51 protein-coding genes, 3 pseudogenes and 1 riboswitch are annotated in these 53,159 nt (G+C 39.3%); of the genes and pseudogenes, 42 read left to right on the plus strand and 12 right to left on the minus strand.

Features of this window, described 5'->3' with window-relative positions; all coding sequences use genetic code 11:
• Positions 1-170: 170 nt before the first annotated feature.
• Positions 171-764, plus strand: a pseudogene (locus AWH49_RS20765) (PhnE/PtxC family ABC transporter permease); the annotation flags it as partial.
• Between the two features lie 89 nt (positions 765-853).
• On the opposite strand, the gene AWH49_RS11140 reads toward AWH49_RS20765, so the two are convergent.
• The 3 genes from AWH49_RS11140 to AWH49_RS11150 form a co-directional block, all read right to left on the minus strand.
• Complete coding sequence (locus AWH49_RS11140; RefSeq protein WP_082862795.1) at positions 854-2,278, minus strand: Na+/H+ antiporter NhaC family protein; 1,425 nt, start codon at positions 2,276-2,278, stop codon at positions 854-856.
• Between the two features lie 86 nt (positions 2,279-2,364).
• Positions 2,365-3,930: an alkaline phosphatase family protein gene (locus AWH49_RS11145; RefSeq protein WP_063965766.1), complete on the minus strand. Its 1,566-nt coding sequence runs from the start codon at positions 3,928-3,930 to the stop codon at positions 2,365-2,367.
• A gap of 150 nt (positions 3,931-4,080) precedes the next feature.
• Positions 4,081-4,392 (minus strand): hypothetical protein, encoded by a 312-nt coding sequence (locus AWH49_RS11150; RefSeq protein ID WP_063965767.1) that lies wholly within the window; start codon positions 4,390-4,392, stop codon positions 4,081-4,083.
• A 229-nt stretch (positions 4,393-4,621) separates the two neighbouring features.
• Here AWH49_RS11150 and AWH49_RS19235 point away from each other — a divergent pair, with 229 nt between their 5' ends.
• Positions 4,622-4,786 (plus strand): thiamine-binding protein, encoded by a 165-nt coding sequence (locus AWH49_RS19235; RefSeq protein WP_082862798.1) that lies wholly within the window; start codon positions 4,622-4,624, stop codon positions 4,784-4,786.
• A gap of 230 nt (positions 4,787-5,016) precedes the next feature.
• Here the strand turns inward: AWH49_RS19235 and AWH49_RS19735 are convergent, their stop codons facing one another.
• Together AWH49_RS19735 and AWH49_RS19240 are read right to left on the minus strand one after the other, a co-directional pair.
• Positions 5,017-5,118 (minus strand): CPBP family glutamic-type intramembrane protease, encoded by a 102-nt coding sequence (locus AWH49_RS19735; protein WP_157723719.1) that lies wholly within the window; start codon positions 5,116-5,118, stop codon positions 5,017-5,019.
• Positions 5,119-5,156: 38 nt separating this feature from the next.
• Positions 5,157-5,363 carry a cysteine-rich CWC family protein gene (locus AWH49_RS19240; RefSeq protein WP_082862796.1) on the minus strand — a complete coding sequence of 69 codons (207 nt, stop codon included), beginning with the start codon at positions 5,361-5,363 and terminating at the stop codon, positions 5,157-5,159.
• Positions 5,364-5,543: 180 nt separating this feature from the next.
• Between AWH49_RS19240 and AWH49_RS19245 the strand changes: the two are divergent.
• From AWH49_RS19245 to AWH49_RS11175, 7 genes and pseudogenes are all read left to right on the plus strand, one after another.
• Positions 5,544-5,837: pseudogene (locus AWH49_RS19245) on the plus strand (NAD(P)H-dependent oxidoreductase); the annotation flags it as partial.
• Between the two features lie 255 nt (positions 5,838-6,092).
• Positions 6,093-6,755 carry a nitroreductase family protein gene (locus tag AWH49_RS11155; protein WP_063965768.1) on the plus strand — a complete coding sequence of 221 codons (663 nt, stop codon included), beginning with the start codon at positions 6,093-6,095 and terminating at the stop codon, positions 6,753-6,755.
• Between the two features lie 438 nt (positions 6,756-7,193).
• Positions 7,194-7,663, plus strand: a pseudogene (locus AWH49_RS11160) (orotidine 5'-phosphate decarboxylase / HUMPS family protein).
• A gap of 97 nt (positions 7,664-7,760) precedes the next feature.
• On the plus strand, positions 7,761-7,979 hold the full coding sequence (locus AWH49_RS11165; RefSeq protein WP_157723717.1) for a hypothetical protein: 219 nt from the start codon (positions 7,761-7,763) through the stop codon (positions 7,977-7,979).
• Positions 7,980-8,070: 91 nt separating this feature from the next.
• On the plus strand, positions 8,071-8,235 hold the full coding sequence (locus AWH49_RS20390) for a hypothetical protein (protein WP_169815993.1): 165 nt from the start codon (positions 8,071-8,073) through the stop codon (positions 8,233-8,235).
• A gap of 82 nt (positions 8,236-8,317) precedes the next feature.
• Entirely contained in the window at positions 8,318-8,947 is a 630-nt protein-coding gene (gene hxlA, locus AWH49_RS11170; RefSeq protein ID WP_063965770.1) for a 3-hexulose-6-phosphate synthase, read from the plus strand.
• Positions 8,948-9,077: 130 nt separating this feature from the next.
• Entirely contained in the window at positions 9,078-10,076 is a 999-nt protein-coding gene (locus AWH49_RS11175) for a heme-dependent oxidative N-demethylase family protein (protein WP_063965771.1), read from the plus strand.
• Between the two features lie 152 nt (positions 10,077-10,228).
• On the opposite strand, the gene sspL is transcribed toward AWH49_RS11175, so the two are convergent.
• Positions 10,229-10,363 carry a small, acid-soluble spore protein L gene (sspL, locus tag AWH49_RS11180; RefSeq protein ID WP_018393630.1) on the minus strand — a complete coding sequence of 45 codons (135 nt, stop codon included), beginning with the start codon at positions 10,361-10,363 and terminating at the stop codon, positions 10,229-10,231.
• Positions 10,364-10,633: 270 nt separating this feature from the next.
• A riboswitch (cobalamin riboswitch) is annotated at positions 10,634-10,822 on the plus strand.
• 141 nt (positions 10,823-10,963) lie between these two features.
• Between sspL and AWH49_RS11185 the strand changes: the two genes are divergently transcribed.
• From AWH49_RS11185 to AWH49_RS11275, 19 genes are all read left to right on the plus strand, one after another.
• Positions 10,964-11,329 (plus strand): (2Fe-2S) ferredoxin domain-containing protein, encoded by a 366-nt coding sequence (locus AWH49_RS11185; RefSeq protein ID WP_018393629.1) that lies wholly within the window; start codon positions 10,964-10,966, stop codon positions 11,327-11,329.
• 34 nt (positions 11,330-11,363) lie between these two features.
• On the plus strand, positions 11,364-13,022 hold the full coding sequence (cobJ, locus tag AWH49_RS11190; protein ID WP_063965772.1) for a precorrin-3B C(17)-methyltransferase: 1,659 nt from the start codon (positions 11,364-11,366) through the stop codon (positions 13,020-13,022).
• A 21-nt stretch (positions 13,023-13,043) separates the two neighbouring features.
• Positions 13,044-13,976 carry a sirohydrochlorin chelatase gene (locus AWH49_RS11195; RefSeq protein WP_063965773.1) on the plus strand — a complete coding sequence of 311 codons (933 nt, stop codon included), beginning with the start codon at positions 13,044-13,046 and terminating at the stop codon, positions 13,974-13,976.
• Positions 13,973-14,743, plus strand: a complete 771-nt coding sequence (gene cobK / locus AWH49_RS11200; RefSeq protein ID WP_063965774.1) for a precorrin-6A reductase — start codon at positions 13,973-13,975, stop codon at positions 14,741-14,743. Before AWH49_RS11195 ends, cobK begins: the two co-directional genes overlap by 4 nt.
• Positions 14,744-14,755: 12 nt before the next feature.
• Complete coding sequence (locus tag AWH49_RS11205; RefSeq protein WP_018393625.1) at positions 14,756-15,406, plus strand: precorrin-8X methylmutase; 651 nt, start codon at positions 14,756-14,758, stop codon at positions 15,404-15,406.
• A gap of 4 nt (positions 15,407-15,410) precedes the next feature.
• On the plus strand, positions 15,411-16,544 hold the full coding sequence (locus tag AWH49_RS11210) for a cobalt-precorrin-5B (C(1))-methyltransferase (RefSeq protein ID WP_063965775.1): 1,134 nt from the start codon (positions 15,411-15,413) through the stop codon (positions 16,542-16,544).
• On the plus strand, positions 16,507-17,721 hold the full coding sequence (locus tag AWH49_RS11215) for a bifunctional cobalt-precorrin-7 (C(5))-methyltransferase/cobalt-precorrin-6B (C(15))-methyltransferase (RefSeq protein ID WP_063965776.1): 1,215 nt from the start codon (positions 16,507-16,509) through the stop codon (positions 17,719-17,721). The genes AWH49_RS11210 and AWH49_RS11215 overlap by 38 nt, the downstream gene beginning before the upstream one ends.
• Positions 17,714-18,421: a precorrin-2 C(20)-methyltransferase gene (gene cobI, locus AWH49_RS11220; RefSeq protein WP_018393622.1), complete on the plus strand. Its 708-nt coding sequence runs from the start codon at positions 17,714-17,716 to the stop codon at positions 18,419-18,421. Before AWH49_RS11215 ends, cobI begins: the two co-directional genes overlap by 8 nt.
• Entirely contained in the window at positions 18,418-19,197 is a 780-nt protein-coding gene (cobM, locus tag AWH49_RS11225; protein WP_063965777.1) for a precorrin-4 C(11)-methyltransferase, read from the plus strand. The genes cobI and cobM overlap by 4 nt, the downstream gene beginning before the upstream one ends.
• On the plus strand, positions 19,197-20,318 hold the full coding sequence (locus tag AWH49_RS11230; RefSeq protein WP_063965798.1) for a cobalt-precorrin 5A hydrolase: 1,122 nt from the start codon (positions 19,197-19,199) through the stop codon (positions 20,316-20,318). Before cobM ends, AWH49_RS11230 begins: the two co-directional genes overlap by 1 nt.
• 172 nt (positions 20,319-20,490) lie before the next feature.
• Positions 20,491-21,870 (plus strand): cobyrinic acid a,c-diamide synthase CobB, encoded by a 1,380-nt coding sequence (locus AWH49_RS11235; protein ID WP_063965778.1) that lies wholly within the window; start codon positions 20,491-20,493, stop codon positions 21,868-21,870.
• A gap of 41 nt (positions 21,871-21,911) precedes the next feature.
• Positions 21,912-22,688, plus strand: coding sequence for a uroporphyrinogen-III C-methyltransferase (cobA, locus tag AWH49_RS11240; RefSeq protein WP_063965799.1), 777 nt, complete (start codon positions 21,912-21,914; stop codon positions 22,686-22,688).
• A 17-nt stretch (positions 22,689-22,705) separates the two neighbouring features.
• A complete protein-coding gene (locus AWH49_RS11245) occupies positions 22,706-23,269 on the plus strand; it encodes a nitroreductase family protein (protein WP_063965779.1) in 564 nt (187 codons plus the stop codon).
• A 93-nt stretch (positions 23,270-23,362) separates the two neighbouring features.
• Positions 23,363-24,991 carry a nickel ABC transporter substrate-binding protein gene (gene nikA, locus AWH49_RS11250; protein WP_063965780.1) on the plus strand — a complete coding sequence of 543 codons (1,629 nt, stop codon included), beginning with the start codon at positions 23,363-23,365 and terminating at the stop codon, positions 24,989-24,991.
• A gap of 37 nt (positions 24,992-25,028) precedes the next feature.
• Positions 25,029-25,967 (plus strand): nickel ABC transporter permease, encoded by a 939-nt coding sequence (gene nikB, locus AWH49_RS11255; protein WP_063965781.1) that lies wholly within the window; start codon positions 25,029-25,031, stop codon positions 25,965-25,967.
• Between the two features lie 4 nt (positions 25,968-25,971).
• Positions 25,972-26,799 (plus strand): nickel transporter permease, encoded by an 828-nt coding sequence (gene nikC / locus AWH49_RS11260; protein WP_094777164.1) that lies wholly within the window; start codon positions 25,972-25,974, stop codon positions 26,797-26,799.
• Between the two features lie 15 nt (positions 26,800-26,814).
• Positions 26,815-27,786 carry an ABC transporter ATP-binding protein gene (locus tag AWH49_RS11265; protein WP_063965782.1) on the plus strand — a complete coding sequence of 324 codons (972 nt, stop codon included), beginning with the start codon at positions 26,815-26,817 and terminating at the stop codon, positions 27,784-27,786.
• Between the two features lie 19 nt (positions 27,787-27,805).
• Complete coding sequence (nikE, locus tag AWH49_RS11270) at positions 27,806-28,621, plus strand: nickel import ATP-binding protein NikE (protein WP_063965783.1); 816 nt, start codon at positions 27,806-27,808, stop codon at positions 28,619-28,621.
• A gap of 213 nt (positions 28,622-28,834) precedes the next feature.
• Positions 28,835-29,689 (plus strand): class I SAM-dependent methyltransferase, encoded by an 855-nt coding sequence (locus tag AWH49_RS11275; protein ID WP_063965784.1) that lies wholly within the window; start codon positions 28,835-28,837, stop codon positions 29,687-29,689.
• Positions 29,690-29,788: 99 nt separating this feature from the next.
• Here the strand turns inward: AWH49_RS11275 and AWH49_RS20030 are convergent, their stop codons facing one another.
• The gene (locus AWH49_RS20030; protein ID WP_157723718.1) at positions 29,789-29,932 is read right to left on the minus strand and encodes a hypothetical protein; all 144 of its coding nucleotides are present in this window, start codon (positions 29,930-29,932) and stop codon (positions 29,789-29,791) included.
• A gap of 258 nt (positions 29,933-30,190) precedes the next feature.
• Between AWH49_RS20030 and AWH49_RS18800 the strand changes: the two genes are divergently transcribed.
• The 5 genes from AWH49_RS18800 to AWH49_RS11295 all read left to right on the plus strand — a co-directional run bounded on the left by AWH49_RS18800 (position 30,191) and on the right by AWH49_RS11295 (position 37,202).
• Positions 30,191-30,346 (plus strand): DUF1540 domain-containing protein, encoded by a 156-nt coding sequence (locus AWH49_RS18800; RefSeq protein WP_064505460.1) that lies wholly within the window; start codon positions 30,191-30,193, stop codon positions 30,344-30,346.
• A gap of 264 nt (positions 30,347-30,610) precedes the next feature.
• Entirely contained in the window at positions 30,611-31,171 is a 561-nt protein-coding gene (locus tag AWH49_RS11280; RefSeq protein ID WP_018393608.1) for a TetR/AcrR family transcriptional regulator, read from the plus strand.
• A gap of 131 nt (positions 31,172-31,302) precedes the next feature.
• Entirely contained in the window at positions 31,303-34,482 is a 3,180-nt protein-coding gene (locus AWH49_RS11285; RefSeq protein WP_063965785.1) for a bifunctional cytochrome P450/NADPH--P450 reductase, read from the plus strand.
• 411 nt (positions 34,483-34,893) lie between these two features.
• Positions 34,894-35,871: a ring-cleaving dioxygenase gene (locus AWH49_RS11290; RefSeq protein ID WP_063965786.1), complete on the plus strand. Its 978-nt coding sequence runs from the start codon at positions 34,894-34,896 to the stop codon at positions 35,869-35,871.
• Positions 35,872-36,104: 233 nt separating this feature from the next.
• Entirely contained in the window at positions 36,105-37,202 is a 1,098-nt protein-coding gene (locus tag AWH49_RS11295) for a maleylacetate reductase (protein ID WP_063965787.1), read from the plus strand.
• A 162-nt stretch (positions 37,203-37,364) separates the two neighbouring features.
• Here AWH49_RS11295 and AWH49_RS11300 read toward each other — a convergent pair whose 3' ends face one another.
• Positions 37,365-38,144 (minus strand): hypothetical protein, encoded by a 780-nt coding sequence (locus AWH49_RS11300; RefSeq protein ID WP_063965788.1) that lies wholly within the window; start codon positions 38,142-38,144, stop codon positions 37,365-37,367.
• Between the two features lie 273 nt (positions 38,145-38,417).
• Between AWH49_RS11300 and AWH49_RS11305 the strand changes: the two genes are divergently transcribed.
• Positions 38,418-38,804 carry a carbonic anhydrase family protein gene (locus AWH49_RS11305; RefSeq protein WP_063965789.1) on the plus strand — a complete coding sequence of 129 codons (387 nt, stop codon included), beginning with the start codon at positions 38,418-38,420 and terminating at the stop codon, positions 38,802-38,804.
• Between the two features lie 57 nt (positions 38,805-38,861).
• On the opposite strand, the gene AWH49_RS11310 is transcribed toward AWH49_RS11305, so the two are convergent.
• Positions 38,862-39,272 (minus strand): YugN family protein, encoded by a 411-nt coding sequence (locus AWH49_RS11310; protein WP_034287158.1) that lies wholly within the window; start codon positions 39,270-39,272, stop codon positions 38,862-38,864.
• Between the two features lie 546 nt (positions 39,273-39,818).
• On the opposite strand from AWH49_RS11310, the gene AWH49_RS11315 reads away from it, so the two are divergent.
• From AWH49_RS11315 to AWH49_RS11340, 6 genes are all read left to right on the plus strand, one after another.
• Positions 39,819-41,012 carry a nucleoside transporter C-terminal domain-containing protein gene (locus tag AWH49_RS11315; RefSeq protein WP_063965790.1) on the plus strand — a complete coding sequence of 398 codons (1,194 nt, stop codon included), beginning with the start codon at positions 39,819-39,821 and terminating at the stop codon, positions 41,010-41,012.
• A gap of 566 nt (positions 41,013-41,578) precedes the next feature.
• Entirely contained in the window at positions 41,579-44,665 is a 3,087-nt protein-coding gene (gene ileS, locus AWH49_RS11320) for an isoleucine--tRNA ligase (RefSeq protein ID WP_425305709.1), read from the plus strand.
• A 266-nt stretch (positions 44,666-44,931) separates the two neighbouring features.
• Entirely contained in the window at positions 44,932-45,738 is an 807-nt protein-coding gene (locus AWH49_RS11325) for an ABC transporter permease (RefSeq protein ID WP_063965792.1), read from the plus strand.
• 4 nt (positions 45,739-45,742) lie between these two features.
• Positions 45,743-46,522 carry an ABC transporter ATP-binding protein gene (locus AWH49_RS11330; RefSeq protein ID WP_063965793.1) on the plus strand — a complete coding sequence of 260 codons (780 nt, stop codon included), beginning with the start codon at positions 45,743-45,745 and terminating at the stop codon, positions 46,520-46,522.
• A 13-nt stretch (positions 46,523-46,535) separates the two neighbouring features.
• Complete coding sequence (locus tag AWH49_RS11335; RefSeq protein ID WP_034287152.1) at positions 46,536-47,603, plus strand: ABC transporter substrate-binding protein; 1,068 nt, start codon at positions 46,536-46,538, stop codon at positions 47,601-47,603.
• Between the two features lie 190 nt (positions 47,604-47,793).
• Entirely contained in the window at positions 47,794-48,612 is an 819-nt protein-coding gene (locus tag AWH49_RS11340) for a histidinol-phosphatase (RefSeq protein WP_211268397.1), read from the plus strand.
• 407 nt (positions 48,613-49,019) lie between these two features.
• Here AWH49_RS11340 and AWH49_RS11345 read toward each other — a convergent pair whose 3' ends face one another.
• The 3 genes from AWH49_RS11345 to AWH49_RS11350 form a co-directional block, all read right to left on the minus strand.
• Positions 49,020-49,709 carry a fructose-6-phosphate aldolase gene (locus AWH49_RS11345; RefSeq protein WP_063965794.1) on the minus strand — a complete coding sequence of 230 codons (690 nt, stop codon included), beginning with the start codon at positions 49,707-49,709 and terminating at the stop codon, positions 49,020-49,022.
• Positions 49,710-50,072: 363 nt separating this feature from the next.
• On the minus strand, positions 50,073-50,267 hold the full coding sequence (locus tag AWH49_RS19250; protein WP_082862797.1) for an HPP family protein: 195 nt from the start codon (positions 50,265-50,267) through the stop codon (positions 50,073-50,075).
• Positions 50,254-51,594, minus strand: a complete 1,341-nt coding sequence (locus AWH49_RS11350; RefSeq protein ID WP_063965795.1) for an aminotransferase-like domain-containing protein — start codon at positions 51,592-51,594, stop codon at positions 50,254-50,256. Before AWH49_RS11350 ends, AWH49_RS19250 begins: the two co-directional genes overlap by 14 nt.
• A gap of 117 nt (positions 51,595-51,711) precedes the next feature.
• Between AWH49_RS11350 and AWH49_RS11355 the strand changes: the two genes are divergently transcribed.
• A complete protein-coding gene (locus AWH49_RS11355; RefSeq protein ID WP_063965796.1) occupies positions 51,712-52,623 on the plus strand; it encodes a DMT family transporter in 912 nt (303 codons plus the stop codon).
• A 204-nt stretch (positions 52,624-52,827) separates the two neighbouring features.
• Positions 52,828-52,956, plus strand: a complete 129-nt coding sequence (locus AWH49_RS20980) for an SRPBCC family protein (protein WP_280512826.1) — start codon at positions 52,828-52,830, stop codon at positions 52,954-52,956.
• Positions 52,957-53,159: the final 203 nt, after the last annotated feature.

Here is a 53,159-nt window from a genome sequence, read left to right on the forward strand (position 1 = left end):
ATCACGATAGAGATATTAACGCAGGACAAAATCTTAAAAATGAAGCATTAAGACTTCTAACCGCAGGAACTGCGGGGATAGCCTAATCAATAACTGACGGACACGTTGGTGATCTTAGGAATCCCCCACTTCAAGCAACTCTTAAGCGTTCTAAGTGGCGGGTGGTTCAACAAGTATTTGTAACACTCGGGCTTGCCTTTCTTTTTAACCATTTTGTTTGGCGCGATCATTGCTGTCCTTTTTGGATTGCTGGCAGCTGTGAACCTGTCATCAAAACGGGTTTTGATAATGATAAAGGGAATGGTTGATTTTATTAGAGCGGTGCCGACTGTGCTATGGGTGCTGATATTCACGGTTGCCGCCGGTTTAGGAGCTCAGCTGCAGTAATTGGCATGACCTTTCATTCCATCGGCTACTAAATCAAGGCGTATTCAGAGTCATTCGAAAAATTGGATCAAGGAGTGATTGAAGCCCTGCAGGCAAGCGGCGCCAATTGGTGGCAAATTGTCTTTCAAGCGGTCATTTCTTCATCCATCACTTATATGATTTCCTAGACGTTCCTCCGCTTTGAAATTAACTTTGCGGTAGCAATCGCCACGGGAGCAGCTGCAGGAGTCGGAGGAATCAGATACGACATGTTCATGGCTAGCAGCTTTTATTTAGATATGAGGGAAATCGGAACCATCACCTATTTTATCCTTGCTGTTGTCATTACTCTTGAAAATGTTGCGATAATAATAAAGAGGAAGCTGAAGGCGGTGTAGGGATCGAACTGAATAAACAAAAACTCCTGCTATCGAATCAATAGCGGGAGTTTTTATATGAACCTTCAGCAAGTGTGCCGGCAGCTTTTTCAAGAAACGAAAAAGCTGCTTACAACAAATAATACAGCTGCTATTACTCCTCCAATAGCTGAAACCTTCAATTTATAGCGGGCATAGTCAACAAGGTCCATATCCAAAATGGAGGCAGTCGTAATGGTCGTATCACCAAGAGGGGAGGTGATTGCCCCGAATGCGCCGCTTGCAAAGACAGCGCCGACTGTTAAAGGAATGGATGCATTCGTTGAAACAGCCAGTGTAATTCCCAATGGCATAAACAGTCCCCAGGTTCCCCAAGAGCTTCCAATAAAATAACCGACGATAGAACCAAGCACAAAAACGGTAGCAGGAGTCAGAAAAGCAGGCAGAAAGCTTCCGAGTGAGCCGCCGATAAACACGGAAAAACCAAGATCCTCAGCAGCCAGTGTTAATGCCCAAATGAGAATGAGCAGGCTGATTGCTTCCATCATTTGATTGCTGCCATCGTAAAAATGATAGAGAATTTCATTCATCTTTACGCGTCTGATTATGTAAAAAATAAACGTTAATACGAGAGTAATAAAAACAGCCAGCAGCATCACAAATGTAGCATCCGCCATTGAAAAGGCTTCAAAAATGGTGTTAGCTCCTTGTGTCATACCGTCCTGCCATAACAGATAGAGTGAAAGTGCCAGCAGCAAAAATACCGGGAAAATCAAATGCCATGGCTGCGCTTTAACGAGCGATAATTCTTTCCTAATCCCCATCCGGTGAAACTCATGTTCTTTTTCTTCAAGGTCTGAATGGATTTTCTTATTGCTGAGGCCCGTCCTTTTATGCGGCCAAAATGTCTGCGCAATCCCAATAAGCAGCATAACGATCGCATAAAAGTTAAACAAAATACTTAATAAGAACACTTCATAAGGGGACATGCCAAGGTTAAGGCCACTGATTCCACCCTCAACCAAAGAAACCATAAACCCGACAAAAGCCGTCGCAACCGGCAGCAGTACGATGACAGACTCAGTAGAAATATCGAGTGTCATCCCTACTTTTTGCTTGGAGAGGTGCATTTTTTTAATTAAGGACTTAATAATCGGTCCAATCATCATAATCCGAAACATCGGCATCATGAACGTAAAAGGGATGGTAATCCAAATAAAGACCAGAAGGCTCCTTTCCGTTTTAATCCTCGTACCAGCCCACTCCGAAAAACCTTTAATTCCGCCTGCAATATTCATCATTCCAACGAGACCGCTAAATAAATATAAAAACCCGATGATTTTGATATTTGTTTCATCTGAGAGGGTTGTAACAATGTAAGAAACAGATTGCTCAATACCAGCCAGCAATCCGCCTGACACGATTATGGAACCAATGAGAATGCCTACCACAAGCCCGGGCAGGATATTTTTAAGCCAGATAGACATCGCGATGACGATCATAAATGGAATAATAGAAAGCCATGTTTGATCCAAAATTTACCTCCTCTTATTATGAATTCAAAATAAAGATGGAACAAAATCATCCTCGCTTTTGTTCCATCTTATAAAAAATATAGGCGTTATTTTGTCAGTTCTACTAGCCAGTCTTTAAAATCGACTAACCGCTGGTGCTTAGGTGCCTGATCTGTTCCCGTGATAATCAGGGGTACCTCAGAATCTATTTTGTGTAAGGATCCATGAGCTGCTCCCCCAGCGTGATTGGGGCTATGTGTTCCGACAAATTCATACCCGGGTTTTGCATCAACGATGATATATTGGCCTTCGTGTGAATGAAGTGCTCCATATAGTCTTGCAAGGGCATCAGGGTAATCATCATAGTTGATTTCATTTTGTTCATTGACGGATAAATCCAAAACAGAACGATCTCCTTTCAAATCCCAGGATTGTCCATACTGATCTGTGTATGGGCCGTTAGGTGAAAAGGTAAATGGTTTATCGGATCCTTCCGCCAGTACATGGCTGATATTGTCCTTTTTCCAAGCAATAAAATCAATTCTGGAATCCGTTTTTAATTTCGATGTAATGTCAGATATCTCAATCCTTTCATCTTGTATATAAATGTACGCCATCCGTTCATTGACAGCTAAAGCCAGTTCCTTGTTAGACGGTTGATCCGGGTTCCAAAAGGTATATTCATCCAGTAACGTGTTTAAATCAATCAGCGCCTTATTGCGATCCTTTATAATAGCGGATTGCCCGCTGTCGCCATGCACAATCCAAATGGCTTTTTGAATCGCGTCATCCCATGATGAGTAGGCGTTCAAAATCGTCTGAAGCTGTTTATCCACTTCTTCAATCCCTTTCTGTTCCTTTGGCCCATGTTCATGAACTTGCTGATCTAGGTTCGGGAAATAGGCAAGAGTGAAGGCAGGCAATTTATCTTTTTGAATGAAGTATGTCAGCTCATTTGACGTGAATTGATTATTGATGCCCATCGATTGCCACACATAATTATACTGGTCATTTTCCGGATTGAATTGTGACAAGCTCCCAATGGATAGAAGGGCCGGTCCGTTTACTTCTACGTCGTGTGGCAAAAGGTTCATCCCTGAAACAAGTGTTGGAATATGTAAACGATGAGTATGATCTCCACGATGGATCAGACCATTTATAGAAGCGGATTGAATATGACTTTTCGTCAGCTCCTCATAAATGGTAGGTGTACTCTTGTTTAAATGCGTCTCGTTTAACTCGATCAGGCCATCTCTTACTACATTTTTTATGCCGAGGTTCCACATTTCGCTTTTTCCGCCTCCATAACTAATGAGACGGTTTTCATCTTGCTTAAACCAGCTAAGACCTGGGATCTTATGCTTATCAGCGTAAGTACCTGTTAAAAGAGTACTGTCAATGGTCACGGACATCGTGGGGTAAGAGCTGACCACTTCAGGAAGATACTGTCCATGTTTCATTAAAAATTCGAGTGCGGGCGCTTTCCCTTCATCCATTGCTTTTTTCAACGGCTGATCCATTAGGGAATCGATTACTAATACGACTACTGGTTTGGGAGCTGCCGTGATGGAAACTTTATTTAGATCTTTTGCGGGCGTAATCAACAAATACCAGCCTAGACCGACGATAAAGAAAGAGAAAATAATAACAGACACGAATATTTTGCGTATCATGACGTCAACCTTTCCTTGATGAATATCGTTAGTATGGATAAAAAGAGGAAGGTGGATACTTAATTGAAAAAATAAAAAGCTTATAGAACGGCCTTGATACAGGCCGTGTCTATAAGCTAAGCTGTTTTAATTTGATTTATTACTTACACTTTATTTGACATTGTTCGGTGTTTGATTTGATGATTGCTGTTGAGAAGCTTGGTTATTCATCATTCCTTGAAGGGGCTGTGCCATTTTTTGTGTAGCCTGTCCGTTCATCATTCCCTGCGTAGCCTGTCCATTCATCATTCCCTGCGCAGCCTGTGGAACTTGTTGGGCTGCGGACCCAGTCATGGAACTCATAATGGTTTGCAGGAACGGCTGGAAAGTTCCACTGCGCAATCCTCTTGCTATTCCAAAAATAGCCGCACCTATTGCACCTAGTGATAACATAGAGCTAAGCATGCCGTTTCGATTATTCACTAACCATCCTCCTCCTTCTTCTTGTTTTGAAAAAGCTTTTTTATTATGTGAAAGCAGGCTGTAATTATTCTGGGTTTATTTTCTTCGTTCTGTATGACTCCTGCTTTTATTTTTATTGATTAGGTAAATGAGGAAAATGAAGATTTTTCAAAGGATGCGGAAAACATGAAAATCATTGGTAAAATTACATACTAAACCATCTTGTAGATCAACGTATCATACTTTTTTTATGAACTGGATACATTTAAAAAACATAGAAAATCGTCTTTTTCCTCATTCTAAAGAGGAAAAGGGATTAAAATATCAGTTAACACCTACTTCAACAGTAGTGGAAGGAGATATCGATCAACTGTGGGAAGTAGCAAAAGACATGCATCAAGAATCCAGTGACTGAATACGACGGCACCCGTAATAACTCCTGCTTTTTTCTCAAAATTGCCCAGCAAGAGACGTTGCTATTATGGCAAGCAATCATGCCCCGACGAAGGAATGAATGTAGAATACATAAATCATCATGCTGGTATAGCCGTCGTCGCTCAATGGCTCGATTATCTCTACTCCAACTAAACTAAACGGAACAAACGCAATTAGCCTTTACGCCCTTTTGGTGAATGTTTTCGTAATTTACGCAAATGCAGTAAGAATAATAGCAATGGCATTAAAAGTGCCATGAATGATGATGCCAGGAATGACTGAATGAGTCTTTTCGTATGCCCAAGCAAAGATTAGACCAGATGCCTAATGTAATTTAAAAACTTGTCTATCTACCCTTTTTTCTTAAACTGCTCTAGACAGTTTTTGCATATGCACGTTTTTCTTAATTGATCAGGTGATACTAGGTCAAAAATCTCTTTTGGAAAGACTTCTTCGTGACACCAACATATTCCTATTGATTTATCTTTAGAATTGCAGCAATGATTGCTTTTACCGCAGAGTGGACAACTCTCAGATTCATTGATCCCTACCGTCATGTTCGATCACCATCTCTATTTTCTATATTTCACCTAATTATACCAGGGTGTCAGTCCCCCCTCACTTTATACGTCCATTATAATCAAATATACGTTCCTTTTGTAAGTGACAAGTGTTGAAAAAACAAAAAAGTCGAACGATTAACGAACCGTCCAGCTGCAGAAGCTGTATCAAGCAAAATGTATGAAACATTTATGGAAGAAGTAAAAGATGTACAAGGTCTTAATGTAACAACTTTCGACGTGTTCGCAGACGATATGCCTTACTTCGGTTAAGACGTATTCAACGCTTTTGGAAAAATGCAAAACGCAGAAGATTTATTAGACGTCGAGTAACGTATTTTAGCTGCTAAACAAAAAGCAATGGATGTGTTAACAGCTGCCGATGTAGTTTTTTTCGCGTTCCCATTATGGAACTTAACAATTCCAGCGAAAGTACAAACATTTATTGATTATGTGTATCGAGAAGGTTTCAAACACATCATTTGCTCAATCAGTTAAGAAATAGTAATGTAGGATGGAATTAAAATAATACTGAATTCTGATCCTTACCAAAAATCTGTTATGATGAATAAGGAAAAAGAGATAGAGAAAATATTTTAATCTATAGAGATAGTACCACCTTTATCACCATTTCCACGCCAAGGTTAAAACCTTTGCTATATAAGAAATTTCCTTAAAATGGTCGGTTTAGGGAGGTTGTAAAATACAATTACTGGAGGAATTATAATGTCAAATACACAAACCACCAATACGATCGAACAGCAAACCTTCTTCGATGTTATTCGGGAACGTCGTTCCGTTCGTACGTATGACCCATCAGTGCAGATCTCGCGCGAAGAAATGAACGAAATACTGGAGCAAGCAACATTGGCTCCTTCGTCTTCGAATCTGCAACCATGGCGTTTTCTAGTAATCGATACACCGGAGCTGAAGCAAAAGCTCCTGCCGATCGCGTTCAACCAACAACAGGTAGTCGACGCGTCGGCTGTTATCGCTGTGCTCGGCGACGTGGAAAGCTACAAGAAAGCTGAGAAAATTTACGGACAGGCAGTCGAATCAGGCTTTATGCCTGAGGATACGGCTAAATCATTCATCGAGCGTACGGTCGGCACGTACTCAAGCTTGCCACCTGAAGTGGCTCGCCAAATCGTATACACGGATGGAGGCCTTATTTCGATGCAGCTCATGCTTGTCGCCCGAGCCAGAGGTTACGACACCGTTCCGATGGGAGGGTACGATAAAACAAAGTTCGTTGAAGCGTTTGGCATCTCAGAACAGTACGAGTCGGTTATGCTCATTGCTATCGGTAAAGCAATGAAGCCTGGACATCCGACTACACGTCTTCCTATCGAGGATGTAGCTTTCTTTAACGAAATGCCATCGGTATAAGTAAGCATAGTGTAAAAGAAAAGACCTTCGTGCACGCTTTACACGGATGCTCGAAGGTCTTTTACATTAGTATGTTGATTTTGGCACACTTGGACTAAATTTCCGGTTTATGCAGCTATAGGGGGCTTATGCCGTTTCGGAAGTCAATCTCATGTATACACTACATTATGGGTCAGTGATGGCCCCCTCACATTTACTGCATCCGTTGGACGACGGGTGTGGTTTTTTTGCATCTATCGCTCATATTTGTGTATCCTCAATCATCAGCTTAGAAAATCTAAAATGAGGAAGGAAATCATTTATTAAATTTTATAGTATACTTCTTGACACTATTTGATAATAAAGTGCGTACTTTATTTTCTAAACATTGGCACATATAATAAGTATAGCATCAAATTAGTAAAAAACTAACAAACCATTAGAAGGAGAGACATATCCATGAAATTACAATTAGCACTTGATCTTGTCAACATTCCAGAAGGTATCGCAGTAGTTAAAGAAGTAGAACAATTCGTTGATGTCGTTGAAATCGGCACACCGGTTATTATTAACGAAGGCCTTCGTGCAGTAAAAGAAATGAAAGAAGCATTCCCTAACTTAACAGTTCTTGCAGACTTGAAAGTAATGGATGCAGGCGGTTATGAAGTAATGGTAGCNNNTGTGTACATACAGGTTACGATCTTCAAGCTGCAGGTGAAACACCGTTTGAACAACTTAACACAATCAAAAGTGTCGTGAAAAATGCGAAAACAGCAGTAGCAGGCGGCATTAAATTGGAAACACTTCCAGGTGTTATTGCAGCACAACCGGATCTTGTTATCGTAGGCGGCGGCATCACAGGCGCAGACGACAAACAAGCAGTTGCGGCAGAAATGCAACGACTCATTAAAGGTGCAGTTACAGCTTAATTTAAACGAACCACTTTTAAATGTAAGATGAATGAAAGCCGTCTCAACGAGGAATCTCTTGAGGCGGCTTTTTCTTATGAAATGGAGCTGTACGGATATGACGAAAGAATTGTTGTATTTGGTGCTGCAGGTGTTAGCGAAAGCTGCTGTAAAAGCATTTAAAGAGATAATAAGGGAACATTTTTTGTTTGTTTACCAAAAGTTAAAGATTTATAATCAATTATTTCCAGAAGTTGTAAGGGCAAAATCAAAAACAGTGCGGGTTTCAGTGTATGGAGACTTGCGTTGTTTTTATTTGTTTTACAAACAGACATGAGAGTGGCATCCTTTCATTTCTCGAGTGAATATGAACGTAAGAACCGGGAAAGCTATCGGTGGTTCATTATAATCGAAAGGGAGATGATTAGATGGTTAAGCGTAAAGCTGAAAGAAATGCTGTAGAAAAATATGCTAAGACCCCGAAAAAAAATGTTGCGGAAGCAGATTACTCTGTAGAATTTGCTGATGGGGAAGATCCAATGAAAGGGGCAAATCGTAACTCTAATCTTGGCCGGAAAGGCAGAGGCAATTGACGAAAAGAAAAGTTGGATCACAATGAGTGTAGCATTAAATTAGTAAAAAACTAACAAATCAATTAGAAGGAGTGACATATTCATGAAATTACAATTAGCACTTGATCTTGTCAACATCCCAGAAGGTATCGCTGTCGTGAAAGAAGTAGAACAATTCATTGATGTCGTTGAAATCGGCACACCCGTTGTTATTAACGAAGGCCTTCGTGCTGTAAAAGAAATGAAAGAAGCATTCCCTAACTTAACAGTTCTTGCGGACTTGAAAGTTATGGACGCGGGCGGTTATGAAGTAATGAAAGCATCAGAAGCAGGCGCAGGTATCGTAACAGTTCTTGGCGCAACAGATGATGCAACAATTAAAGGTGCTGTAGAAGAAGCGAAAAAACACGGTTCTGAAATCTTGATCGACATGATCAACATTAAAGACCTTGCAAAACGCGCACAAGAAGTAGACGCACTTGGCGTAGATTACATCTGTGTGCATACAGGTTACGATCTTCAAGCTGCAGGTGAAACACCGTTTGAACAACTTAAAACAATCAAAAGTGTCGTGAAAAATGCGAAAACAGCTGTAGCAGGCGGCATTAAATTAGAAACACTTCCAGGTGTTATTGAAGCACAACCAGATCTTGTTATCGTAGGCGGGGGCATCACAGGTGCAGACGACAAAAAAGCAGTTGCGGCAGAAATGCAACGACTCATTAAAGGTTGAGTTACAGCTGTAGTTACAAAAAAAATATACCGATAATGTAATGATAAGACATTCTATAAGGAGCTATTCCTTGTAGAATGTCTATCGTTTTCTAAAAAACACTTATATTTTATGAAGGAGGAAAAAAAGAATGGATAAAGCTACTCCTACCCCTATAAAAGTCGTGAAAGTTCCAAATCGGCCTATAGCAGACCGTTTCCCATGGCCGTTTAAGGGAGACACGCATGACTTTTCTAATAATTCCAAACCACTAGAGCCCCCAATTATGCTTGATATTACTCCTGAATATGTTGAAGAAATCAAACTGAAAAGGGAACTTCTAGACACCAGAAAAGAGCAAACGTATCAATCTGCTCCGCATTCTTTTGAAGCACAATGGGAAATTTTAGAGATGACTATGGATGAAATGGCATCCATTTTTCCACACTATTTCAGTGTTGTTAAAAACGGAAATGAGTGGACATTCCAAAATCACATACTTGGAGAAGAACAATCTTTTACTTTCGGAGATAATTCAACTTTACCGTATGAGCCGTTAGACTTTATAGGCCGCCATGTTCAAGCAGATTTGATTTATCTTGCACAAAGAGATGGAGATCTGTACTTAGACGCTGGACAATTATGTTTTCCGGCCAATTGGTCGCTTAATTTCGATTTCGGGATGGATTTTATGTCTATTCATTTTCCTGTGCCATCACGTTTTACGACAAGCGGTTTAGCTGAGAAAATTCGTAATTTTATCATGAGAATGGAACCTGGAAAGCCGTGGACTCGATTTAACTGGACAGTGACTGTTGAGCCAATTCTTGATTCATCTCCTGAAGCATTTGATGAATGGGGAGTAAAAAAAGATAACGTAACAAGTGAAAATGCAGGAGAATTGGTTTATTTCAGAGTAGAAGATCAAAAACTCTTTCGACTTCCGCGCAGCAATGGAATTTTGTTTAGTATTCACACACATTTAATTAGACTAGATGAAATAGCTAAAAACCCTCAGTGGACGAAACAATTAAATAATATATTGGTTACCATGGCTGACGATATCACCGAATACAAAGGATTCCTATCTTATAAAGATAAATTAGTCACATATTTGGAAAGTACGATAGAAGAGACTTCTTCAAATTAATCAAATTGTTGTATTTGGATAGCGGGCTTCCTTAAAGATAGAGGCAATTGACGTAAAGAAGAAAAGCTAACTCGGTTACAATATTAATTTGTGGTTTGCTTGGACTGCAACTTAAAAATAGAAGCAATCGGCGATTCGCCGATTGCTTCTATTTATTTTGTGTTTTTCTTTTTAGCTGCGTTTTCCAGTTTGCTTTTTGGCTCTTCAGCGAATTCCGTATCTCCGTAACCTTGAGGAGTTACACTAGGAGCTTTTTTGCCTCTATTACTTTTTTTGCTATTTCCCATCTTTCTCACCCCCCATCTAGATACCACATCAAATGTTTTTAGCTCGAATTGTAGTATTTCCAAAAGGAATAAATATAATCCCTTTATTTTGCACTAAAAATAGTTTGTTAAATAATTCATTTAATCCCTTTAAATTTGATCCATAAACACGTATAGTGAACATTCAAAGATTATTTATCTGTTTATAATTTTGGAAAGGTATTATATGATAAGTATTGTATTATTATATTAAGTTAAGAAATATTGGATTTTTATATGGAAGAATGAAAATTAAATAATTAATTTAAAAGTGCCCGAAGCGTCATGCTCGGGATAATAGGGAAATCGGTGAAAGTCCGATGCAGCCCCCGCTACTGTAACGCTGATGAAATTGTCAAAAACCACTGGTTTAAAAACTGGGAAGGGACAAGAGTAAATAGAAGCGTAAGCCAGGAGACCTGCTTTTAAATGTGAACGATACTTTTCGGAGGGAATGGTTGAGGCTATTAAGCGTGTGGACTGGCATTTTTTGCTGTTTCATTCGATTAACGATGCTTCTTAAACCTTGACTCTTTAGAGTGAAGGTTTTTTTTATTTCCCTCCAACCATTAGGAGGAAAAAATGACAACATGGAATTTAAAAGGGACAAAGTCTCATCTGTTCATCTGCAACGGGAGTAGTTGTATGAGAAAGGGCGGCGAAGAAGTGACGCAAGCTGTTCGTGATGAAATTGGTTTACTAGGGTTAGATGAAGAGGTTCATACGACAAGAACTCGTTGTAACGGAAGATGTAAAGATGCTTGTGTTGTCATTGCTTATCCAGAGGGTACTTGGTATCGAGTAGATTCACCTGAAATTGGTCGTCAAATTGTTCGGGATATGCACGAACCTATTCTTGAAACGCATAAAGTGTATCAATTTGTGAATGGAGAAATGTCGCCTAATCCAGCTGCTTCTGCTCTTGTAGGGATTTCAAAGAAAAAGTAGAATCCTGTTACAAATTATGAAAGGAGATGTTTGTATGGAACAAAAAGGGAAACTATTTGTTGTTGGATTTGGTCCAGGAGACTTTAAACATATTACGACGCGGGCTGTAGAAGCGCTTCAAGAAAGTGATTTCATTATTGGTTACAAAACGTATGTGGAACTGATTCAAGACTTATTGACAGATCAAACGGTTATCAGTACGGGAATGACCGAAGAAGTATCGAGAGCACAAGAAGCAGTAAAACAAGCGGAAAATGGCAAGAAAGTGGCGGTCATTTCAAGTGGTGATGCAGGGGTTTATGGAATGGCAGGTCTTGTGTATGAGGTTTTGATCGAAAAGGGCTGGAAAGAAGAAACAGGCGTTGAAATCGAAATTATTCCGGGCATCTCAGCGATTAACTCTTGTGCATCGTTGCTGGGTGCACCTATTATGCATGATTCTTGTACAATCAGCCTTAGTGATCACTTAACACCGTGGGATCTTATTGCCAAACGAGTTGAAGCAGCGGCACAGGCCGATTTTGTCATTGCGCTTTATAATCCACGAAGTGGTCGGCGAACAAGACAAATTGTTGAAACGCAGAGAATTCTACTTAAATATCGTTCACCAGAAACCCCAGTAGGGCTAGTGAAAAGTGCATATCGTGAGCGTCAGGATATTGTGATTACGAATCTAGCGGAAATGTTGAATCATGATATTGGTATGCTCACAACCGTTGTGATTGGGAATTCATCGACGTTCTTATATGACAATAAAATGATTACACCTCGTGGCTATCAAAGAAAGTATACGCTGAATGCAGAAAAGCAACCATTGAAACCGCATCAACGTTTACAAAAAGAAGCAGAACCATGGGCGATGGATCAAGAAACGGGCCTAACACAGGGCTCTTATGAAGAAGCGGCTGTCGGTTTGTTGACGAAAGCGCCTGCGCCTGAGAAAAAGAGTACATCTTTTGAAATAGCGATGGAAGCTTTGTCGAGAGTGTCCGGTCAAAGCGCTGCGCAGTCTATCACTCCACCATTAGTTCAACAAGAAATGGAATCGTTGTTTGAACTAGCTGTTAGTCCGGGTGTGGCGAATAAGCAATTTACACCAAGACAAATGATGATGCTCGCGGAAGTCGTTGGTGAAAAAGGAACGATGGAATACACGCCGAATCACAAAATCATTTTAAAAATTCCAACAACTGAACCAGATAGCATTATGGAAAAGTTGCAATCAGTCGGCTTCTTGCTGTCTCCAATCGGTGATGTTGTTACGCTGAAAGCATGCGACTTCTGTGATGGTGAAAAAGCAGAATCGATTCCTTACGCAGATGAACTACAGCAAGTGCTTGGTGGAATCGAGATGCCGAAGGAGCTTAACATCGGGTTTAACGGATGTGGCATGGCTTGTTATACAGCAGTAATTGACGATATTGGAATCGTTTTCCGTAAAGGGAAATTTGATTTATTTTTAGGTGCAAAGCCAGTCGGTCGAACCGCTCATCCAGGTCAGCCAGTTGCAGAAGGAATCGAACCAGATCGTCTCGTCGAATTAATTACGAATATAGTTGAGGAATACAAACAAAACGCGCATCCAAATGAACGACTGTTTAAATATTTCAAGCGTGTGAAAAAGATTCAAGGCTATCAATATCAAGATATGGCTCCAAAAATTAAAATAGAGCCAGCACCATGCGGAGATTAATAAAGAGGGGGAGAATAGCGAATGAAAGCAGTATTATTTGTTGGACATGGAAGCCGATTAGAGGCCGGAAATAAAGAAGTGAGGGCGTTTATTGAACAATTAATTCCAACTATGGATGATCGCTTACTCATTGAAACATGTTTCCTTGAATTTGCGTCGCCTACTATATCACAAGGGATTGACAATTGCGTAAACAGAGGGGCTACAGAAGTCATTGTCATTCCGATTATTTTGCTGCATGCAGGTCATTCAAAACTGCATATTCCAGCTGAAGTCGAGGATGGCAAGACGAAGTATCCAGATGTTCAATTTACATATGGACAAACGATTGGTGTTCATCAAGAAGTATTATCGATTTTAACGGATCGTCTTGAGGAAGTAGGTTTGGATACGTCTGCTGAGCATACTGACACGGCTATTTTGTTAATTGGTCGTGGTGGCAGTCACGCGGATGCGAATAGTGATTTTTATAAAATCTCCCGTTTGCTTTGGGAAAAGTTAAATGTTAAATGGGTCGAAAGTGCTTTCATGGGTGTGACGGCTCCACTAGTGGATGAAGGAATCGAACGTTGTATAAAGCTAGGTGCAAAAAAAGTGGTGATGTTACCGTACTTCCTGTTTACTGGCATTTTAATGGAGCGAATGGAGAAGATGGTGTCGGGCTATCAACAGCAATATCCCGAGCAGGAATTTGTCTTAGCCGAATACTTTGGCTACCATCCGAAACTACAAACGATCTTGAAAGAACGTGTAACGGAAGCGATCGAAGGAAAATCGAGTGGAGCTCGTGATTTAGAAAACTATCGTTTATTTGCGGAGGAGCATGGTCACGCACATCATCACCATCATCACGACCATGACCATGATCATCATCATCATCACGACCATGACCATGACCACGACCATCATCATCACGACCATGATCATGTCCACGAGGTGGAGAAGTCAAAATGATTTTGTTCTTGGCGGGCACAAGTGATGCGAGGGAATTAGCGATTGAAATGAAGCAGGCGGGTTTGCAAGTTTTGGCAACAGTAGTGACGGAACCAGCAGCGAAAAGTTTGCAGGATGCGGGAATAGACACTCAAATTGGGCGGCTAACGGCAGTTGATATGGCGTCGCTCATTGTTGAAAAAGGATTTCAAGCGGTCGTCGATGCAAGTCACCCGTTTGCTGAAGAAGCTTCGAAAAATGCACTCCAAGGAGCGAAAGAAGCGAATGTTCCTTATATTCGCTATGAACGAGAAAGTCAACGGTTCCAAGATGATAAATTAATTCTTGTTAATGATTATGCTGAAGCAGCCAAGCTTGCCGCAACAAAGCGGGGCGTTATCATGCTAACAACAGGTAGTAAAACGTTAGAGATTTTTGCAAAAGAATTAGTGGGTCTTGAGGATACTAGACTCATTGCGAGAATGCTGCCGCGTATCGATAATATGGAAAAATGCGCGGAACTTGGCGTTGAACAAAAAAATATCGTCGCGATTCAAGGTCCGTTTTCAAAGGAGTTAAATAAAGCACTTTACAAACAATATAATGTTACCTTGATGATTACGAAGGAAAGTGGCAAAGTCGGTTCGGTTGATGAGAAGCTGGAAGCTGCTTTGGAATGTGGCATTGAGACGATTATGATTGCTCGTCCAAACATCAACTATCAAAATGTGCATTCTACCTTTGAAGATGTGATTAGCGACGTACAGCAACAATTAAACAACAATTAGGAGGAAGATACGATGGATTTCAAAACAGATTTCAAACCATTAACAGTTGATCCTGACAAAATTTATGACTATAGTTTTGCCATCATTGCGGAAGAAATGGGGCCACATGATTTTACAGAAGACGAATGGAAAATTGTCCGCCGTATTATCCATGCGTCAGCAGACTTCGAATTAGGAAAAAGTGTGATCATTCACCCCGATGCCATTAAAGCTGGGGTAGAAGCGATTCGTAAAGGAAGACATGTGATTGCTGACGTGCAAATGATTGAAAGTGGAACTGGGAAAAAACGTTTCGAAAAGCATGGTGGGGATCTGCATTGTTATATTGCAGACGAAGATGTAACGATTGAAGCTAAACGCCAAAACACGACAAGAGCAATTATTTCGATGCAAAAAGCTGTACGTGAAAACGAAGGTGGCATTTATGCAATCGGGAATGCACCAACAGCTCTATTAGAACTTATTCGTTTGATTAAAGAAGGAATAGCTAAGCCGGATTTGATTATTGGAATGCCTGTAGGCTTTGTTTCTGCGGCAGAATCAAAAGAGGAGCTAGCTAAAATTACGGAAGTTCCTTTCATCACGAATGTTGGGCGGAAAGGTGGAAGTACCGTTACAGTAGCAGCGTTAAATGCGATTTCTCTTTTAGCTGATCAGGTATAAAATCATGCAAAAGAAAGCCAAGAAGGACCCATCTGAAATGAGACATGGCTATACAACAGGGGCCTGTTCAACAGCCGTAACGAAGGCAGCTTTAACAGCTTTAATTACCGGTGAAGAGCAAGAAAATGCGACCATTCATCTACCTGTTGGACGTGACGCTACTTTTACAATAGAAAAATGTGAAATCAAGAAAGACTCAGTGAGTTGTGAAACGATTAAAGATGCTGGTGATGATCCGGATGCGACTCATCAAGCACTTATTATTTCTACAGTGAGTTGGTTGGATACGCCAGGCATTATTTTGGACGGAGGAGTCGGTGTTGGTCGTGTGACCAAGCCGGGTCTTCCTGTTCCAGTCGGTGAAGCGGCGATTAACCCAGTGCCGCGAAAAATGATATTAACCACTGTTCAACAGACGTTAGAAGAGTTTCAGATTAATAGAGGTGTGAAAGTCGTTATTTCTGTTCCGGCTGGTGAAGAAATTGCGAAGAAAACATTAAACGGCCGACTAGGAATTATAGGTGGCATCTCGATTTTAGGGACAAGAGGCACCGTAGTTCCTTTTTCTAGTTCTGCCTATATGGCAAGTATTGTGCAAGCGATAAGCGTTGCCAAGGCAAGTGGCTGTGAGCATCTCGTCTTAACGACAGGTGGCCGCAGTGAGAAATATGCGATGGGGTTACTTCCTGATTTACAAGAGGAAGCTTTTATTGAAATGGGTGACTTTGTCGGTTTCTCATTAAAGCAATGCAAAAAACAAGGAATCAAAAAAGTCACACTTGTTGGGATGATGGGGAAATTTTCAAAAGTTGCGCAAGGCGTCATGATGGTTCATTCGAAAAGTGCGCCAATTAATTTTGACTTTCTCGCGGAGCTGGCACGCGATGTTGGTGCTAGTGAAGAGCTTGTAGAAGAAGTGGTGAGTGCGAATACCGCTTCTCAGGTCGGCGAGCTTATGTCTGAGAAAGGTCATGATGCATTCTTTGATCATCTTTGTGAAGCTTGCTGCTACTCGTCACTCCACCATATCAAGGGTGGAATAGAAATGGGAACGGCGATTTATTCAATGAAGGGACAATTATTAGGAAGGACTGTTGGTATTGACTCAATCGATGAAATTAATTGGGATCGGGGATAACGGTCAAGAAAGCTTGTTGCCACAATATGCCGAGTGGATTGAAGAAAGCGAAGTGCTTATTGGTGGTGAGAGGGTGTTATCTTTCTTCCCGAATTATCAAGGAGAGAAGGTCGTCGTGAAGGGTGGTTTAAAAGCGATTGTTGAGCGATTGCAAAAAGAAACGCGTCCAACTGTTGTTTTAGCTTCAGGCGATCCGCTTTATTACGGGATTGGTGGCTATCTTTCTAGCAAAATGAATATAGAAGTGTATCCATATTTAAGTTCTGTCCAACTTGCTTTTTCAAAAATGGGCGAGGCTTGGCAAGATGCTTATTTAGTCAGTGTTCATGGTCGAAGTATAAAAGGATTGGCACAGCGAATGGATGGTAAAGCAAAAGTGGTGTTACTCACGGATGAAGAGAATAGTCCTAATCGTATTGCCGAATATCTTCTTTCTTTCGGTATGACGGAGTACCGCGCATTTGTCGCGGAAAACTTGCAGGGGGAAAACGAAAAGGTAGGCTGGTATGAACTCGAAGAAATGGTTAATCATGAGTTTTCTTCGTTAAATGTTGTGATTTTGAAAAAAGTAGCCGATGGACCAAATTGGACGCTAGGTATTGATGATGAGGAGTTTTCACAACGTAAGCCAGACAAAGGATTAATTACGAAAAAGGAAATTCGTGTGTTAAGCCTTTACGCATTAAACCTGCAGAAAAATAGTGTTGTTTGGGATGTTGGAACGTGTACAGGTTCGATGGCGATTGAAGCAGCGAAACTGGCTCCAGAAGGGCACGTTTTTGCGATTGAAAAGAACGAACCAGATTTAGACAATTGTTTTCAAAATCAACGCAAGTTTCGTACTGATTTAACAGCGATTCATGGAAAAGCACCGCACGGGTTAGAAACTTTCCCTGATCCGGATGCGATTTTCATCGGAGGAACCGGTGGCGAAATGGTCGATTTGATCCAAACATGCTGTCATCGCTTGAAAGAAGGCGGACGAATTGTTCTCAATGCAGCTACGATTGAGAACTTGTACCGGGCGAATGAAGCTTTTGCACAAGCTGGCTTTCAAACGTCGATCATGCATGCACAAATTTCACGGAGCAAGCCTATTTTAGGGATGAATCGTTTTGTTCCGCTTAATCCAATTTATATTATTACGGCACAACGAAAGGAAGTCACGAATGAGTAATCTCGGCACATTATACGGTCTTGGCGTTGGTCCAGGAGATCCAGAGTTAATTACAGTTAAAGCGTTTCGCGTTATTCAAGAGTCACCTGTTATTGCCTATCCACGAAAACGTAAAGGCAGTAAGAGCTATGCGCATCGAATTGTTGAAGTATATATTCGTCCTGAAGAGAAGGAAATGCTTGGCCTTGTTTTTCCAATGACGAAAGACCAAACAATTTTAGATCGTGAATGGAATGGGACGGTCGAGAAGGTTTGGCAAAAGTTAAATGAAGGGAAAGACGTTGCTTTCGTTACAGAAGGTGACCCGCTTTTATACAGTACGTTTATTCATATGATGAAATTAATGCAAAAATTGCACCCTGAAGTGGAGATTAAAACCGTACCTGGAATTTCATCCTTTAACGGTTCAGCTTCAAGGCTCGGTATTGCTTTAGCGGATGGCGATGATCATGTTGCGATTGTTCCCGCTCGCGATGACTACGAAGAAATGAAAAAAGCCATTGAAGATCATGACGCTGTCGTGTTTATTAAAGTGGCTAAAGTGATTGATTTAATGATTACCGTTTTAAAAGATTTAGATCTTTTAGATAAAGCATCTGTTGTTACGAAGGTTACGTCTGACGAAGAAGTAATTTGGAAGGTCAGTGAGCTAGAAGGAGCTGAGCTTGAATATTTAACATTAATGGTGGTGAGAAAATGAAGAAGATTTATATAGTAGGAGCGGGCCCGGGAGATCCGGATTTAATTACGGTTAAAGGTTTACATATTCTTCAAACGGCAGACGTTGTTTTATATACAGATTCATTAGTGAATGAAGAATTAATTGCAAAGGCAAAACCTGAAGCAGAAGTGTTAAAAACAGCTGGCATGCATTTAGAAGAAATGGTGAATGTCATGGTGGAACGTGTAAATGCAGGTAAAATGGTCGCTCGTATTCATACAGGAGATCCTGCGATGTATGGGGCGATTATGGAACAAATTGTTCTTTTGAAAAAGGAGGAAATCGGTTATGAAGTGATTCCGGGGGTGAGTTCCGTATTTGCTTCTGCTGCGGCAATCGGTGCGGAGCTGACGATTCCAGATTTAACCCAAACACTTATTTTAACAAGAGCTGAAGGACGGACACCTGTTCCAGAATTCGAGAAGTTAAAAGACCTTGCAAGTCATCATTGTACAATTGCTCTTTTCTTAAGCGCAACATTAACGAAGAAAATTGTGAAAGAACTGCAAGCTGCTGGTTGGAAAGACGAAACACCTGTTGCAGTTATTCAGCGGGCATCATGGCCAGATCAAAAAATTGTCCGCACAACATTGGTAAATCTAGATGAAGATATGCGGAAAAATGGGATTCGCAAACATGCGATGATCTTGGCAGGATGGGCATTAGATCCAACTATTCATGAGAAAGATGAATATCGCTCGAAATTATATGATGCGAGCTTTACACACGGGTTTCGTAAAGGGATAAAACCATGATGATTGAATTGCAAGAAGGAATACAGCCATCTGTTGTCCAAAAAAATTCCTATGCAATTGTAGCGATTACGAAGCATGGTGTTGAACTATCCCGCCGTCTACATACAGTGTTTACTCATTCAGATTTGTATTATATGAGCAAGTTTGAAAAAGGCGATGAAGAGCATAAGCATATTCAGCTTTTTTCAGGAAGCGTGCGGATGTTACTTCCCACGCTTTTCAGGCAATATAAAGGCATTATTATGATTATTTCTCTCGGTGCCGTTGTGAGAATGATTGCTCCGATTTTAAAAGATAAAAAAACGGATCCTGGTGTTGTCGTTATTGATGATCGAGGAGAAAATGTAATTAGCGTATTATCCGGACATCTAGGTGGTGCAAATGAGCTTACTCACGAAGTAGCAGCCGCTTTGGATGCAAGAGCGATTATCACGACCGCTTCAGATGTTCAAAAAACGATTCCTGTCGATTTATTTGGCTCTCGCTTCGGTTGGGTATGGGATTCAGCAGAAAAACTAACACCTGTAAGCGCGTCGGTTGTGAATGAAGAGCATGTCGCGATTGTTCAAGAATCAGGAGAACCCAATTGGTGGATGTATGATAGACCACTTCCAGAGCAAATTATCAGCTATCCTTCTATTGCTAAAGCGATCCAAGCAAAACCAAAAGCCGCTTTAATTGTTACACATCGTTTGTTAGCGAAAGAAGAAGAAGTGATTTTGGAAAATGGGATTGTGTTTCGACCAAAAACGGTTGTGATTGGCATGGGATGCAATCGCGGAACCTCAGCAGAAGAAATTGAGCAAGTCATTCTCGATACACTCGTTGAACTGAATATTTCTATTAAAAGCGTGAAGGCGCTTTGTACGATTGATTTGAAAAAAGATGAAGTAGGCTTGCTTGAAGTCGTAGAGAAGTACGGCTGGGAATTTGTCTATTATCCGCCGGCTGAATTAAACACAGCAGCTATCGAAGCACCATCTGATACCGTGTTTAAATACACAGGCGCTTATGGAGTCAGTGAACCGGCTGTTCGCTTATATTCAGGAGCCAAGCAACTTGAGCTCGTTAAGAAAAAATCAGGCAATGTCACGATTTCTGTCGGTGTCATTCCTTTTTAACAAACAAGAGATCATAAAATTTTCGAGGCGTTTTGGTGCTAGCTCCAGGCGCCATCGGCTTGAGGTCATAAGCTAATCGCTTCGGAAGGCAAAAGCACCTTCTGTCAGCGTTCATCTTATGCTTGTCGCCGATTACGGGCACCTTGCGCTTTTCTTAAACGGAGGAAACGGTATGAGTACAAGAAGATTAGTCATTGCTGGGACTGGCAGTGGGGTCGGTAAAACGACGTGTACAATCGGCATTATGGCCGCGTTGCAACAAAAAGGCTATACCGTACAAGGGTTTAAATGTGGACCGGACTATATTGACCCTTCTTATCATACGGCTGTTACGGGCAGAGTTTCGAGAAATTTAGATAGCTGGATGTTTGAGCATGGTACTGTACGTGAAATGGTTGCACGAGCAAGTGAGGGTGCTGATATATCGATCATTGAAGGTGTAATGGGCTTCTATGATGGGAAAAGTCCATTAGAGAATACAGGCTCAACGGCTGAAATTAGCATGATTACGGAAAGCCCAGTACTGCTTATTGTGAATTGTGCTAGCATGGCGCGCAGCGCAGCGGCTATCGTTAAAGGTTTTCAAACGTTGGCGACCGGTCCAAACATTATTGGAGTGATTGCGAATCAAGTCGGTAGCGTTGGGCATTACAATATTGTGAAAGCGGCCATTGAGCAAGAATGTGCTGTGCCAGTGCTTGGCTATATGAAACGGGAGCAAGATATTGATATTCCTAGTCGTCATTTAGGGTTAATTCCAGCCATTGAACGAGGTGAACTTAATCCGTTTTTTGGAAGACTCGCAAATCTAATTTCGGAAACAATTGATGTGGATCGACTATATGAATTAGCAGAAACGACGGAAATGACGGATGAGTCTTCAGGTTTATTTGAACAACGTGAAGATCAAGGTGTTTACATCGCTGTTGCCAAAGATGCAGCGTTCAATTTCTACTATCAAGAAAACCTTGAATTATTAGAAGCATACGGGGCGAAACTGACGTATTTTTCTCCATTAGAAGGTGAGGAAATTCCTTCTGAAGCGGATGGTTTATACATAGGGGGAGGTTTTCCCGAAGAGTTTGCGGCTGAGTTAGCGCGTCATGAACGTTCAAAAGCGTCGATTCGAACTGCGATTACGAACGGTTTGCCGACGCTCGCTGAATGTGGAGGCTTTATGTATTTAACAGAGTCGATTGCTGATACAGCAGGTGTTGAGTATCCGATGATTGGACTGATTCCAGGGAAAATTATGATGCAGAAGAAACTAGCTGCTCTTGGCTATCGTGAAATATTCGGAACAGAAGGGAATTTCTTAATTGATCCGAATCAACAAGCGAAAGGCCATGAGTTCCACTACTCTACATATGAACGAGCTGAAGGCTTGCCATATGCGTATGAAACAAAAGGGCGTTTTGGTAAGAAGCAAGAAGGATATTTGAAAGGAAATCTTGTTGCCGGTTATACTCATTTCCACTTCGCTTCTAATCCGGGGCTTGTTGAGCGTTGGATTACGGCATGTGTCGACTATAAGCAGAAGGCATCGAAGTGAAACATGGTTTACTTGAATCATTGAAAAGGGGGGATTATGCCATGAAAAAAGGAAAAGTCTATTTAGTCGGTGCAGGACCAGGTGATCCAAAGCTATTGACGATTTATGGGCTCGAATGTATTCAAACATCGGATGTAATTGCCTACGATAGGCTCGTTAATCCGAAATTATTAGAATACGCAAAAGAAGATGCTGAGCTAGTCTTTTGTGGGAAATCACCAGGGAGACATCATCTCATTCAAGATGAAATACATACACTTTTAGTGGATAAAGCGATGGAAGGTAAAACGGTGACCCGTTTAAAAGGGGGAGATCCGTGTGTGTTCGGACGTGTTGGGGAGGAAGCAGAAGTGCTGGCTGAACATGGAATCGAATATGAAATTGTTCCTGGCGTGACGGCAGGGATTGCGGCACCAGCGTATGCGGGTATTCCTGTGACACATCGTGATCATGCCTCAAGCTTTGCCATTGTAACGGGACACGGCCGTGATAGCAAAGGGGAGGATCATCTCAATTGGCCAGCACTTGCAACGGGTATTGATACAGTTGCTTTTTACATGGGCGTTGGCAACTTAGAATATATTTGCAAACAACTGATTGCGAATGGAAGACAGTCGACAACACCTGTTGCGGTCATTGAATGGGGAACAACGGAAAAACAAAGAACGCTTACTGGAAATCTTCAAACGATTCATGAATTAGTAATAGAGGAGAATATCCAAAACCCGGCAATGGTACTCGTAGGTAAGGTTGTCCAATTACGCGAAAAAATAAAATGGTACGAAAAAGTGCTAGAAGCAGAAACCATTACGACCTGAAAAAGGAGAGATAAAACTTGTCTATTATTCAAGCATTGAAAGAACGTCGTGCCATCCGAAATTATGAGAACACGCCAGTCGAAGATGAGAAAATTGAACAATTACTAGAAGCAGCGACATTTGCACCGAATGATCGTCTACGTGAGCCTTGGAATTTTTATGTGATGAAAGATGAAGCGAAGCAGCGCTATGAAACATTAGCAGAGGAATTTTTGCAACAGCGTTTTCCGACAAAGCCAAATTTAGTAGAAAGCTCGCTGAAAGTGATTACTTCGACACCGATAGTCATTGTCGTAACGGCAGATCTTGTTCCAGGTGATTCCGAAGCCTCCGAAGATAATATATTTGCAGTATGTTGTGCGATTCAATCGATGTGGCTTGCTGCAGGGGAGCTTGGTCTTGGGTTTGTTTGGCGTACAAGAGGAGTCGGTCTTGTTCATGATGAAAGAATGCACCGGTTTATCGGATCACCAGAAAATCAAAAAGTGGTAGGGACGATTTTTATCGGGTATCCGAAAGCAGATCAAGAAGTGCCAGCGACGAAACGAACTCCTTATACAGAAAAAACAGTTTGGCTCTAAATTAATCGAAAAGAGGTTGTTACGGTAACGGTTCTGATGCAAATGCTTATTTGCATCAGAACCGTTAAAATTCTATATTGAAGGTGAGAATATATGTTTTTAAAAAAGTCTCAATTAGTCACTTCTATTGTTGGACTATTAGTGATTCTAACAGTCTTTGTTGCTGGTTGCAGCAACACAACAAAAGATCAAGAAAATACATCAGATAAAGATAAACCAAAAGTTCTTACTTTTTCCTGGTCTGGAGATATAGGTGACTTAAATCCACATACATACTTTCCAAATCAGTGGTTTTCGCAGGCTATGGTATATGAACCTCTTGTTTACTACGGTGAAGGCGGAGAAATTCAGCCTTGGCTGGCCGAGAGTTGGGATGTATCGAAAGATGGAAAAGAATATGTATTCCATCTGAGAGAAGATGTTAAATTTTCTGATGGTTCACCATTTAATGCTGCTATCGTCAAGAAAAACTTTGATACCGTTTTAGCTAATGCGGAACAACATGAATGGATGGAATTAATTAATCAAATTAAAAGTACAGAAGTAGTGGATGAATCTACATTTAAACTGAATTTGCACAAGCCGTATTATCCAACTCTTCAAGAACTAACTTACATAAGACCGTTGAGATTTGTAGGAGAAGGTGCTTTTCCTGACAGTCAAAACACATTTGAAGGGCTCAAATCTCCAATAGGCACAGGTCCGTGGGTATTGAGCGAATATAAGGAAAATGAAGAGGCTATATTTACAAGAAACGAACAGTATTGGGGGACAAAACCGAAAGTAGACAAGGTAGTTGTTAAAGTCATTCCTGACGGTGAGTCTAGAGTATTAGCTTTTGAGAAAAAGGAAATCGATCTTATTTTTGGTAACGGGGTCATTAGCCAAGATTCATTCCAGTTTTTAAAAGATTCAGGAAAATATGAAACTAAAATATCAGAACCTACAGCTACGAGGGCGCTGCTTTTTAACACGAACAGAGAAGCGATCAAAGACATTAAATTACGGTCAGCTCTCCAACATGCTTTTAATAAACAAGCCGTCATCGATAATATCTTTTACGGTAATGAAAAAAAGGCTGATACTTTGTTTGCACCTATGTTGCCATACACGAATATTAGTGTAAATCCTTATGAATACGATGTAGAAAAAGCAAAACAGTTACTGGATGAAGCTGGATGGAAACAAATAAAAGGAAAACCATTTCGAGAAAAGGATGGAGAAACATTACAACTGGAATTACTGTTTATTAGTACAGACAACATCCAAAAGGCGATCGCAGAATTTATCCAAGGCGATTTTAGAAAACTGGGGATAGATATTAAGTTGACTAGTCAGGAAGAAGAGACTTTTTGGACAACCGCATATCAAGGCGATTTTGATTTATTATTTACGGCAAGCTGGGGTGTACCGTTTGATCCACATTCCTATTTATCAGCTATAACGAAAAGCTCGGAAAACGGAAGTCCAGATTACAAAGCTCTATTAGGTTTGCCGGCAAAGAAAGAAATAGATGAGAAAATTAAAGAAGTATTATTAAGTACAGACGAAGAAAAGAGAAAAATGTTATATGAAGATATTTTAACTACATTGCACGAACAAGCTGTTTACTTACCAATATCTTATCAGTCTAATGTAGCGGTTTATCATAAAAATATTAGCGGAATAAATTTTTTACCTCAAGAATATGAGGTGCCTTTCACTTCAATTAATGTTAAATGAAGTGAGGATACTTTAAAAACGGATTAAGGAGTAATAAATGGGCTGGTTTATTGTTAAACGTCTTACCAGTTTAATTCCAATATTATTTGGGATTTCTCTCATCACTTTTATCCTGCTTCACTTAACTCCTGGAGATCCGGCCATAGCTTACTTAAGGGCGTCACATATTCCTCCTACGGATGAGGCAGTGGCTGCCCTTCGAGTGGAATTGGGGCTGGACAAGCCCCTTTATGCCCAGTATGTAGAGTGGTTGGGAAAAGCGGTGCAATTGGATTTAGGGATGTCTTATTTGTCAAAGAAATCTGTATGGGACGAGATCATGTTACATTTCTTCCCGACAGTTCAACTAACATTTGCTTCGTGCATCCTTATTGTTGTTATTAGTTTACCGATAGGAATGATATCTGCTATTTTCAAGGGAAAATTGGTTGATCAGTTGAGCAGAATAATAGCCTTTGTTAGTGTCTCTATGCCTGCTTTTTGGTTTGGATTTCTCTTGATCTATTTTCTATCCGTAAAGTTAGACTTATTTCCTGTGTTAGGAAGGGGCACTTTTGCTCATTTGGTGCTTCCTTCCTTGACGTTGTCTTTTGCTTATATAGGTACGTACACGCGATTGCTTCGGGCTAGTATGCTGGAAAATTTGAACGAGCCATTTGTAATGTATGCCAGAGCGAGAGGATTGCGTGGAAGATTAATCGTTAGCAGGCATGTCTTAAAAAAATCCTTATTACCTGTGTTAACTGGACTTGGCATGAGCTTCGGGAACATGCTAAGCGGGGTAGTTATTGTTGAAACAGTTTTTGCTTGGCCCGGCATGGGACAGTTATTTGTCACGTCTATTTTAAATCGGGATTACCCGATGATTCAGGGTTGTTTATTGTTTATGGGTGTGATCTTTGTAGTTTGTAATCTCCTAGTGGATATCGCCTATTCTTTCCTGGATCCCCGTATAAGATGGGAAGGAGAGAAATAAGGTATTGAAAAACGTGAAGCGAAAGTTGCTGTCACATAAGCTCATGATGATCAGCAGCATGATTATTTTCATCATGACATTATTGGCTCTTTTCCCCCCTTTTTTGGCTCCAAATGATCCGAATCTGATTGATATCACTCATAAATTGCAAGGGTCTTCCTCCAAGTTTCCATTGGGGACCGATCATTTAGGGAGATGTATATTATCTAGACTAATCTATGGGACACGGACTTCGTTGGGAACGGCTTTCCTTGTTATGGGGTTGACGATGATGATTAGTATTCCGCTTGGTATTTATGCAGGTTTTAGAGGGGGTTGGGTTGATTATCTCTTTATGCGAATGTGTGATATTCTCATGGCATTTCCAAGCCTGCTTCTGTCCTTAGCTTTGATTGGAATCTTAGGGCCGGGTCTTGGTAATCTGATTTTGGCGATGGTGCTTGTCCATTGGGTTTTTTATGCTCGCGTCATTCGAGGAATGGTTCTTAGTGTAAAGGAGCAAAACTTTATCTTAGCGGCTAAAGTATGCGGAACCCCAAGGTTAGTCATTGTTATAAAACATATTTTACCTGCTATTATCTCTCAAGTGGTTGTATTAGTCTTTATGGACATCGGAGGAGTGGTTTTAGCTATTTCTAGTTTCTCCTTTCTAGGTTTTGGCATACAGCCGCCAGGGGCAGAGTGGGGGATGATGATCAATGACAGTAAGCCGTTTTTTAGAAATGCACCTTCATTGATGCTGTATCCGGGGATGATGATCTTAATCGTTGTGGTTGCTTTCAACTTGTTCGGCGAAGCCTTGAGGGATGCTCTTGATCTAAGAAGGGAATAGAAGGGAGAATGGAAGATGGGGCAGCAACCCATTCTAACTGTAAACAATTTGAACATAGATGTCTCAACACCGTATGGAGTGACTCGCACTGTCCGTGATGTAAGTTTTAAGATTGAGGCTGGGAAAGTGTTTGGCCTCGTTGGAGAGAGTGGATCAGGGAAAACGATGACGTGCATGTCTCTATTAAATCTTTTACCCGATGAGGCAAAGGTGGTAAAAGGAAGTATCCAGTTTAGAAATAAAGACATTCTAAACTATTCAGAAGAAGACATGAGAAAAGTACGGGGCAGTGAGATCGCCACGATTATGCAAAATCCTATGACCGCCTTTAATCCTGTGAGGACGATCGGGCGGCATTTTATTGAAACGCTTAGGACTCATTTGCCTATCACTAAGCATCAAGCGCGGGAAATGGCCGTGGCTTATTTGGAAAAAATGGACTTGCCTTATCCAAAGAATTTGCTGAAACAATATCCGTTTCAGCTAAGCGGCGGCATGCTGCAGCGTGTTATGATTGCAATCACCATGTCTTTAAATCCATCTATCCTCATTGCTGATGAGCCGACGACCGCACTCGATGCGACAAATCAACTCCAGATTTTGAAACAGTTGAATTGGTTAAGGAAAGAATACGATACAGGCATTTTATTGGTTTCGCATGATCTAGGTGTGATTGCTCAGTTGGCTGACGAAGTGGCTGTGATGTATGGTGGTTATATCGTTGAGAAAGCACCAGTGTTTAAGTTATTTAATCGCCCAATGCACCCATATACCCGAGTCTTGTTAGAGTCTAGAATTGGATTAACGAGAAGAAAGACAAAGATTGTAAAGCATATAAGCGTTCCTCCTCCTAATCTAATAAATAGAGAAAATACATGTCCATTTTTAGAAAGATGCGAGGACGCAGACCACACTTGTTCAAGTTATAATCTTGAATTGAAAGAGTATGAAAAAGATCATCTAGTACGATGTCTAAAATCAAGATAAAGAGTTGGGTGAATGAAGAGTGAGCTTGCTTGAGTTGAAAGGTATAAAGAAAACATACTTGCTCGGGAACTCGGTTTGGGGGAAGCGCAAAACGGTTGAAGCCGTTAAAAACGTCTCTCTAACTTTGGAAGAAAGAGTATGTTTAGGGCTCGTAGGAAAAAGCGGATCGGGCAAGAGTACCCTTGGTAAAATCATTCTAGGACTGGAAAAGCCGGATCAGGGAGAGGTATGGTTTCAGGGGAAGAATCTTTCTAATTTAAAAGCAAAAGAATTAAAGGAATTACGGCGAAATCTGCAAGTTGTCTTTCAGGATTGCTATAGTTCTGTTAACCCAAGACTAACTATAGGAGAGATTATTGCTGAGCCGTTAAGAAATTATGAAAGGCTTACGTCTGTTCAAGAGAAAAAGAAAGTACAGGAGCTTTTAGAGATTGTTGGGTTATGTACAGAAGATATTCATAAATACCCCTATCAGTTCAGTGGAGGACAGTTACAAAGAATCAATATTGCAAGAGCGATTGCATTAAAGCCAAAGTTAATTATATTTGATGAGGCTGTCAGTGCTTTAGATGTTCTTGTCCAAGTACAAATACTAAATCTTTTGGCACAATTAAAAGAAGAGTTTCATCTGTCATACCTCTTTATTTCTCATGATTTACAGGCAGTCAATTACATCGCAGACCGTCTAGCGGTCATGTACAACGGGGAGATTGTGGAATGGTTGGATGATATGGAACAGCTTGAACGATTAGAACATCCTGTTTCTAAAAAGTTATTGTCTTCCGTGTTACTCCCATATCCAGGACATGGGTCTGATACGAAAATGATTTACTAGAAGCATAAGTCGTATGAAATTCCTTTTAACTTCCGCATTAAAGGATGGAGAGGTGTTTGTAACTGGAACACCTAAAAAGTATGAACAGAATACAATAGTAGATAAGTTTATGACAAAGAGGTACGTTCAGTTTATTATGGATTAGATCTAAAGCAATTTGCTCTATATAAAAAGACTAAAATGAGTATAACGGAGCAGGAGTGATAAATAGCAATGAAAATTTCAGGTGTACCATTAGGGTGCAACTACATTGATTTATGGAAAGAAAATATGAAGGAATGGGATGGAACTCTTTCTAACCGAATGATTCATGATGAAGAGGAAGAAGGTTTTTGGCATTCTTTTATGGAAAAAAAGAAACAAATGGGCGGGGACTACATCAATTCTTATGCTTATAGAATTCAAGAAGAGCTCCTGACGTTGTTACATACGAATGATCGTGTAGTAGAAATTGGTCCCGGTTGGGGAAATTATACATTCTGTGTGGCTGAAAATGTTAAACATCTTACATGTGTGGATAGCTCTCAGAGTGTTATCAACTTCTTAAGTGATGAATCTGAAAAGCATCAATTAAACAATGTAAGCTTTATAAATGACAAATGGGAACATATAAATATGAAGGAAAGTTATGATGTAGTATTTGGAGTAAACTGCTATTATCGTATAAGCAATATAGAAGAATCATTGCTTAAAATGAATAAGGTTGCATCCCGGCTTGCTATAGTAGGAATGACAAGTGGGCCAGAAAAGCCTCACTATGTAGATTTACATAGAGAACAAGGTTATTCTATTAAGTTTAGACGTAGAGACTACATTCATTTACAAAATATTTTGTACCAACTCGGTATTATGGCTAATTGCAAAATTATTGAAATACCAAGTGTTTCCACATACCCATCATATGAATCTCTTATACGTGATAATGTAAGTAAAATTTTAACAAAAGATTATAACAAACAAGAAGTTGAACAAGCTTTAAGTCCATATGTTATAGAAAAGGATGGAAGATATGAATATCCATATACTTTTCATGCTGCATTAATTTACTGGAAACCGATAAAATTTTGAGTTACAAAATACTGTAAAGCTAATTAAGTTGTTTTTTTACGAATATAGATATATCTGGAATTTGAGGTTTTGAAAAAATAACGGCCAAAACATCCGGGACTATGCCCCGGACGTTATTGACTGTGTGCTGTGCTCATTTTTGCGCTCATAGGCAATGAGCGTGCATTCTAACTCACTTTCCAATTGTTTTATTCTTTCCGTTTGTTCAGACGATAACTGTGCAATTTCGAAATTTTCAATCATTTTTTATTCACCCTCCTGCTTGTAGAATCCCCGAAAATAAGAAATTTAAAGTAGTTAGTTTCTCGTGTATTTACCATTTTTTAACGATGGTGAAAATGACCAACTAGCCGTTTTAGGCATAATGATTAAAGAAGGCGGGTCAAATTCCGTTTCGAGTAAACATGAACGTACTATTTGCTTTGAATATTGATACATAAAATAAAAAAGTATCAACTGCCTCAAATTTGTTCAAGATAACAAAAAAGGGGGTGTGATACGATGGCGAAAGATGTTCTTTGTGAAGTCAACAACTGCAAGCACTGGAGTTCAGGAAACAAATGTGAGGCTGATTCCATTTATGTCATCAGCCATAAAGGCAAACAAGCATCTAACAGTGAAGAAACAGATTGCCAAACGTTTGTACCAGAAGTTTGATTTTCTCAGGGTAACCATTCATTAGGTTACCCTTTATTTTTTATAGTATTAATAATAAGTATCATTTTCATGTGTATTTACGAAGTTTTATTTTGTAAACCTACTAGCAGTTTTTTTAAAAAAATAGCGCTCTACCTAGTTATTATTTATCTCTATAAAGGATTTGTAGGAGATATCCTTTTTTTAGGCAGTTGACATATTTTTAAAAAAATTATAATATATAAACATTAGGAATGAACGTTCATTCCTTATTGGAGGTATAGCATGACAACGAAACGAGAAGACATTTTAGCTGCTTCATTAGAGCAGTTTTCCATACGTGGGTTTGACGGAACGACAATCCCTATGATTGCTAACCGCGCAGGAGTGGGGGCTGGCACCATTTACCGGTACTTTGCTGATAAAGAAGCGTTGGTGAATGAGCTATTTCAACATTGTATGAAGCAGCTAACAAAAGTCATTCAAATCGATTTACAGAATAAGTCTACAGATGAACAATTTCGTTTTTTATTCCATCAATTTTTTCATTTCTCTAAACAGAATCCTCACGTCGTGCGTTTTATTCAAAGTCAAAAAGGGATGCCTTATTTAAATCAGGACAGTGAAAATGCTTATCAAAACCTGATCGACTCTATTGAGAGAATTATTATAGAAGGCCAGAAGAAAGAAGAGGTATATGAATTTCCTCCTAATGTGCTCATTTCGTTTATTGTCGGAGGCATCATTGAGGTTTTAAAATTATTTGAAAGTGAGAGTCTAGAGGATTCGACAGAATTAATTGAACGAATGGGCACTTTCGTTGCACGAGCAGTACGGATTGACTAACAATCCAACTGCCGTTGTTCAGATAGGAATGAATATTCATTCCTATCTGAACTGATAAAAAGTATCAAAATAACATAGTGTTTTAAAAAACCTTATACAAAAAAGAATGAAAAACAATTAACTTGTAAAGGATGGTATATATGAAAAAGATTCCAAAACCTAAAACGTTCGGTCCGCTCGGCAATATCCCTCTTATCGATAAAGAAAAACCAGTTCAATCATTTTGCAAACTGGCAGATGAGTATGGTCCGATTTTTGAATTTAAATTTCCTCGTACAACAAACACTTTTGTTTCCAGCCATCAATTAGTAGCAGACGTTTGTGATCCATCACGTTTTGATAAACATCTTTCGTCGCCGCTGAAAAAAGTTCGTGCATTTGCGGGAGATGGTTTATTTACGAGTGAAACACAAGAGCCTAATTGGCAAAAAGCTCATAACATACTCCTGCCCAGTTTTAGTCAGCAAGCGATGAAGGGATATTACCCGATGATGTTGGATCTTGCTTTGCAGCTAGTTCAAAAATGGGAGCGTCTTAACCCAAATGAATCAATTGATGTGCCAAAAGATATGACTAACCTTACACTTGATACGATTGGGTTATGCGGTTTTAATTATCGATTCAACAGTTTCTATCGTGAAAAGCCACACCCATTTATTACGAGTATGTTTCGAGCACTGAATGAATCGATGAACCAAACACAGCGCTTAGGTTTACAAGATAAACTGATGGTACTGACAAAAAACCAATATAAGCATGATATTAATGTGATGTTTTCTTTAGTGGATAAAATCGTTTCCGAGCGTAAAGAGAATGGCCATCAAGGTGAAGATGACCTGCTCTCTCTTATGCTAAATGCGAAAGATCCGCAGACAGGCGAGAAATTGGATGATATCAATATTAGATATCAAATGATTACTTTCTTAATAGCAGGGCACGAGACAACGAGCGGCTTGCTGTCATTTGCTCTCTACTATCTTTTAAAGAATCCAGATAAGCTTAAGAAAGCATACGAGGAAGTGGACACCGTTTTAACAGATCCAATTCCTTCATATAAACAAGTGAAAAACCTTAAGTACATTAAGATGATACTCAATGAATCTTTACGATTATGGCCAACTGCTCCAGCCTTTTCATTGTATGCAAAAGAAGATACGGTCATTGGCGGGGAATATTTGATTGAAAAAGGGAGAAGTGTTGCCGTTCTCATTCCGAAGCTGCATCGTGATAAAGATGCTTGGGGAGATGACGTGGAAGCGTTCCGACCTGAGCGTTTTGAAGATCCGAGTAAAATCCCTCACCATGCGTATAAACCATTTGGAAATGGGCAGCGTGCCTGTATTGGAATGCAGTTTGCTCTTCAAGAGGCGACACTCGTTTTAGGCATGGTTCTTCAGCATTTTGAATTGATTGATCATACGGATTACGAGTTAAATGTAAAAGAAACATTAACGTTAAAACCAGACAATTTTACGATTCGTGTAAAATCAAGAAAAAAACAGGTGGCTTTGGCTGTTTCTAGTCAGGAAACAGCACCTGCAGAAGAAAAGAAATCGAAAAGTGAGTTTACACAGGCTATAGACGCCCACAATACACCATTACTTGTGCTTTACGGATCAAATCTTGGAACAGCAGAGGGGATTGCAAGAGAGCTTGCGGAAACAGCCCGCTATCAAGGATTTCAGAGTAAAGTAGCCGCCCTTGATGAATATATAGGAAAACTGCCTAAAGACGGGGCCGTTTTGATTATCACATCTTCGTACAATGGGAAAGCGCCTGATAATGCAGCTGGGTTTGTAGAATGGATCGGTCAGGTGGAAGCCGGAGAGTTCAGAGGAGTGAAGTATGCTGTTTTTGGATGTGGAAACCGCAACTGGGCAAGCACATATCAGCGGATCCCTCAATTAATAGATGAACAACTAGCTGTCAAAGGAGCAAAGCGTATTGTTCCGATAGGCGAAGGTGATGCAAATGATGATTTTGAAGCACAATTGGATCATTGGCACGATCGATTGTGGACCGATTTAATGAAAGAATTTAATTTGAAAGAGACAGAACAGAGAGAGAAAGGTGAAAGTACACTTACTGTGGAGTTTGTGAATGGGCCGATAAGTACATCACTTGTCACAACGTACGACGCCTTTTCAGCACAAGTGAAGGAAAATCGTGAACTTCAAACAGAGAAGAGTGAACGGAGCACACGCCATATTGAAATTCTTTTGCCGGAAGGTGCAGCGTATCATGAGGGTGATCATCTAGGTGTCCTTCCACAAAATAGAGAAGAACTTGTAGAACGTGTTCTAGATCGGTATCGACTAACTAGAAACGATCATATCATTCTCAGCGGAAGTGGACGCAATGTTTCACATCTTCCGCTCGGATATCCAGTCAGTGTATATGATTTGCTTACTTGCAATGTGGAATTACAGGAAGCGGCGACGCGAGCACAGCTTCGTGAATTAGCCTCCTTCACGGTGTGCCCGCCTCATAAGCGGGAATTGGAAGCTCTTTTAGAAGGAGAGGAGTATAAGAAAAAGGTTCTTCAAAAACGTCTCACGATGCTTGATTTACTTGAGCAATATCCGGCTTGTGAGTTGCCATTTGATCGATTCATAGAGCTTCTTCCATCATTAAAAGCCCGATATTATTCCATTTCCAGTTCACCTAAAATGTTTTCAGATTCTTTAAGTATAACGGTAGGGGTCGTATGTGAACGGGCATGGAGTGGACGGGGTGAATACAAGGGAGTTGCATCAAATTATTTAGCGGATCGTCAAATAGGAGACAACATTACTTGTTTTATCCGCACGCCACAATCGGGATTTCAATTACCAGAAAATCCTGAAACACCTGTCATTATGGTTGGTCCAGGGACTGGTATTGCGCCATTCAGAGGCTTTTTACAAGCTCGACGGATTCAGAAAGAAGAGGGGAAAAAGCTGGCGGAAGCACATTTATATTTTGGTTGCCGTAATTCCGAACAGGATTATCTTTATCGTCAAGAATTGGAACAAGTTGAACAAGATGGATTAGTAACGCTGCACACGGCTTTCTCTCGTTTAAACGGGCAGCCGAAGACGTACGTTCAGCATTTAATGAAACGAGACGCGGCTGCATTAATTCATTTACTTGATGATGGGGCTCATCTTTACATTTGTGGTGACGGAAGTAAAATGGCGCCAGATGTAGAGGCAACTTTGTGTCCCGCTTATCAAGAGGCGCATCGTGTAGGCGGACAAGAAGCTGAGAATTGGCTAGAACAATTGCAAAATGAAGGCCGATATGCAAAGGATGTTTGGACAGGAATATAAATCATCATTTAAGGAGCTGTATCAAAAGTATGTATTTTGACACAGCTCCTTTCCTTTTTTAAATGGAACGTCTAGTGGTGGGATTTCTCCTTGTTTTGGCGAATTTTTGCTGGGAGATAGCGGGATAAAGTGGCCGAGTGGCGGAATAAGTTCTAATCCAGCCGACAGACACACGAATCCCGCCATTCTTTTTACTTTAAACGAGTTGTTTTAGGGAATACATAGTTATTCATCTTCCGGATTGACAGCTAATATCAGCCATGATAAAATTATTTTGAATTAGAGATATATTAATTAAAGATATTTAGATGAAGAAAAAATTTGGATTGAAAAATGAGTTCAATAAGAAGGGGTACCTTGCTTTAAAAAACAAAATAAGCACAAATTAAGGATTAATTGGAGGAATGCAAAATGAATGAATTAAAAGGAATACATCACGTAACGGCCATTACAAGCAGTGCAGAAAAGAACTATGAATTTTTCACGTATGTGTTAGGGATGCGTTTAATAAAGAAAACCGTTAACCAGGATGACATTCAAACGTATCACTTATTTTTTGCAGATGACACGGGCAGTGCAGGGACAGATATGACGTTCTTTGACTTCCCTGGCATTTCAAAAGGCGTACATGGTACAAATGAGATTTCAAAAACATCTTTCCGCGTACCGAGTGATGCAGCAATAGAGTATTGGGCCAAACGATTTGATCGTTTAGAAGTAAAACATACAGGAGTAAAAGAACAATTTGGTAAAAAGACACTTTCTTTCGTTGATTTTGATGACCAACAATACCAATTGATTTCAGATGAAAACAATGAAGGCGTTGCGGCTGGTACACCGTGGAAAAAAGGACCGATTCCTTTAGAATATGCCATTACAGGATTAGGCCCTATCTTCGTTCGTATTGCTGAATTTGATTACTTTAAAGAAATGCTGGAAAAAGTTCTCTTATTTAAAGAAATAGACAAGTCCGGCTCCTTTCATTTATTTGAAGTAGGGAAAGGAGGAAATGGTGCGCAAGTCGTGGTAGAAAAAAATGTGATACTACCTCAAGCACGACAAGGGTTTGGTACCGTTCACCATGCAGCATTCCGTGTTGAAGACCGTTCTGTTTTAGAGGAATGGATTAAACGGATGCAAAGTTTCGGATTTCAAACGTCTGGTTATGTCGATCGTCACTTTTTCGAGTCATTGTACGCAAGAGTGGCACCACAAATTTTATTTGAATTTGCAACAGATGGTCCAGGATTTATGGGCGATGAATCGTATGAAACGCTTGGAGAAAAATTGTCTTTGCCTCCATTTTTAGAACCAAAACGGGAAGAAATTGAAAAATTAGTACGCCCGATTGATACAGTAAGAAGCACGAAAGAATTCATTCAAGAATAAAGGAAAAAGTCTGGTGAGGTTTGATTGCCCATCAGACTTTTACTATGAAAAATTACAAGAAAAAATCAACCAGTCTACATTCGAGAAAAAGAATGTAACGAATAGAACATTAGATGTAACCGGGACACATTAAGGCTCCTCTTTTCCGACGTTTGAAAAAATAATCAAAGAACGATAGCAGTATGTTATTTTCATCCGAACATCCAATCAAAGAGTAAAGGGCGGAAGCTAAAATGAAAAGTTTTCTTTATGAAGCTCAAGCTGCGAGGGTTATTTTTGGGCCAGGGGAAATAAAACAAGTGCAGACTGAACTGGAAAAGATCAGTGCCAAAAGGGCTCTCGTTATTTCTACTCCGGGTCAAGAAGAGCTTGCTGATAAAGTCTCAGATTTAATCGGTGATTTATGTGCGGGGATTCATGCAAAAGCGGTTCAGCATGTCCCGATGGAAAAGGTTGAGAAAGCGTTAGAGATTGTGCGGGCGCTTCATGTAGACAGCCTCGTTCCAATTGGTGGAGGTTCCTCCATCGGCTTAGCGAAAGCTATTGCTCTGAACACCTCTTTGCCCATTGTGGCGATACCTACTACATATGCGGGATCTGAAATGACACCGATTTGGGGACTTACGGAGAATGGAATCAAAAAGACCGGAAAAGATCTCGTCGTTAAGCCGAAGACGGTCATTTATGATCCTAATCTTACGGTCAACTTGCCAACACGTGTGACGGTAACGAGCGGAATGAATGCGATCGCTCATTGTGTAGAAGGGCTGTATGCAGAAAATGTAAACCCCATCATTTCTCTTTTAGCCGAAGAGGGAATTCGTGCTCTTCATTCAAGTTTACCGGCTATTTTAGCTGATCCATATAATATAGAGGCACGCTCCGAAGCACTTTATGGTTGTTGGCTGGGGGGGACTGTTCTAGGATCTGTAGGGATGGCATTGCACCATAAGCTATGTCACGTATTGGGAGGTAGTTACAACCTTCCACATGCAGAAACCCACTCGGTCATGTTACCGTACGCCATCTGGTACAATGCCGCCCACGCATCGAAAGCGATTAAATCCATTGCACGCGCACTTCGTGTAGAGGAAGAGGATGTAGCGGGTTCTCTTTTTGATTTGACTGCATCTCTAGGTGTCCCTATGTCGTTAGCTGAAATTGGGATGAAGGAGAGTGATTTGGGTCAGGCTGCAGAACTGGCTACGAAGAATCCTTATTATAACCCTCGGCCCATTGAGCAACAAACGATCAGGAAATTACTGGGATATGCTTTTGCAGGGAAACGACCTTTAAAAGGGATCGAAGTTCAAGGAGAAATCAATTCGTAATCAACTTAAAAATGATAGGAGTTTTAACAATGCTCTTTCGTAAAACATTGCAAAATTCGGAAGGAAGCTGCTTCATACAAGCTTCCTTTTCGTTTAGAAAATTGACTAAGTTAGAGACAATTAGACTGTTAAATGGAAAATAGACTTTCATCCTTTTTTCTTTCAGCTATCTTTGATATTATTTCTAAAATGATCGTAATCAGTTTTAATGTAACGAAATAACTTTGCGTTGCCGCCATGATCTGGATGAGTTATTTTTAATAACCCTTTATATTCTGCTAAGACATCTTTATTACTCGCCAATTTTGAAAGTCCTAGTTTTTTACTATAATCATTTGATTGAGTGGTGGAGCGGAAATGGTCTCTTTTATTTTCTTTTAATTTTATTAATTCATTATGTAATTCAGTATTTTCTTTTAATAAATCCGTTGTTTCATTTTGTAATTTCCTTGTCACATTCTTTAGTATTACAATTTCCTTATTTAGCTTATCTAACTTATCTCTTTGCTGGATTACTATATTTTTTGCAGTCTTATGAATTTCTTCAATTCCTTCTATATGCTTATCTTGTGTTTTTATTTTTAATTTCAATTGGTGTATGATCTCGTCCTTATTTTGATCAGTGCGCTCATTTATAAACAGCTTTGAGGCTGTGTCATCAATTATATATTCAGTTGTCCTATTCGTGGTTCCGTCGTATTTAATCTTACCTTCATGCAGCCAACGTCTAACAGTTTGAATACTCATACTTTTGGTTAATCCTGCATCTTTTAACAGGTCAAAAGCTTGATCTGTGTCATCAATTATGTATCCAGTTTTTCTATTTCCAGTTCCATCGTATTTAATTTTACCTTCACGCAGCCAACGTCTAAGAGTTTGAATACTCATACTTTCTGTTAATCCTGCATCCTTTAACAGGTCAAAAGCTTGATCTGTGTTCACGACGTTCCCCCTATCCCTTTTATTATGCTATGTAATGTTACATTAAGTGATATTAGTCTATTATAAGAAAAAATGAGTCGTTTTTTGTACCATATCGCAAAATGTCAATCATTCATAATCTTTATTACAATTTTGACATAAAAGGTTATTGTGTATTGATTCGCCCAATACCGAGTAAAAACACAAGAAATTGAGATTGCTCCGATTCTGAATACAAAGGATTAAGGCAAAATAAAGGAAGTCATTGCTGAGTTAAAACAACAGAACATTATTTTGAACGGTCAACATTTTGATATGGAATTGCATCTTGTACATAAAGATGAAAATGATCAACTAGCTGTTATAGGCTTAATGATTAAGGAGGGCGCGTCAAATCCCGTATTCGAAAATGTATGGAGTGCCCTTCCTCAAGAAGGAACAGCAGAAATTGTAAAATTATCAGAGCCAATTGACTTAACGAATATGCTGCCAAAGGAACAACAATCTTTTCAATATACGGGTTCTTTAACGACTCCGCCGTGTTCAGAAAATGTTAAATGGATTGTATTGGAGCAGCCCATTGACATGTCTAAAGAGCAAATCGATGCATTCCGTCAAATTTTCCCGGATAACCATCGACCCATCCAAGCCTTAGAAGGTCGTGAAGTGATAGAGAAGTAAATGCCGTGGAAGAACTCCATTTCCTAAAAGAGAACAAAGAGTTCTTCCACGACTTATTTAGTGTAAATAACTGACGATCTGTTTGACAGCTTGTTCACCGGCATCTTCCCATTTGTTTTTATTTTTTATTTGTCCGTCTGTATCTAGAGGGTCTTGGAACTGATTAAATCCTGTAGCAGTAGCTAATGAACTTTCGTCGTTGTCCAAACCAGTATTGACGACATGTTTGATCACAAAGGGTGTTTGAAACTCAATCGAAGCATCGCAATTCTCGAGTTCTCCATCCACCACAAGAAAAGGGATTCTCAGATAAATGGTCTCCCCTCCATCACGCCACAAAACGGAATCGAAGCTCCCCTGCTCATAATCCCAATGTCCTCCTAAATCATACCCAAGATTTTTAAGTGTATCCTGCATATCACCAAAGTAGGCTTTTTTTCCTTCAAGATCTGTTTGTAACTTTAACATGATAATCCACTCCCTTTAAAGTATTCAGTAGCTATCCTTCACTAAAAATAGAACGAAAATACGTAAGCATGAAATTAAAAAAAGAGCTCTGAATACGTTCACTTATAGTGGGCGGTCATGGGGCTATGTATGACTTAGCAAAAAGTGAGAATTTGCATCGTATCGTTAATACAAATTATGAGAAAAAGGGGATTTAACGGAAAGAGTCTATGCTGTATGGACAGATGACCAAATTGTTACAGCCGGGCTCTTTTTTCTTCTGAATGAATAGGGGAAGAATTAGTAAAAGCCCTTAAAAGAGAAAATAATAGAAAATATTTGTTGGGGAGAACTGGCATACAAAGAATTAAAGCTTGAACCATATAATTTTCAAAGGGATATCCACGTTTTTGTGAGATATCTCTTTTTACTGAACCTTACGCTGTTTCAATAGAGAAGCTCTTATTTTTTCATGCTTTCTGTCTTACGGCTGAAAATGTGAAAAAATGGGGGCTCTTTATATATAAAAAATATCTTGGGGAATAATACAGCACAGGAGATGATAACATGTATTTTTTGTTAAATGTACTGGGAGTATTAGTTGTTCTAGGTCTCATTTACCTATGTTCACCAAATAAAAGAAACGTTAAATGGAAATCCATTTTGACATTGTTGATTGTTGAACTACTTATGACGTGGTTTATGTTATCGACTAAAATCGGGACATGGGTCATTAATCAAATAGCATCGTTCTTTACATGGTTAATTACTTGTGCAAATGAAGGGATCTCTTTTGTATTCCCATCCGTCATGGCTAACGAGCAGGTTGATTTCTTTTTTAGTGCATTAATGCCGATTATCTTCATTGTCACCTTCTTTGATATTTTAACTTATTTCGGAATATTAACATGGCTTATTGATAAAGTAGGCTGGCTCATTTCTAAAGTATCAGGTTTGCCAAAGCTTGAGAGCTTCTTTTCCATCCAGATGATGTTTCTTGGGAATACAGAAGCATTAGCAGTCCTCCGCTATCAATTAGCGACTTTAAGAGAACAGCGTCTGCTAACATTTGGAATTATGAGCATGAGCAGCATCAGTGGTTCGATTATTGGAGCTTACTTATCCATGGTACCTGCAACCTACGTATTTGCCGCAATCCCATTAAACTGCTTGAATGCTTTGTTGATCGCAAACATGCTAAACCCTGTCGATGTGAGCAAAGAGGAGGATATCGTTTATGTTCCTGCTAAACATGAGCGAAAAGATTTCTTTTCCACCATCTCGAACAGTATGCTTGTTGGAATCAGAATGGTCATTGTCATCACGGCGATGGTTATTGGATATGTAGCCCTAACGGCTAGCATAAATGGAATTTTAGGATTCATCGTTGAAGGTTTGAGCGTTCAGAAAATATTCTCTGTTGTTTTTAGTCCATTCGCGTACTTGCTTGGTTTGTCTGGAAAGGACGCCATGTATGTTGCTCAATTAATGGGGATAAAGCTTGCTACCAATGAATTTGTGGCAATGCTCGACTTAAAGGATAAGATTAGCGGGCTAGCTCCACATACCGTTGCGGTCGCGGTCACTTTCTTAACTTCATTTGCCAACTTTAGTACAGTCGGTATGATTTATGGAACGTTTAATTCTATCCTCAGTGAAGAAAAATCACATATAATCGGAAGGAATTTTTGGAAGTTATTGGTGAGCGGAATGGCTGTTTCGTTGTTAAGCGCTATGGTTGTTGGATTGTTCATATGGTAACCAATAAAGAATTTCTATGCTAGTGGAGCGTCTAATTGAAACAATAATTTAGAGAAGATTTTACCGAGAAGCTTATTAGAGAAGTTTACGAAATACAGAAACTTATCTTTTGATAGTGAATTGAAGTTTATATCAAAAGCTAAATTTTAAATGTTGTTCAAGTCTTTCAATTTAGGAAGTTGTTATTGGTATAACTTACAATTGGAGGACTTCGATCTTGCTTTACTTGACTTTTGTAATTTTGCAACGTAAGATAAACACAAATAAAATATTAATTCAATGACGAGAAAGAGTAATTATGTAATTCTTATCCAAAGAGAGTTGACGATTTGCTGAAAGTCAACGTTAAGACCATAATGAAAATCCTCTCCGAGAAGCAAAGCTGAAAACATATAGGCTTTGACGGTATTCTACCGATAAAAAGAACACGTATGATAGTACGTAGTGAGATGAATTAAAAACCACTGCTTATGGTTTTTTATTTTTATTATCAAAGGTTATATAGCCATATATATAAACTCGATCCTACGTAGTTAGGGATCGAGTTTTTTTATTTTAAAAATGAGGTGGTCGAAGTGAAAGAAACTCCTTTACAAAGAGAACGAAGAATCAGAGAAGACTGGAAGAAAAATGATACTTTTCAAAAATCCATTTTGAGCAGAGAAGGTAATGAAACCTTTGTATTTTATGAGGGACCACCAACTGCCAACGGTATGCCGCATGCAGGTCACGCATTGGGCCGAACAATTAAAGATTTTGTTGCCAGATATAAAACAATGGCAGGATATCAAGTAATAAGAAAAGCTGGATGGGACACTCACGGTTTGCCTGTAGAACTAGGAGTGGAAAAACAATTACAAATCCGTGGCAAAGATGAAATTGAAAATTATGGTGTAGAGCGGTTCATTGAAAAATGTAAAGAGAGCGTTTTTGCTTATGAAAAAGAATGGAGACAATTTACCGATTTACTTGGCTATTGGGTAGACATGGGTAATCCTTATATCACTTTAGAGAATAGTTATATCGAGTCAGTCTGGAACATCCTTTCAACGATTCATCAAAAAGGCTTCTTATATAAAGGACATCGTGTTGTCCCTTACTGTCCAGATTGTGAAACATCACTCAGTTCCCATGAAGTTGCACAAGGATACAAAGATGTTACAGATTTATCGGTAACTGCAAAGTTTCGCGTAGTTGGATCAGAAAACGAGTATCTTTTGGGGTGGACAACAACCCCCTGGACACTCCCTGCTAATGTTGCAATTGCTGTAAATCCAGACATGAACTACGCCAAAGTGAAGAGAGACGCAGAGGTATTTATTGTTGCAGAAAGCCTGGTAGAGACTGTTATGGGAGAAAGTTATGAAATTGTTAGTGTCTTGAAAGGCAAGGACTTGACGGGTATTTCCTATGAAGCACCTTTTGACTTTATTTCTATTTCTAAAGGACATCAAGTTGTGGCTGCTGATTTTGTAACAGACACAAGTGGAACGGGTCTTGTTCATATAGCACCAGCATATGGAGAAGATGATTACCATGTAGTTAAAAATAACGAATTTGATTTTGTGAACGTTGTTGACAGCAAAGGTTGCTACAAAGAAAACGTAACACCTCTTGCGGGACGATTTGTAAAAGATTGCGATGTAGAAATTATCAAAATGCTGTCAAAAAGTAATTTGTTGTTTGAAAAACAAAAATACGAACATAGTTATCCTCACTGCTGGCGCTGTGATAGTCCCCTTATTTACTACGCAATGGAAAGTTGGTTCATTAAAACAACGGCAGTAAAGGAACGTATGCAATCAATAAATCAATCAGTTGAGTGGTTCCCTCACCATATAAAAGACGGAAGATTCGGGAAATTTTTAGATAACATGGTCGATTGGAATATCGGAAGGAATAGGTATTGGGGTACACCGTTAAATATTTGGGAGTGTAAAGAATGTGGAAACGAACTGGCTCCAAATTCAATCGAAGAGTTGCAGCGCCATGCCACTAGTGTTGTGCCAAACGATATTGAGTTGCACAAGCCATATGTAGACGAGGTGCACTTAAAATGTTCATGTGGATCGACTATGAAAAGGACAAGTGAAGTTATAGATGTTTGGTTCGATAGTGGTTCTATGCCTTTTGCACAATATCATTACCCTTTTGAGAACAAGGAATTATTTAATAAACAATTCCCTGCAGATGTTATTGCGGAGGGCGTGGACCAAACAAGGGGTTGGTTTTATAGCTTACTTGCGGTATCAGCTCTGCTTACTGGGAAAACACCATATAAACGTGTACTCTCTTTAGGACATATTTTAGATGAAAATGGTCAAAAGATGTCTAAGAGTAAAGGCAATGCTCTTAACCCGGTAGATCTTATTGAAGAATTTGGTGCTGATGCGTTGCGATGGGCTTTGCTCGCTGATAGTGCACCCTGGAATAACAAACGTTTTTCTAAACAAATAGTCAGCCAGGCTAAATCTAAAATTATTGATACATTGCTAAACGTGCATTCTTTTTATTCTATGTATGCCAAAATTGATCAATTTGATCCGAGTGTTGACCTTGGTGGAACTCGTTTAATCTTAGACAATTGGATTCTGTCCCGGTTGAATACCGTCACAGGAGAAGTAAGAAAGAGCCTAGATGCTTATGATTTTACAGGAGGTGCAAGAACTATTTCATCTTTTGTAGAAGAGCTAAGTAATTGGTATGTAAGAAGATCGAGACAGCGTTTCTGGAGTAGCGGTATGAGTGAAGATAAGAAGGCTGCCTTTAGTACACTTTATGAAGTACTTGTGAGGGTGTCTCAATTAATCGCACCTTACACGCCATTCATTGCGGAAGACATCTATTCAGATTTAAAAAAATCAAGTGTTCATCTGTCAAATTATCCAAAACCTGACGACAAACTCATAAATAAAGAATTAGAAAAGGACATGAATGGCGTTTTACAGGTTGTTGAGCTAACAAGATCGGTAAGAAATACAGTTGGTATTAAGACCAAACAGCCTTTGGCGAATTTATACGTTCTATCATCTAAACAATCAGCCATCTCTAACTTAAATTCGTATGCGTCGATTATTAAAGATGAAACAAACGTCAAGCAAGTTCATTTTAGTGATGATCATTCTGGGTTGTTACAATATAACCTTAAATTAAATTTTCCTGTTGCTGGACCAAAGCTTGGAAAAGTAGTTGGTGAAGTTCAAAAAAAGGTTAATAATTTCAGTAGAGAAGAAATTAATGCTTTGCTTGAAAATGGCCATGTTAAAATGACATTAAAAAATGGTCAACTAATTAAGCTTGATGAAGAAGATTTTATTGTACAAAAGATTGCAAAAGAAGGATTCAGTCATGCGGAGAGTGAATCATACCTTGTCATTCTTGAAACAATCCTAAATAAGGAACTAAAAGAAGAAGGGATGATTAGAGAAATAATAAGAGCTGTGCAAACTTACAGAAAAGAATTAAATCTACCAGTAGATTTAAGAATTAATTTATATATGAGTATAGCCCCTGAAATGCAGGAAATGCTCATGAGATATGACTCGCTATTGCGGAGTAATCTCATTCTAAATTCCATTTTTTTTAAGGAAGTTGCGGGCATGAAAAGTTTCAAAGTGGAAGGAGAGGATTTAGGATTATTTATTGAAAAATAATTGTTTATGGAAGGGGCTGTCTCAAAAGTCCGTGAAAACTGACTTTTGAGACAGCCTTATTTTTGTGCATAATCTGGTGTTATGTTAACTTTTAATGAATATACATGTATCGTATATTCGTTGTTTTTTTGGTTTGAGGAGTTTTTATTAAACTTAGATACTATTTTAGATAGTTAGTTTATGATATGAGCTAACGATTGGCACCTTGTGTTTTGTGCACACATTTTCGAACGCCTACATATTATTCTGATGAAGAGGTGGTGAAAATGAAGGATATAAAAAATCCAATCGAAACGGAAAAACAAGAATGGCGCAAACAACAAACAAAGCGAAGACTGAAGACATGGTTAACCATATTTTCCCCCATATGTCTTTTGCTTATTTGGCAATTTTTATCTCAAAGTGGACTGATTGACGCACGATTTTTCCCGCCACCCACCGCCATTATTTCTACATTTATTGAATTACTCACAAGTGGTGAATTGTTTCATCACATAAATATTTCCTTGTTTCGAATCTTCGCTGGTTTCTTACTAGGTGTCATTCCTGGGGTCATCATCGGTTTGTGCATGGGCTTGTATGCACCTATTCGACATTTTATTTCTCCTCTTATTATGGCGTTAATGCCCATTCCCACACTTGCTTTATTACCGATTATTTTAATTATCTTTGGCATTGGTGAAATGTCGAAAGTCGTCACCATTGCGGGAAGTGTTTTTTTCCCCGTTGTGATCAATACAGTCGCGGGTGTCATCTCAATCGACTCCATTTACTTGGATGTGGCCAAAAACTATGGAGCCAGCAGGAAAGACTTCTTTTTGAAAATCGCTTTACCTGGCTCGCTTCCAGTCATGCTAGAAGGGATTCAGATGGGGCAGGCCATCGCCTTGCTGACCATAGTCGCAGCTGAAATGATGGGGGCAAGGTCAGGAATTGGTTATTTGATTTGGACGTCCTACAGTGCCTTTTTATTAAAAGAAATGTTTGTTGGATTGATTCTTATTTCGTTTTTTGGCTATATCTTTTCATTGTTATTACGGGGGCTGCAACGAAAACTAATACCGTGGAGGTGACGACGTGAGCCCGAACCCCAAAATATCGATTCATGAATTGACGAAAGTGTTTTATAAAAAACAAAATAGCGTCACTGCGCTTGAGAATATTTCAATTGATATCGAAGAGGGAGAATTTGTTTGTCTTGTTGGACCGAGCGGTTGTGGAAAAACAACATTGCTTCGCATATTAGCTGGACTTGAAAACCAAAGTTCAGGTGACTTCAAAATTGAGAGAAGTAATGAAGATCGTCCGAACCAGTCTATGGTGTTTCAAGAACGAGGCATTCTACCGTGGTTAACGGTTGAAGAAAATGTAGCGTTCGGCCTGAAGATGCGTCATTTGCCAAAAACGCATGTAAAAGAACGAACAAACTATTTTTTGAATAAAGTGGGACTAGCAAAATTCGCAAAAATGTACCCGAAAGAGCTGTCCGGTGGGATGAAGCAACGGGTCAGCATTGCAAGAGCATTTGCGAATGATCCAGAAATTTTGCTGATGGATGAACCGTTTGGGGCGTTGGATGAGCAGAACCGATATATTTTGCAAGAAGAACTGTTATCCATTTGGTCTGAAACAAAGAAAACGGTGTTGTTCATTACGCATAGTATAGACGAAGCGTTGTATTTAAGTGATCGGGTATTACTCATGAGTGCACAACCTGGCAAAATCATTGATGAGGTGAAAATAGATTTGCCGCGGCCAAGAAAACTGGAAGACATGCGATCAAATCCAGTAATGTCTTCCAAATTTTTGGATATTTGGCGGCATTTGCAGGTGGAAGTACAAGGGTCAAGAATGTGAAGGGGGCGTATTAATGAAAAAGTGGTTAGGGATGTTAGGCGTTTTACTTTTACTGGCGGGGTGTGCGGAAGAGGGATCGATGAAGATCAATGACGACGTAAGTAAAGATAATCCGTCTGGCGATTTAGCACCTTTAAGTAAGGAGACGAAAGTTGTCATTGCGGAAGATGGTTCTGCGTCAGGCGCAGGTTTTTATATTGCCAATGAAAAAGGATATTTTGATGACTACAACATTGAAGTGGAGTTTGCGACATTTTCGAATAGTGATGATATGTTACCAGCCCTCGCATCCGGTGATGTGGATATTGCAGGCGGCATATCGTCCGCGTCATTTTTTAATGCTATTGCCCAAGGAATTGATGTGAAAATTATCGCCGATAAAGGGCACAATGAAAAAGGAAAATCGTATTTCACGTTTGTTATAGGTGCTGATAAACAAGGTGAAATAAAGGACTACAGTGATTTGAAAGGCAAAAAAATTGCCGTTTCCACTGAGCATGCTGTGGATGATTACATTTTCCATCAAATGCTTGAGCACGCAGGTCTGACGAAAGACGACGTTGAATTTGTGATTATGTCTGACTTTGGCAACATGATGGCAGCCATCGAAAATGGCTCGATTGATGCGGCGCTGCAAATTGAACCACTCATTACACAAGGTGTAGCAGAAGGCATTCACGTTCGTTTCGGTGATGCAACCGATTTCGCACCGGAAGCACAAATCGCGATGGTACTTGGATCACCGCAATTCATGAAAGACGAACAAGATGTGTCGTTACGCTTCATGGCCGCGTATTTAAAAGGGGTTCGTGATTATAACGATGCCTTCAAAAAAGGCGAAGGGAAAGACGACATTATCGACATCATGACACAATACACCGCTTTAAAAGATGCTGCCGTTTGGGAAGATGTATTTGTGACAGGGCTTGATCCAAATGGCAAGATGTTCATTGATGATATTCGTGATCAGTATGAAATGTATAAGAAAAATGGAGCCATTCGTGGGGAATTCAATTTTGACGAAGCGATTGATACGTCCATAACAGAAAAAGCAGCCAAGATTATTGGCGAATATAAATAATCATTGTTAGAAAAGAAGTTAAACTCTAGTTGATAAAAGTTTACTGCATATTAAGAAAAGCGGCCCGAATGAAAATCGGGCTTCTTTGTTATCCGGTTGAAGACGAGTTTTATCATTAAAGTAAGTTGGATTCATTCTTATTATATATGTTAAAATTTATAAAAATAATGTAAGAGAGGTGCTGAGAAAAATGAAGCCCGATTTGAAATTTGATTTCCATACCCATCACGACCGCTGTGGACATGCTGTAGGAACGATACGGGAGTATGTAGAAGCTGCTATTGATCATGGTCTGGATATGATCGGGATTTCCGATCATTCACCTTATTTCTTTAGTAAAGAGGATCATCTGTATCCGGGTATTGCCATGGCTAAAACTCAATTTTCGGAATATGTATCAGAAGTTTTGCAGTTGAAAAAGGAGTATAGCGGGAAAATTGATGTTCTATTAGGTGTAGAATCCGATTTCTTTCCTGAACATGCAGATTTATATCGCCAGCAGTATCATTTGTATCCGTTTGATTACATTATCGGTTCGGTACATGTTGTAGACGGCCTTAATATTTTTAAGAGAGGTCGCTGGGAAGGCTTGTCGGATACAGAAAAACGGCAAACAAAAGAAAATTATTATTACTTAATAGAGGAATCTGCCCGGAGTGGATTATTCCAAATTCTAGGTCATATTGATGCGATGAAAGGTTTTTATCCTTCCTTTTCAGCTATTCAAACAGAGACGATTGACAAGACATTAAAAGTCATTGCAGAATTTGATCTAGCGATAGAAGTGAATACGTCGGGTAAAACAAAAGATTGCGGTGGATGGTATCCGGCAGATGAGATCCTCGAGCGAGCACTGTATTATGGTGTAAAAGCCACATTTGGATCGGATGCTCACACGCCAGGCCGTGTAGGTGATGATTTTGAGTTGGTGAGACAACGACTTAAAGAAATTGGGTATAAAGAGTGGGCCTATTTCAAGAGTAAAAAAAGATTTCTTACAACATTATAAAAGGGTACCAAATGAGAAGAAGTCAAATTAACTGCGATCGGCTCCAAAAATAATAAAGGCCGGATACATCATTCTTTTTTCGCGTCTGTCTTTGCCTGAGTGCATGTTCTACATACCCTGAGCATTAAGAATAGAACTAAAAAAAGGCACGGCTCGCGTTATTGGGCAGTGCCTTCATAAACATTTTCCAGTTTTAGTATTCTCTCATGTAGACGCCTCAAACATTATTAGAAAGTTCTTGAGCAGCAAAGATGATATCTTTATTTCCTTTCAAATGAAAAAAAGGGATATCCCTATTACAGGAAGTCCCTTTTCTCATTATTTATTAGACTAAAGTTGAAACATTGAAACTCGCTCTTTTTTGCCATGAAGGAAGGAATCCAAAATAGTATGGTTAGGATTGCCTATCACATTTTTACTTTATCGGTATTGACAACACTCTTCTCGCCATATGCTTTTTGCCAATCGTCACTGAAGGATTGAACATTTGCTTCCGTTGCCGGGTGTGTTAGAAAACCTTTGATAATATCGGGTGCAGCTGTCACACCGTGCGCTCCATCTAGACAAACGTTATGCACTTGTTGAATATTTTTAAAACTGGCAGCCAGTACTTGGCAGTTATAGTGATGCTTCTCTAATAGTTGTGTAATCTCTTTCACTACGTTGACACCGTTTCCTGTAAGGTTATCGATTCGATTCACGTACGGTGCTACATAAGAAGCGCCTGCTTTTGCTGCTACATATGCTTGTAAAGGCGTATAGACAGTCGTCCCTAGTGTGCGTATACCTATTTCTTTTAACGTTTTAATCGCCTTTATCCCTTCATTCGTAACAGGTATTTTAACGACCACATTACCTGGTACGGTCTCACGTATATACTTCGCTTCTTTAATTATGTCTTCTGCCTTAAACGTAAGTGTTTGGACGAATAATTCTCTTTCATTTCCGATAATTTCGCTAATTTCCTTAAGCAATGGAAAAAAATCCAATTTTTCTTTTACAATGATACTCGGATTTGTCGTCACTCCGTCAATTGGATAATAGTCAATGAGTTCTTTAATCTCTTCTACATTCGCTGAATCAATAACTAATAACATATGGATAACTTCCTTTCCTTTTGCCTTCATTTAATAGAATTCAACAAACAAACGCCGATCCCTTTCTTTTGACGACATATGCACCTAGCAACTGAAAGGTGAATAAAGTAAAGCAGTAATCTTTTTTCGACAAAATCAAGAATGAGGTGAGAGAAGATGTCATCCTATTTCTCCAATGTCCTTCAATATGTTATACAGCCATGGGACAGTATCCCATCAATATAAATTTAAATGAATAAACATATCCGTAACGATTGCGGAAAAAGCTGCTCAAGTACTGAGTGGTAGCATGACTATTTAGATTTCAAGACAAGGATTTTGGTAGCGAGAAGGATGTTTCTCGCTACTTTTTTATTGAACGCTTCATTTCCAAAAAAGAGGATCTTTTCGGCTTGTTCTCAGATTATTAATCACTAATGCATAGAAAACAATGATGATTGAACCACCAATCACTATAGGTGAAACTAAGTAGCTCCAATTATATCCTCCTAAGATGACAATAATGGGACCTGCACCCGCTTGGGGATATGTAGTTTTGTCATTATCAGAAAAAGTAATATTGTGGGTTGTTTAATGCGTTTGCAATTTTGCTAATACCTTCATCAATTCGATGTTCGTCAACATTTGAAACATTTAGCTTCAAAATCCGTTCATGGTAAAAGTCATCTAAATAGTTTCTTTCAACTGAATCTAGGTATATACGCTGTTCATGCAAATGATGAATCAGTGATTTTATATTCGCTTGTTTGGGTAACAGAATGTGACCATGCATAACAATTTCGGATGATGATTCATACATAGATAAATGAGTCTGCAGTGATTGCTGCAGGATTTTTGCACGAGCAGTATATGTATCACTCACTTGCATTCGATAATGTGCAAACATACCACTTTTCAAATAGAGCTCCAGTGCTGCTTGTGAAATCATGGAGCTATCAATATCAGTGGTCGTTTTGAATCGTTGAAACGTATTTATTAATGCATTTGGAAGTACTGCTAGTCCGATTCTTAAACCTGGAAACATGATTTTTGAAAAGCTTTTTAAGTAGATAACGAGTTCGTGAACATCATCTGCAAAAAGAGGATCATTCTTTTTATTGCACTCAAAATCAGCCAAATAATCATCTTCTATAATATATACATCATATTGGTGTGCTAACTGCAAAATAGCCTCTTTTTCTTTTTTACTGTTTGACGTACCTAAAGGATTATGAAATCGCGGCATTGTATAAAAGAATTTAATGTTATCTTCGCGGAAAATTTGTTCTAGTCGATTTAAATCAATTCCTCTTGCTGTTCGTTGTATGCCTACTACTGGCAGCCGATAGGTTTTCAGCATATCCATATATAAATGATAGCTGGGCTGTTCAACTAGTATGGTGGAACGATTATTTGGAAAAGGCATAATACTTAGTAGAGAAAGAGCCTGTTGAACACCTGAAGTGATGGAAATCTGATCGGAATGCGTGAATATTTGATAAGCTTCTAAGTGTTTTTTAGCTTCTACGATCAGTGAGGGCAAACCCTTTGGCGTTCCATAGCGAAATAGGTCTTCTTGATATGTATCAATCGCTTTATTAATGCAGTGTTGAAAGTCTTTATAAGGAAAAGCGTGCCAAGTTGGAGATGAAGTGGCAAAGTCAATGCTGTCAGTATACGATGGTGCTTTGAAAACCTGGTGGTCCATGACATAATAGCCACTTTTCGGTATGGCATAAACGATATGTTGATCCTCTAATCTTTCAAGAGCGGCAAGGATGGTACTTATACTACAAGAATAGTGTTGTGATAAATTTCGAATAGAAGGTAATTTTGCACCCGCTGGTAAATCTCCAGCTTGAATTTGCTGAAGAAGTGACTGATAAATCCATTCATATTTGAGCATAATATTCCTCCTTGCATATCTGTATCGGTACAGACGTGTATTTTTTATATCGTACAAATTGCCGATTTTATTTACGATAGTGATACCGGCCGGATAGAAAACAGAGGAGAAATGGATATGACTGAAAAAAGAACTGCTTACATAGCAGCAACAATTTATGCAATGATTATTGGACTGTCATTCATGTTTGTCAAAATGACATTAACTGTAGCAACACCACTTGATACATTGGCTCATCGGTTTACCATCGCATGGATGGCTGCCACAGTGTTATTGCTGTTTAAAAAAGAATCTATAAAAGTAACAAAAAAAGATGTACTTACGATTGTCTTGTTAGCGGTACTATATCCCACACTCTTTTTTGCCTTTCAGGTTTTTGGACTAGTTCATATCACTTCTTCTGAAGCTGGTATCATTCAAGCGACAGTCCCAATTTTTACGTTAGTTTTCGCAAGTATCGTGTTAAATGAAAGCTCAACACGAGGTCAAAAAATAGCTGTTAGCTTATCTGTACTTGGTGTTATTTATATTTTGTACATGAATAGAGTAGGAGCTGAAAACACGAGTGTTCTCGGGAGTGGTTGGATTTTACTTTCAGCAATTGTTGCCTCACTGTACAACGTATTTGCAAGAAAGTTGACACAACGCTATTCATTATTGACCATCACATATGTAATGACACTTTTGGGTTTTATCGCTTTTAATGTGTTAGCACTTACAAACCATTTGATTAATGGTACAGTGAATCAGTTTATCCAACCCTTTTTGCATATTGATTTTGTCATCGCTATTTTATATTTAGGGATTTTGTCATCTCTTGTGACGTCTTATCTTTCCAATTTTGCTTTATCACAATTACTAGCTTCTCAAATGAGTGTTTTTAGTAATTTAGCCACACTCATTACGATACTAGCAGGTATCGTCTTTTTACATGAAGCATTTCATTATTATCATGCAATTGGTACATGCATAATCATTGCTGGCATTATTGGTGTGAATTATTTTGCGAAGAGAGTGCCGTCTCAATGAGAAAATATCTGTTACTATTATTGATTAGCTGCATTTGAGGCTCCCCATTTTACTTTGTTGCAATAGTGACAAATGACATTGGTGCGATTACATTATCAGCCTATAAGGCTATTATAGGGTAAGCTGTTTATAGATTATCCAGCTTTTCTACTTTATGTACGAGAAAAAATCACACTTGGGAAAAATTATTAGAGGTGTCCTTAGATGAAACAATGGATAAAAGATATTGAAATAGAAGCACCAATTGAACAAGTTTGGAAGTTGTTTGATGGTTCGTTAGAAAATATGCAAAAACTTATGCCACAAGTTATGGAGAACAAACCAATCAATTGAATTTGTTGAACGAGTTAAAAATGTAGCTGAAGTCGAGAGTAACTAAATATATTGTTTATTGTATTTTCTTGTTCTGCTGATATGCACGAAACTAAACCAAAGGTGCTTTGCATATTATGATTTAGTAACTTGATTACTTTAAGTTCACTTAAGATATTTCGAGAGCGTAAAATATCTTGTGTAAATGAATAAACAGAAAAAGG

The sequence above is a fragment of the Domibacillus aminovorans genome (assembly GCF_001643235.1).
Lineage (GTDB): Bacteria > Bacillota > Bacilli > Bacillales > Domibacillaceae > Domibacillus > Domibacillus aminovorans.

Bases quoted from the DNA above. Each gene is read 5' to 3' on its own strand.
- AWH49_RS11340 (WP_211268397.1), top strand. From the start codon at position 47,794: ATGAAGCCCGATTTGAAATTTGATTTCCATACCCATCACGACCGCTGT.
- AWH49_RS11345 (WP_063965794.1), bottom strand. From the start codon at position 49,709: ATGTTATTAGTTATTGATTCAGCGAATGTAGAAGAGATTAAAGAACTC.
- AWH49_RS11325 (WP_063965792.1), top strand. From the start codon at position 44,932: ATGAAGGATATAAAAAATCCAATCGAAACGGAAAAACAAGAATGGCGC.
- AWH49_RS11235 (WP_063965778.1), top strand. From the start codon at position 20,491: ATGAGTACAAGAAGATTAGTCATTGCTGGGACTGGCAGTGGGGTCGGT.
- AWH49_RS11265 (WP_063965782.1), top strand. From the start codon at position 26,815: ATGGGGCAGCAACCCATTCTAACTGTAAACAATTTGAACATAGATGTC.
- cobI (WP_018393622.1), top strand. From the start codon at position 17,714: ATGAGTAATCTCGGCACATTATACGGTCTTGGCGTTGGTCCAGGAGAT.
- AWH49_RS11290 (WP_063965786.1), top strand. From the start codon at position 34,894: ATGAATGAATTAAAAGGAATACATCACGTAACGGCCATTACAAGCAGT.
- AWH49_RS11205 (WP_018393625.1), top strand. From the start codon at position 14,756: ATGGATTTCAAAACAGATTTCAAACCATTAACAGTTGATCCTGACAAA.
- AWH49_RS19235 (WP_082862798.1), top strand. From the start codon at position 4,622: ATGAACTGGATACATTTAAAAAACATAGAAAATCGTCTTTTTCCTCAT.
- nikA (WP_063965780.1), top strand. From the start codon at position 23,363: ATGTTTTTAAAAAAGTCTCAATTAGTCACTTCTATTGTTGGACTATTA.
- cobK (WP_063965774.1), top strand. From the start codon at position 13,973: ATGATTTTGTTCTTGGCGGGCACAAGTGATGCGAGGGAATTAGCGATT.
- nikB (WP_063965781.1), top strand. From the start codon at position 25,029: ATGGGCTGGTTTATTGTTAAACGTCTTACCAGTTTAATTCCAATATTA.
- AWH49_RS20030 (WP_157723718.1), bottom strand. From the start codon at position 29,932: ATGATTGAAAATTTCGAAATTGCACAGTTATCGTCTGAACAAACGGAA.
- AWH49_RS20390 (WP_169815993.1), top strand. From the start codon at position 8,071: ATGGTTAAGCGTAAAGCTGAAAGAAATGCTGTAGAAAAATATGCTAAG.
- AWH49_RS18800 (WP_064505460.1), top strand. From the start codon at position 30,191: ATGGCGAAAGATGTTCTTTGTGAAGTCAACAACTGCAAGCACTGGAGT.
- AWH49_RS11280 (WP_018393608.1), top strand. From the start codon at position 30,611: ATGACAACGAAACGAGAAGACATTTTAGCTGCTTCATTAGAGCAGTTT.
- AWH49_RS11275 (WP_063965784.1), top strand. From the start codon at position 28,835: ATGAAAATTTCAGGTGTACCATTAGGGTGCAACTACATTGATTTATGG.
- AWH49_RS11155 (WP_063965768.1), top strand. From the start codon at position 6,093: ATGTCAAATACACAAACCACCAATACGATCGAACAGCAAACCTTCTTC.
- cobM (WP_063965777.1), top strand. From the start codon at position 18,418: ATGAAGAAGATTTATATAGTAGGAGCGGGCCCGGGAGATCCGGATTTA.
- AWH49_RS11185 (WP_018393629.1), top strand. From the start codon at position 10,964: ATGACAACATGGAATTTAAAAGGGACAAAGTCTCATCTGTTCATCTGC.
- AWH49_RS11315 (WP_063965790.1), top strand. From the start codon at position 39,819: ATGTATTTTTTGTTAAATGTACTGGGAGTATTAGTTGTTCTAGGTCTC.
- AWH49_RS11145 (WP_063965766.1), bottom strand. From the start codon at position 3,930: ATGATACGCAAAATATTCGTGTCTGTTATTATTTTCTCTTTCTTTATC.
- hxlA (WP_063965770.1), top strand. From the start codon at position 8,318: ATGAAATTACAATTAGCACTTGATCTTGTCAACATCCCAGAAGGTATC.
- AWH49_RS11310 (WP_034287158.1), bottom strand. From the start codon at position 39,272: ATGTTAAAGTTACAAACAGATCTTGAAGGAAAAAAAGCCTACTTTGGT.
- AWH49_RS19240 (WP_082862796.1), bottom strand. From the start codon at position 5,363: ATGACGGTAGGGATCAATGAATCTGAGAGTTGTCCACTCTGCGGTAAA.
- AWH49_RS11210 (WP_063965775.1), top strand. From the start codon at position 15,411: ATGCAAAAGAAAGCCAAGAAGGACCCATCTGAAATGAGACATGGCTAT.
- AWH49_RS11230 (WP_063965798.1), top strand. From the start codon at position 19,197: ATGATTGAATTGCAAGAAGGAATACAGCCATCTGTTGTCCAAAAAAAT.
- AWH49_RS11175 (WP_063965771.1), top strand. From the start codon at position 9,078: ATGGATAAAGCTACTCCTACCCCTATAAAAGTCGTGAAAGTTCCAAAT.
- AWH49_RS11355 (WP_063965796.1), top strand. From the start codon at position 51,712: ATGACTGAAAAAAGAACTGCTTACATAGCAGCAACAATTTATGCAATG.
- AWH49_RS20980 (WP_280512826.1), top strand. From the start codon at position 52,828: ATGAAACAATGGATAAAAGATATTGAAATAGAAGCACCAATTGAACAA.
- cobA (WP_063965799.1), top strand. From the start codon at position 21,912: ATGAAAAAAGGAAAAGTCTATTTAGTCGGTGCAGGACCAGGTGATCCA.
- AWH49_RS11335 (WP_034287152.1), top strand. From the start codon at position 46,536: ATGAAAAAGTGGTTAGGGATGTTAGGCGTTTTACTTTTACTGGCGGGG.
- AWH49_RS11285 (WP_063965785.1), top strand. From the start codon at position 31,303: ATGGTATATATGAAAAAGATTCCAAAACCTAAAACGTTCGGTCCGCTC.
- cobJ (WP_063965772.1), top strand. From the start codon at position 11,364: ATGGAACAAAAAGGGAAACTATTTGTTGTTGGATTTGGTCCAGGAGAC.
- AWH49_RS11165 (WP_157723717.1), top strand. From the start codon at position 7,761: ATGACGAAAGAATTGTTGTATTTGGTGCTGCAGGTGTTAGCGAAAGCT.
- sspL (WP_018393630.1), bottom strand. From the start codon at position 10,363: ATGGGAAATAGCAAAAAAAGTAATAGAGGCAAAAAAGCTCCTAGTGTA.
- AWH49_RS11350 (WP_063965795.1), bottom strand. From the start codon at position 51,594: ATGCTCAAATATGAATGGATTTATCAGTCACTTCTTCAGCAAATTCAA.
- AWH49_RS11295 (WP_063965787.1), top strand. From the start codon at position 36,105: ATGAAAAGTTTTCTTTATGAAGCTCAAGCTGCGAGGGTTATTTTTGGG.
- AWH49_RS11195 (WP_063965773.1), top strand. From the start codon at position 13,044: ATGAAAGCAGTATTATTTGTTGGACATGGAAGCCGATTAGAGGCCGGA.